A 56273-nucleotide genomic window follows, 5' to 3' on the forward strand; every position below is an offset into this window, starting at 1 on the left:
ACCAGCAAGGGTATAATTAGAAAAACCTGTAAATGCAGTTGCATCGATAGGACTGACACCGATGTCTCCGGTAATACTTGTTGCACCGGTAGTTGAAATGCCCGATTTACTAAGAAGGACAAAATTGCCTGCTGTTCCGAGGTTAACAGGATCCGGTCCGTTTGCTATCGTTGTTCCTGTAGAAAATATCCACACTTTATTGACTGACATGGCATTACCGGCTAAGTCTTGGACAGCCGTAGTAACGGTTGCCGTATAATTGGTGTCAACATTCAGATTACTTGTCGGGTTAAAGGTCGCGGTAGTACCCATATAGCTCACAATACCAGCAATCGGGGTTACACCATCGCTCAATGTAAAAGTAGTCGTGTTTACCGTAGCTGGATCAACAGCTTCGTTGAACGTAGCCGTAATATTTTGATTGATTGATACCCCTGTAGCATTAGTGTCCGGATTCGTAGAATTTACATCCGGTGCAGTAACATCAGACAGTGCACTTGTTGTAAATGTCCAAACATAATTGGCGGCAAGGGCGATACCGGCAATACTTTTGGCAGCGGTCGTAATTGTCGCAGTATAGAGCACACTGCTGTTTAGATCTACGGTCGGATTAAAAACAGCAGTTGTACCCGTATAGGTAACCGTTCCCGCAACAGCTGTAGACCCAGGTCCGGTTACTGTAAAAGTACTCGATATAAGGGTAGCCGGATCCATAGCCGTGTTGAAAGTAGCCGTTATACTTTGATTACGCGCTACTGACGTGGCGCTATTGCCGGGATTGGTAGAAATAACCCTAGGGGCAATCGAAACCGTGTTATCAATAACACTACCACTACCACCGCATCCGATTATGATAATACTCAACGTTAGAATACTAAGCCACATGAACGGATTAGAATATTGTTTCAAAACTTTCATAATAAACCCCGCTTTAAATTATAAATTATCGTAAATAAACATTTTATTACGATCATTAACAGTATGACCATTCTTTATATTTTTAAGCTTTGTATTTATTATTAATGCAAATTAACAAAATATGTTTGTATTTATGGCTGATTTTAAGAGTGAAATGGGGTGAATTGGTTGTATTGGCACATTAATCATCAATGTGCCAAAAGGAAGGAAGGTTAAAAATCGATACGCATTCCTAAATACCACGCATCGTTATACGTTACATCTCTGTTTTTAACATCGGTGTCAATCATACGGTAGCCGACTTCAATCCGACCGTTTTTTATCGGTTCAACATCAAAATGGAGACGCGTTTCTAAATAATCGTCACCCTCTTGGAATGATAGTACCGATGGTGCATAGTACAACGCTCCACCGACATACAATGGAAGGACTTCAATAAACGGAAGTTTCATATCCGCTTCGATTCCTAACGGGATTGCTGCGTATCTATCACCGTCAAACTTGGTATATTCACCTTTAATTCCAAGTGCTATAGCCAAACCGGGGACTTGTTCTACCGGACGTTGCACCATAAACGATACTTCCATCAATGGATCGGTATTGTTAATGCGGTCACTGTTACTTTCATCGCCGTTCAAGATACGTGCTCCGATATAAGAGCCTTCCAGAGAACTAAATCCCATTTGTTTCATATCAAGTCGAACTTGACCTTCAAGATCATGGTTATTTACATTCAACTCCGCTTGATTGGCAGCGAATGCAACTGTACTTATCAAAGTACCTAAAAGCATTTTCTTAAACATTTTATCCCCTTGAGATCGTATTAAAGTTTATCAGCAGCTCTATGAGCTTCTTTTTTAACTTGTGTTTCTGACTTTTTCTCTACTTTTTCGACTTTGACCACATTTTTTTCAACTTGGGTTTTTTCTCCCGGACCAGTAGTTGGTACAGGTTTGACAGCTTCTGCTGCATAGAGTGATACAAGACTGATTAGAGTTATTGTAAGAATAACTTTTTTCATTTTAGATCCTTATGTGTTTTTATATATTGCAATATATTTACACACTATATCACTATGATAGTTATTAAACCTAAATAAAAACTTTTACTTTATAAAGATAGATATTTAAAAGAAATACTACAAATGCTTGAGTCAACCAACCGCATCTTTTTCATACAATTGCCATTCAGATGAATAGGCTATTATGTTGTCATCCATATTAATCTTAAAGTTATCATCATGTATCTATAAATTATTTAAAACCATAAGCATCGTAAAACAAGTGTTTTTCGTACACTCTGACCTACCCTGCTTTTAAAGCAAAAAAAAGCTGCAATAATCCATACGAAAAACAGTGTCGGAATTATGCAGTGTACGGATAGTTAGATTTGAGGTTATTCGACAAAGAAATCAAGAATTTCATAAAAACATTAGACATATAAATCATATTTGATTAAATATTAAATAAATGGTACAATTTTAATCATATTTGATTAGAGGTTTCACCATGGACACCTTCGAACTCCATTCTTCGATAGAAATAGCACACGAAATAGGTCGCAGAGCTAAAGCATTACGAAAAGCTACCAAAATGACCCAAAAAGAGTTTGCCGAATTTTCCGGAATACCCTTTGGAACCTATATGCGATTCGAACAAAGTGGAGAGATCTCGTTTCAAAATTTTATTATCATCATGCAAAGACTCGGACGCATCGAAGAACTTGAATCGATTCTTTTGCCTAGAAAGGCGATTAAATGGTAAATGATACACTTATAGTCAAAGCATGGGGTGAAACCGTAGCCAAAATTATCGAGAACGATAAGGGAACCTATGATTTCATCATGAATCCTACGAATACGCTTCCGTTCTCTCCGATTAAAATCACGAAGATGGGTGAACCGTATAATTTTTCTCATCTTGAGCACCAATACGGCCTACCTGGACTTATAAGTGACAGCTTACCGGGAAAATATGGGAACACTTTTTTGGAAGAGTTTTTTATCCGTCATTTTAAAAAGAGTCCGACAACTATTGAAAAATTACAAATTCTTGGCAGCAATACGATGGGAGCACTAACTTACGAGCCAGAAAAATTGCATGAGCGCTCCAAAAATACTCAAGCTATTTTTCAGATGGCAGAACTCTACGAAGAGACCAAAAAAGCACTCTTCGGTGAAAGTGAATTTGAGCTTGAAAAAATCATCGCCCTATCCAACTCGGCAGCCGGCGGTGCTCAACCCAAAGCGATCGTCGGATTGAATCCAGATCAAAAAAGTATGTATGTCGGCAAAAAAAGTGACCCATTACCGAATGGGTTCGTCCACGCGATCGTGAAATTCGATAATTTACTCTATACTCGTGAACCGCAATCTAAAACGTTTTACGATGAACTTAATCTTTCAAAAACGGTAACGGAATATATATACGCCATCCTCGCGCGCAAATGCGGAATCACAATCTCTGATACCTACCTGATCGAAGACGGCAACGGCGGTATCCATTTTGCAGTAGAGAGATTCGACATTCTGAAACAAAATGACAATGTAGAACGATTGCACATGCATTCCCTCTCAGGGCTCATGCATCATAATCCCGCTGAAACGACATTTGATTATAGCAATCTTTTCCGAGTCGGATTGAAACTCAACATTCCCCATTCGGATATGGAAAATATGTATCGAATCATGATCTTTAACATTGTTTTCGCCAATAGAGATGATCATTCCAAAAACTTCTCGTATCTCATGGATAAAAACGGTACATGGAGAGCGGCACCCGCCTATGATCTGACATTTGCCCCATCGCCAAAACATCAGATGCTGTTCGATTATAAACCGGTGAGTGAAATCAACCGCAAACATTTGATTAAAATCGCCGATGAGTTCAATATTCGAAATGCGGGTGACATTATCGACCGTACTCTCGCAGTCAAAAATGACTATTTACGTCCGATGAGTACCGAATACGGCATTAAACCTGTATGGGTTGATCGAATATTGACATTAACGAAAAACACTGACCAATCGATTGCTATTTGACAACATCATTCGTATCCATTTTCAGGATCACTCCAATATGAAAGTATTTTTACAATTTCAATCGTAATATCGATAGGAAATATGATTCCAAATTCATCATCGAAGTAGATTTGAATCGATTCAGCTAATGCATTTTGTTCCTCTATGGCATCCGTAAAATCGCTTTTATTATATCTACACAAAAAAGGACGTGTAAATAGAAATACAATCTCTTCATACACATATAATGCGAACGGACGGTCCAAGTTATCATTCACATATTCCTGTAAGCGTATTGCTACCGTTTCTATTGATTCTGTAATCACATTATCCATAATTCATTTCCTTTTATTAATTAATATCATCCTAGGTAATGTTCTGTTATCGAGCTTCTGAAGTGCTTCATTTCCCATGAAACACCTTGAAGTGCTTCTTCATAAGAATACCCTGCCCTTTGATACTCTCGAACTCTGCGTTGAGCCCCTGTCCAGCGAAATCCGTGTGATCCATGACACTCTATCTGCAATATCGCACAAGCATTTCGGATATCTTCCGCATAACTTTTGTAGTTGATTTTAAATCGTCCTTCTTGATTGATGATTTTCTCGATTTGTCGATACGTGTCGACATCAACAAATACATCACCAATCTTGCCTCCCTTCTCTTTGGTTTGGATGATTCCAATCTCTTTTTTAGTGATCGGATCATGATGATACCCATGCATCTGTTCAGGACGGATCAACGTGCACCCCTCTGCCCTTGCCAGTCCATGTAATTGTACATGCGCTGCGCACCTATGTTTGTGGTTTGCAAGCATTGCAATCAATTGTTCCGGTTCTTTATAAATCCGACTGTGATATCCATCATACACACGATTTAGATTCCTGGCTAAATTGAGTTGAATTTGGCGTACTCCAAAATCATAATTACGCGGTTCTCCGTATTTTTGTTGTGCATAACGTTTGAGAGCAACTTCAAGTTTTCCAAGAGCTGCTGAAATTTTTTCAAGATAGGCTTTTGACGGGTAATATTCAATTTTATAAAGCATATAGGCTTCAATATGTTCGGCAGTAATTTGTTCAAAATCTTTAATGCTATAAAATTCTTTCATCCAGTGCCCAGCGTTGTTCCAAACGGATCGATACGTTACCATCGTCATAAAACTTGATACACAGTTATGATTAGGATGACACGGGTCAATGCGTTCTTCTTTTTTAGTACCTTCTACGAAAATTGCTTTTACCAATTCGGCACTCTGCCAGTCGACTGATCCTCTCATGTTTGTCTCTGTAATTGAATTCGTTTATTCCTATCTCTGTCATAGGTTTGATGTTGAGTCGTTATAAATTTTGTTACCCCAAAATCGGAAACGGGTTTGGTCTGATTTTAAATAATCCGATAAAGCGCAGATCAATAACTGAGCGAACCGATGCCTGCTTCCAAGACGAGGCTACACTTACCACAACGAGATTCAAAAAATTAAATATGAGAAATTTTAGAAGATTTTTTGTAAAGTGCAGCAAGGCGCACTTTACTGGACTGCATGATGCACCGTTTTTACCCCGTTTCCTTCTGGAGTTTTTGCTCCTCTACAAACTTCGGTATAAAGGGAATTTAATTGCATAAACTTTACATTCTATATGTTTGTTAAAATTACACAAAACTTTACATCAAGTTTACACATCACTTTACAATTTTTTAGACAATTTCATGAATACAACGACAATTTTTAAACACTAACCTTGTTGAACGCTCGCACATTTGTTTTGCAAGGATACGTGATACATTGATAATCGATGTCTTTTTTAATATTTTTTTTATTTTATAATTCGTTATCCATTCAACCCATATCATAGGTTGACGATAATAAATTTTGCGTGCTGTTTCATAGTAAATCGTAATCACTTCTTTAGATGTTGAAAATTCAAAAAGATCTTTTTTCATCTCTTCATCCAATCCATATTTATACTGTTCTAGTACAGTATCTAAGTGTAGTTCATATAACCAATGCATTTTATATTTAGACATGCTGAACCTCCAAATCCAACTTACTAATAATTTTTGATAGCTTGTTGGCAATCAACAATGTTTCATATTTTGAGTAATGACAATTCAAAGCTTCTTGACCTGAACGATACATAAAAGCATTTAACTTAGGTGGTTTGTCTTTATTTGCAACCAATCTAAACCTTACTTCACCTACATGATAATCCATACTACCGATAAGTGAATTTCGATTAAATGCATCAAAAATTGACACAAAATCAACTAGTTCATCCCATGATTGAGCAACAATTTTTGAATGGAAATATAGTTCTCTCAATTGATATCGTTTGGCTAACTTATTTGCTTCAAAAAGCACCATTAAATGACACTTTATATCAGAAGTTATGGGTATTAAAATAGCTTTATTTTTCAACATGTTTTTGCTTTTTTAACGCTTGATGAAAACGCGAAATCTCTGTATGAGATATTTGAATTTTTTTGGTTTTATAAATCAAATTAGCAATCCCACGGTCAGAAATTCCTTCTTCGATCCAAGTAATGATGTTATTGTGTAAATTCATCAATAGATCACGCTTAGGTGTTTTTCTAACTTTTTTGAATTTTTTTGCCTGATTTCGTGCTATTTTCCTCAATCCAGTTAAATCGTTTGAACGATTCTTTTTATTTTGAAGTTCTGTCGATTCAATCAACTCTTTAATCGCAAAGACAAATGCAATCATTTCAATCAAAATCAAATCAGTAATGACACCACCAGCTTTAAGTTTATGAAAATGGTTTTTCTTTAGTTTAAAGACTTCATAGACCATAAGACTGTTTTGCTTAGCGAGCCAACGGATATTTTCTTTACGCACATCTGCACTTAGTAACGTTATTGCAACAATCGTTTTTTCTAATTCATTTAATTCCATTTCGTCTCCTTCTAAATTATCCACCGACAACCGACAAAACCTCATAACTCCCTTAGATTCGGGATAAAAATGTCGGCAGATGGGTATTCATAAATTTCGACACAACCGACTAATGTCAGCTAATGTCGGTATACAACTTTTGCTAATTAACATTTCTTCAATCCCATATTATTGGGATTTATGCACTTCTGTCGGTGTCGGTTCCATTCTTAGAATAGATATTTACGCCGTCTCTTTTCGCCCAATTTATTTCTACAAGATAGTCTAAAATATCTCGTACTTCGTCAGTTTTAGCAGGACTTACATTACGTACAATTGTACGTAATACTTGAGGTTCATCTTTTTTCAGCTGTTTTTTGATTTTTTCTTCAAGTGTTGCTTTTCCAGTTGTTTTTTCCTGCGCATACAAAAGCACTTTCTGAAAGTGTTTTTGATGCAGATAATTCAGCATTTGGACAGCACGTCCCATAGCATTTCCACTGATTTCGATGATGTGCGGTGAAGTGTTTTCGATATTGATGCATACTTGTAATAGCATTGCGATTCGCTGCACAATCGTTAAAAGTCTGATTTCAAACCCAGCCGTATCGTCATACATGTCGTATTTTTGTCGAAATCGTTGATTAATTGACTGATGAAACTGCTGATAAATCTCTGTAGCTTCATGTCCCAAATAAAATGATTTTTCAGACGCATACTCATGAAAAGTGCGCGCGAAGCGTTCTATCGATTCTGCATCATTTTTTGATAGTTCTTGGCGGATAGGAATTTCTTTGAATTCGCCAAAAATCACTAAAAATCGGTTCAGCATACCATCACTGATCATGTCTCTCATATCCGATTGAGTGAGGTTTGATGGGCCTATCGTACTTGCAGCATATAGCCCCATGCCTTGTACCATCAGATGTTGAGAACGCTTACTATCTTTGAGCTTTCGTGTAATCAACACGCCTGAGTCAAATATCTGCATAAGCGCTCTCAGTAAGCTAGCTTTAACGGTATCGTTTTTAGAAGCTCTGTAAAGCTTCCCATACTCATCCACAAAGAAATGAATTGCACTTTTGACAAAAATGGATTGTTCAAATCCCTCAGCCGAAGCAGCATCCAGAAACACATCCGGAAAAACACTATCTTTAGATTTCTTGTTTTCTTGGGTATAAAAATCATCCAGCCAAAACAGCATGTATTTACGTACCGTATTGGCCAAGACCGATTTTCCCATGCCAGACCGTGCGAAATAGGCGAAAAACAAGATGATCGGTCGCCCTTTTGCATCTTTTTCTTGACTAACTGTTGCACCGCTGCATAGCGCCGGCAATGCACACAATATGCTTAACACAATACTATCCATACTTGCTTGCGTAATTTTGTCAAATGAGCGTACAATTTGATAATATTGCTTGGTCAATATTTTTTCCCAAACGATATTGTTGTATACTCCATTAGTTCTTTCGTCAGAACCTTTTTCTGAAGAGATAGTTGCCGCTGTCTCTTCATCTACTTCATTATTGAACATTCCAGTTTCCTGCGATAAATGCTCTAATCTCCGATTCATGCCATACCGTCACACTTGATGACAACTTTTTTCCTTTTGGGAAGCGTCCCTGTTTGATCCACAACCAAATAGTGCTTCTGCCTAGCCCTACACGCCGTTGTACCTCTGATATTCGAACGAGTCTTTCCTGATCCATATGAATCCTTGTGTAATGAATTAATCCGATTTGGATTGCACAATTATGAAGTTTTTTTTATCTAAAAAACTGTAAAATTATGACAAAAACGTCATAATTTTTATTTAAGGTTAAAACATGTGGCAAGACTATCAAGAACGCTTGCGGTTGTATGAAAAGCTATTTGGAGTGGCTGAAAGAAATGCTCGAAAACGCTTAGACAAGCCAATCAGCAAATTGAAACCATACGAAAAGTTTTTTAGATTGCTATCGATTGAAGGACTCGAAAATATTATAAATATTCTTGAAAATGAAGGGCATATTGATTCTTTAAAATTATTCGAATATACCTTTACACGTATTCCTATCGAAAATCTTGAAATATTTGAAAGACATGGTGACTACACTCTATATTTTGATCCAAAGACATCTACAGCTGAGAGGTCAAAACAAAGATATAGAAAAAAAATTGATTCCCAAATCGATCAAATGTTAGAAATAGGAAGAAATAATGTAATTGCAGCAAATGAATTTGATCAATGGTTAAGAAATATGGAAAATGAATATGGTTCTATTGATGAGTTTAAAACAATTGCCGAGCAATGTTTTTTGCAAAATGATAAACATTCATTATTGGAAATCGAAAGAGAATTCAAATATCGAAAGGACTTGACAACAAATAAATTCGCCGTAATCAATAATATGGATGCATTTGATCTAAGCAGAGTACATATTGAAGAAATGTGTACTGAATTTTTAAAAAATATTATGTCCAAAACTAAATCACAGCTATTTGATCCACTTAACATTGAAACTTTTTCACCATCATTGTCACTTGAAGAAAAAGAACTATTTATGGATTTATTGAAACAACAAATCGATAAAAATCATTTTGATCAAAATGAATTAGTCGACTTTTTATTAAATAATTTTTACCTAGTAACAAATAAAATCTATTCTTCAATGATGAATTTAGATTCGTCAGTTATCGCATTTATTGCTCGAAAAAAGCTATCAGAACTTATGGATATATTTATTATAAATTTTGATAAAAACCCTCTTGACTTTTAGACAAAAACAATTCCACTAATTTCCCCTATTTACTGAGATTTTATGTCTAAAAGTTTTGAATAAAAATCTCTTGAATTTCTCCTGATTCACTGCTAAAATTTCCCCAGTCGCGACCGAGAACGTTCTCACCTTTTGGAAAAGAGCCGTGTAAGACTAACGCACTCTTTTCACTTACAGCCAAAGATCCTGATCAGATTTTTGCCACTGTCGAATTGTAAAAAAAGGCCCAATCAGAGGAGGATCTTCTGATGTCTGATTTCGCACAAAGCGAAGTCATGTTGTGAAGAGTGATCTTTGATTGCTCTTCCTTGAATAGAACGGAGAAATAGTATGAATTTTGTAATGAGTGTACTTATAGTTGGATTGTGTATCACAAGCGCAGGGTTGATCCTTTATACCCTCAGACGACAAAAACCGCTTGGCAACCAAGAACTCGTTGCCCTCATCGATGAGCGTATAGCATTTCACACTAGAGGCGATGAGATGGAGCGAATTATATTTGGAGGTCAGGAGAGTGTTTGGAATGCTCCGCACTACGCCAAGCTCAAAGGGGAAGTGAGTGGGCATCTTCGAGAAGCCGAACTTGACAGTGTCATAGTGCTGATCGAGCATCAGCGCTTAAAAAGCCTTCAGATCGAAGAGTTGAAGCTGAAATTGCAATTGATGGAAAAACAAGGGGGAGAGAATGAACACCTTTGATTTTCAGATGATCGGAGTTTCTGCCTTTATTGTCCTTTTTATCATTCTGGCAGGGATGTTTGAGCGACGGTTCTTATGGATAGGGATTGGAAATATCCTTTTAGTGATGCTTTACTGGGGTAATGATATCTGCTCCAGAGCCGATCGAGTTGCCTTCTTTGAAAATCAGTTTACTCAAGGCCAAGAGATTATCTGCCGTGATGAGCATGCTAAACCGGTGTTGATCTCCCACACAAATGGATGGGAGGTACGAGAGCACTATGCGTTTAAAGCTGATCAAGGGATCGATCTATTGGAAGATGAGTGTGAAGTTCCTTTGAGAGAGATACCGGCGTGTATCGCTACTGAGTGGTTGATGGCCGCACTGGCTCTTTTTACATTGTGGCTGATCATAATGACAATAGTGTTGTTTCGATCCTATGGGAAGAAAAAAGAGCCTATTGATCAAGGAGAGAAAAATGTGTAATATATTCGTATGGATTACTACTATTGTTCTGATTGCTGTGTTGGCGTATGCCCTATACATGAGAAATGCAAAAGTAAAGAGCAATGCTGCGCGATTGGAAAAAATCAACCAAGAGCTTGAAGAGACAGAAAAATGGGTACGCGGAGCAGACTTGGCTGCCAAAGACTACAGCTCCGATCCTGAACTAAAAGAGTGGATGGACTTTGTCGGAGATATCCCCGAAACCTATACACGAAGCGAGATTTATGCGTACGAAGAGTTTGCGGCCAATATCGAAACAGTGCTGGAAAAACTTTCCTCCGGTGAACTCGAAAAAATAGGAATTGGTTACAACGATACCCTTTTTGCTGTTGTACTGCCTATTAGAAAAAAAGGAGAAGATCATGAAAAACTCTAAAACACTTTATTTGATCATTGCAATCGGCTGCGGTATCGCATCCGGGTATTGGATGAAAACCCCTTCAGCGGAAAGTGGACAAGCGGTATTAATCGCAGCGCTCTCGTTGGTCTTTATCGGCATCGCCGGCTTGATCGGGAAACGTTTGAATTCAAACACCCATAATCACCCTTATGCAAACAACCCTGAGCAGAGCGGTCAATAACCGTTTACGCTACTACCGTATCGAACTGATCGATAACCTCTTTGGAGAGAGTCTGTTCATCCGCACGTATGGAAGCCTTCTACGCTCAAGAGCGAAGCGAACCATAACAGAGGTCTATTCGAACCGATTCGATGCATACAGAGCCTATGAGAAGCTATTAGAGCTATAAACACGTAAGGGCTATCGATAAAAAAGAGCGAACTATGAAACGGCTCATCATCTGGGGAGGATTTTACCTCCCCGCATTTGTATTAGCATGGCATGCCCAAACATTCACCGATTATCTGCAAAGCATTGTCGGTGTGCTGCTGGGAGCTTTGCTATGCTATCTCCTCACCCATAGAGAGACTCCGTGGGTGAGAAATCTGTTGGAGCGGTTTTAATCGCTCCGGCACCACAAAGAAAGATTCACACAACAATGAAACAACAAAGGAAAGAAGATGCTAAAACTATTAGTATTGATTGCACTGGTCTATCTATTTATCCGCATGTTCCTAAATTACAAAGCGTCATTATCTACTACGAAGACGTGGAAGCAGAACAACCACAGCTTTATCAACGACAGCGATCCGTTCATCCAAGACGAGAATTCGTTTGGATATCACCAAAGCTACCAAGGGACGAGTATTAACCCGGCTACCGGCTTACCGATGATGGGGAATATGGACGTCTGCGGCAACCCTTATGGATCTGATTTGCACAACTGTGGCAGCAGTCATGGGATAAGCACTTGCGAAGGGTACAGTCATGATGATTAAAATCAAACGTATCGCGGGGGTATTGGTCCTGATCGATGTGATCGTGTTTGGTTCCGGTGCTCTGTATGCACTGCTCATGAACACCTACGGAGGATAAGATGACTATTGTCCTTACTAACCATGCATTAAAACGTCTAAAAAAACGGTTCGGTATTAAATCCAAGACTACGGCGGAGCGTTATGCCGAGTCGATCGTACGGGGTGGTAAGTCCTTTACGTTGGATAACGGATGTGTTCGCTATCTCTATCTTGGGCACAGCTATATTTTTACGAACACGACCAACACTGACGATGAGCCGGTATTGCTGATGCTCACCGCGTGCAATGATGAAAAAAGCAGTGAATGGTCGGATTATTATCAGGGGGAGCGAAAAAAACACTCAACCCCAAAACGATCTCACTTACAGCGTTCAATCGCTTAGAGTATGGATCAATTGTCAATCGACTTTAAAAAAATCGGTGATGTCGCATTCGAGAATATGGGCGATCTGATAGAGGTGCTTGATATTAAAGTGCTGTTTATCCAGATAGAGTTCACTTTGAGAGATAAGACCAGGGGATTTGAGGTTCATCGCATAGGAGAGATCAAGCTGGGTTAAACCGTTGAGTTCACGAAGCGCTTTAACGTTTCTTCCGATACGTCGATACAGCTCATCAACATCCTCTTGGCTCAAATCTTCCAGTGTTCTCAATGCGGCTCCAAATAATTAGTAATTACTATTTAGAGTGTACTTATGTTATACTCCTTCACACAAATAGTAATAGCTATGTAAGCAGAAAAAGAAAGGAAAAAACTGCACTATGAATTCAAAAAATATACTCATAACCTTAGCCCTAAGTACCGCGTTATACGCCGATCAGCAACCCATTTCTAATTCCTTTATCGCTGGAATGAAAGAGATGAAGATCGAAGTAAAAACAACCGATGCGTCCAACACCATTGAAGTAGTTACACCGATTGAAGAACTTCCCCTTATAGGAGGGGGAATAACCTATAAAACCCGAAGTGAAGATGCTAAAGATATGCTGGAGCGTCAGTGCTTCGCATACGGAGGAGATGTCTATTTTACAATCAAAGACAGTTTCGGCGATACGGTAGAGGCACACAGCCTTGATCATGCTAAAGTCAAAGCGCTTTCAAGCGAACAGCGAAACAAATATACTCAACTCAAACCCGAAGATAAATACTTCTTTGTTAAATCCCGCAGTGACTTTCGAGAGTTCTTTAGCGATCAGCGTCTCAAACGAGGTTTCATCGCCGATACTGATGCTCTAAGGCCGCAGAACTTTTACTATGACACGACATGTAAATCGATCGATACCGGTAAAACCATCTATACGGCTAAAACCAAACGCTATCCCGACACTATGGTTGTTACGTTTAGCGAAGCGGTAGCGGCGGATAATTTCGCCAAACCGAAGATCTCTAAAACGATTGAGTCACTATTTGCCGAGTATGTAACGGAACAAAAAGGGAATAAATATCTCATCAAGTATTCTCCGTTTAAAAGTCAAACGGAAATGGCTAGAGCATTCTGTGAAGAAGCTTCGGGCAAGCTCATTGTCGATGGCGGTGAAACGAATATCTATAGCAAACCGGTGATGATGAAAAGAGAGATGGGATGTGTTGATATCGAACATCCGTTTATCCTAAGAAGCCTTGAACCATTTAAATTCATGCTCCTCACCGATACGGTACCAACGTATGCAAAAAACAACCTCGTTATTGATCAAAGTGACGTATCGGATATACAGATGCAAGGGCTTGCTCTCTCAACTTCAATGCTCCCATTAGGAGCTCAAAGTGAAAACAATATCGGTAATCGAAAGTTACTCTCCACCGTCTACAGTGACACAGGAACAATGAAGATGGTGAATATACAAGAGATAGGTGGAAATAAAACCTACAAAAACTATAAAGTACAAAACAATGAAGCACGAGATATTACCGATGAACGGTTTGTCTATTCTAATCTAAAACTCCCTCAATCGATCCAAAACGCTAAAGGATCATTGGTACAACAATGCAGTCAATACGGCGCGGGGAAAGTATCGATCGATGGTTATACTGCAATATGCAGCAGACAAGCGTATGGGAATCAATGCAGTGTAAATCTGATCTATATGCGTAATAATCAGTTTGCCGGGCGTGAAGCGATGAATTGCAAGTAGTATTGGATAAATATAATGCGAGGAACGGTTAAATTTTACAACGCTGAAAAAGGGTTCGGATTTATATTTTCGGATGGGTTAAAAGAGGATATATTCTTTCGAATCGGTGAGTGGAAACACCCATCGGTCCCCTCGGGGAATGATGATGTTGAATTCGAATTGGGCGAAGATCAAAAAGGGTTTCGTGCAAGAAATATTCAGCTTATTTTTTCTGCACAGGATAAACAAAACAAAGTACACGAATCCAAACATAAAGATGATCGGATTACTTGTCCATCGTGCGGTAGAAAAGTAGTACCGCGCATGGTTACCTATCGAGGAGAACCGGATAAAACTCTCTGCCCTTATTGTGGCACAGTTATCAAAACATTCGACAACAACGATTGCTTCCTTGTGCATATGTATGGCGATCGAAATCATAAGCATTTAAATTACATACGTGAGTTTAGAGACACACAATTGATGAGTAATTTGATAGGAAAACAAGTCGTGAAATTCTACTACTGGATCTCGCTATTTTTAATCAAAATGATTCCAATAAGTCGTAAGGTTCAACATACGTTTTAAACTGAAGCCAGCAGAATAAAAGCAGTTAACAATGATGGGAAAATTCTTTGCCATTATGGCAGGTATTACCGTGTTGGCGATCATTATAAAAGTATCATATTTGTATTTGAATAAACATAGTAATTCTTAGTTGATTTTTTTATAACTCTTGATCAATAGTAAAACCAATAGTATTAGCGTAAGCATTTAAATCAATTGCTGGAATAGTGCCAATTGCTTGTTGAATATATCTAGTTAGTTGAAGAAAAAATGACACTAATGAGTTTTCTGCGTTACTGAAAATAATTTCTCTGATATTTCTCGTATTGTAATAATCAATTATTCTTTGATTGAAGTCTGAGGTCTTGTATTCTTCTTGCCCGTCATAATCAACATAGAAAAAACCATAGTCTGCAATACATCCTAAATCGATACCTCCAAGACCTATTTGTGCTGATAAATGTTTCTTAATAGTATCATTGTTCTCATGAGTAAAAGAATTGGTACTTGTAAGGATTCCACCAATTATTTTAGTTAAACCTCTTGGCTCTAATTTAGTCCCTGAATTAATCATATTGGTCGAGGTTCTTTTGAGTGCTCTAACGCTTTCAATTTTTTCAGCAGCGTACTCAATGTAAGTTTGCTTGCCAACATTGCCTTGGATATCTGGCTTTACTTCAAAAACCGCATATACTCCTTCTGCCGGAATATAATGAAACCCGTTTTGTGAAAATACGAAAGGAGTATACCAATTGTCATAAATTACGATATCAATTTGATGACTTGTATTGCCTTCATAATCTATAACAATAGCTTTATCAACACTATATCTATTCGGCAGATATTTTCTTAGCCATTCAATCCATGCATTTTCTAACGCATCTCCCTTGGAACCAGGATGAGTAATAAACTCTCTATTAGTGCTTAATTGGAAAACCATTTGACCTTGTAGACCTTCAAATAATTTTTTTAAATCAATTTTACTCATAGCGATGTAATCCTTTGTTGTTATAGATATAAAATGAGAAATCATTTACTTGTTTATCGCGAATACTAAGAATCAAAAGAATTGGATTTGTAATACTGACAGTCTCACAATTTGCAATCTCTATCATAGCATTTAAATCTGTGGAGCTATACATAGATAAACCATTTGGATGGGTATGCCACTCTCCAATGTAAAAATATTTTTGATCTTCAAACAGCTTTTTGAAAACTTGTTTCATCCCATCGATACTTCTTTCAAATAAGTAAGCCATGCCTTTTTGTTTACTGGGTAACAATAAATCTTTTATGTAGAGAGTCATTGAATCATTTGAATAGTAACCTACTAAAAATCCACCTGTTTCAAGCGGGTATTTTTCTATACCGATTTGAAAGATTTTAGCAATGAGGCTTTCTTCAACAATTAAGCTCACTTGTTTATGCTGATTGAAAAATTTCATTAGTATTCTTTAATTTCTAAGGTTAGCTCATCAGCATTAGTGCCGATAACAAAATTATTTTTTTCTTTAGAGTTCTTGTAGATATTATTTATATGTTTGATTGCAAACTGCACTAGCGTATTTATGTCATTATATGAGGCCTTGAAAGTTGGGTTCCAACAACCATTAGGCTCATATAAATCTTCTAAATCATTGTTCAATATTTCGCTAAATTGCGTATTTACGAAATTATAAATATTTGGAGAAAACGCGCAGACTAGCTCTTGTGCATGATTTGTAATTGACATATTTATTATCTGACCAGTTAACTCAAATGTTTCTATTATATGCATTAAATCATTGTCAGTTGTGCAGTCAAAGACAATATCATATTCATTGAGGGTTGCAATTAAATGACTTCTGGCTTCCATGTCTTTGTATAGCATTTTGGCAATAAGTCCAAAATACTCTTTTTTAATAATTGTAACTTCTACAAAAGGAGAAATTGCAATTAATAGACTTTCTATCTCTCTCACTTTATCACATAACCCACTTTGAAATAAATATTCAGAACGACATACATTTTCAGGCTCTTTAGTATCATAATCAACAATATCAATATATTTGCAACCGCCTCTTGTTAATGTTTTGGCCACCATGCTACCAATAGCGCCAAGACCTATGATCAATATTTTGCTTTCTATTATAGACTTATCTAAGGTGCCTCTACCAAAGAAGTACTTGTAAGATGAATCCCTAGTTAAAGCCCACTTAATATCTGAGCTGATCAGCTTGGTATTCCACTTTCCAGTTTTAATACCAAGTAAAACTTCTGCTTCACCTTTGATTGGAAACGCTCCAACTTTTATTAAAGCCACTTGCCAATGAATTTCATTGTTGACTGTTCTATACCCAAAAAACAATGGTAGAACATAGCCTTTGAAGTGTTTTAGGTGTTTTTGTTCAAATTGATACAAATAATTGAGAAACTTGTTTGACACTAGTTCTTGAAACTCACTCCAATTATTGAAAATAAATTTATTCATTTTTGCAGGATGTTTATCAAAAAAGTAAAATAAACCAATATCTTGGGCTTGAATGTTTTTATAGTGGGAGTTCCACTTACATGGAATTTCACTTTTATTGAATACAAATTTTTGAACAAGAAAATTTTCTATCTCTTTGTCTTTGTATAAAGTATTATTTAGAAAGAAAATTTTAACTTGTCCAAAATCACCTTCAGAGAAAGCGTAACCTATATCTGTAAAAATATAAGAATAATATTTTTCTTCTACTAAACCTTCTTCAACAACAATGTGTTCATAATTAAGATCCTTTTCTTTATCGATATAATATTTTTGAATCCATTGTTTGAGTGAATCAAAATCCATTAATATTTTTTGTTTTAAATCAGTATTATGAGAATTGTGTATGCATATAGATCCATCTTGCATAACATGATTGATAGCAATTAAATCCTCGTTGTAAAATTTAATACTTTCTGAACCGTGATATTTTAATGGATAGGGAGGATAAATTTCAAAACGAAAATTCAGAGAAGATTTCAAACCATCAAATAATATTACTATTGAACCTCTGATGATTGAATCTTCACAGTTAATCTCATTTATATTCTTGATAAAAGAAAGACGTTTTAGAGTTTCTTTTAATAATTCAATATTGATCATAAAAATTTACTATAAGCCAAATCTTGTATTGTTGGGTGGAATAGAGACGGATGCACTCGCCGTTTTAATCCCGTATCCGCGCTGAGTATCTGTTTCTTCAAATTTTTCATTTATGGGGAAATATATTTTGATATTGTCATCATTTGCTTCAATATTTTCAATAATTCTTTTCATTGTATCTGATAGTTTTTGGCGCTCATTTGTATTTAGAGTATCAATAACATTATTCCCGCTATTTCCAGGATCTTTCAATGTGAATCCTTCTTGATTAACATTATTTTGAATATATTCCATTGTTTTTTTGAGTTTTTCCCATAAATTACCATCAATATTTGCTTGGTCAAAAGCTTTAATTACAAGTAATTCAAGTAAAAATGATTTGTAAGTTTCACGATTATGGTGTTTCCATGCTTTAAGTAGGCGGATCTTCTTTCTTTCATTTAGCTTAGCAGTAATATGGTCAATTTGAGCTTGAATATTGGTCTGAATATATGTTTTTTCTTTCAATACACCGTATAAAGAGTTTACATATAAATTTAGTTTTTTATCTTCTAAATATTGGTCTTGGTTTAATTCTCTCCCTGGAACAATATCTAAGTTTATAACTTCTCCATCTTCATCAGGATAAAACTCTAAACCAATTGAAACTTTTTGTTTTCTTACTGTTGCTTTGTCTTTGTATTTTTCGTATAGAAAGTCATATACGCTGTCAAACATTTCTTCTAGAGTTTCAAAAGCGTCTCTTTTAAATGGCACGATAATGTCCAAATCGAATTTAATATTGATTGCTGTATGTTTTGCATATGAGCCGGAATTAATTGGAATATAAACTTTCCCTGTATAGTTTGATTGAAGTTCTGATTTGATTTCGTCTCTTATAGTCGTATGTTTAGAAACAAAATCACTAACGTGCTTCATCTTGTGTGATTCTAATACTTTTTCCAAATAATCATGTTTTGAAATATCCATAAATAGTGATCCTTATTAGAGTATTTTATATGTATTGTAGAATGTTGTTCAATATTGTATTAAAAATATGTCAAATTGCAATATATTTCATTAATAAAGCTACGACTATTGTTCTGATTTTAACTGGTCCAAGTAATCACTCCACCATTGCATGAGGGCTCTACGTTCATTCAAATATTCTGCGTGGTTATATGCATCTTTCACTTTATTACGTTCCCGATGATCAAGCTGGCGCTCAATGACTTCTGAAATCATCTTATGCTCCTGAAAATGTTCATAAGCCAGTGTGCTGAACATAGACCGTGCCCCATGACTCACCATATCAGCATCAATCTTTTCGTTTTTCAAAACAATACGAATCCCTTTCGTCAAAGTATTCTCACTCAAAGGATGATCGTTTCCTTTTGTTTGTGTAGAAAAGAGATATTTTCCCTGTCCCGTCAAAGGCTCCATTATCTTGACAATGTTAATCATACTATCCGTCAATGGCACATAATGTTCAGAACCCATTTTAGTTTTTTCTGCTGGAATTCGCCAAATCTTTTTATCAAAATCAAATTCTTTCCACTCTGCCGCACGAATGTTTGCAGGGCGTAGAGCAACAAAAGGCATAAGCTGTAGTGCTGTTTTGACCGCTAATGTCCCACTATAGCAATTAACACCTTGAAGAAAGAGTTTTATAATTTTTGGATCGATGATAGTTGGCATATGCTTAACGACAATTGGATTCAGTGCAAGGCGAGGATTAATATCAGCTGCTATGTTATGTTTTACGCGTCCAACAGCCAATCCGTATTGATATACTTGATCAATCAAATTTAAAATACGGTGAGCAGTTTCATTCTGCCCTTTTGCTTCGAGCTTACGAATAATGACTAGGATCTCTTGAACTGTGACATCGTCAATATTTTTTGAACCGATAGAACCAAATATATGATTTTTAAATCGTCCCTCTTTTTTCTGATACGTTTTTTCTCCAAGACGTAATTTTTGTTTTTCCAAAAACTCTTTTGCAATATTTTCAAAAGTATTTTGAACTTCTTCTTGCTCTAGTTGTAATTTTATTTTATTTGATTTTCTCTCTTGTGATGGATCTATTCCTGAAGCAATCGCTTTTTTATACTCTTCACGCTTTGATCTAGCATCAGATAGAGAAACTATGGGGTAGGTTCCGAGTGAAATACGCTTTTCATTTCCTTTAAAAAGATATTTCAGCCGCCACCCTTTCGAACCATTTGGCTGTACTGATAGATATAATCCGCCGCCATCAAATAATTTATACTCTTTTTCAGAAGATTTTGCATTTTTGATTTCTTTGTCAGATAGTGGAAGAGTTTTACGAGCCATAGAGATACCTCTTCAAAAGATAGGGATATTTTAAAATTTGTATCCCTAATCCTATCCCTAAAATTCTTAGATAGTAGTGAATTATTGCGGATAGCCATAGACTAGAAGATTGGGTTAAAGTTCGTATTTTAGGGGTTTTGTGGACTTTTCTGGATTGCTTTAGATTAAGGAGTGGTACCAGTGGGCGGACTCGAACCGCCACGACTCGCGCCACCGGATTTTGAATCCGGCGTGTCTACCATTTCACCACACTGGCATGTCTTGTGAAGAGGTGGAATTATAGGGACTCTTTGCTTAAAAATATGTAAAAGTGACTTTACTAATAGAAATTTCACTTTTGCCGATAATAGAGTATGGAACTTTTATTGCTTTAGATGCAGTAAGCTTGTGCAAAAGGATTTGACGTGAGAATAACATCAGGATCTTATTACAATAACATATATGGCGACAATAATAAAATAAACAGACAATTATTTGATGTCAATAAACAGATCGCATCCGGTCTGAAAATCCAATACGCCCATGAAGACCCGAGTATATTTGTCGATACTCTTCGTTTGGATAATGAATTAACCACGCTCGCTCAAGTCAAAGACAGTGCGCAAAATGCCTATAAAATCTCGACACAAACCGATACAACCATCGGCGAGTTTGTCAAAACCATCGAATCGATGAAAGTCAAATTGATCAATGCGGCAAATGACGTTCACTCAGACACCAGTATTCAGGCGATTGCAAAAGAGTTGCGCGGTCTTCAAAATCACCTTTTAACGTTAGCGAATACCTCTATCGGAGGGCAATACCTCTTTTCCGGAACCGCAACATCGGTAAAACCGATTGCCGCAGACGGTTCGTACCAAGGAAATAACCAAGACCTTGATGCGTTTTTAGGTTCAGGGATCAAACAAAAATACAATATCAGCGGATCTAAACTTTTCTTGGGTGATGAGAGCAAAATCAATAAAACGATCAGTTCCAACGTTGCACAAGTGAGTTTAACCGATTTGTATCCCGATATTATGTACAACACCACAACACCGCGAACGGATTCAAAAGAAACGTACATTACCGGCAACAATACTATCCGTGATCTGATGGGGGATACCGATACCGATACAACGACCTCGTATGCACCTCATTTTTATATCCAAGGTACGAAAAATGACGGAACGACTTTCAAAAAGCATGTCACCTCGTTGACTATGGGAGATACGGTGGATGATTTGCTCACCGCCATCAAAAATGAATACGGTTCTGATCAAGTCAATGTTTCTCTCAATTCTCGCGGACAAATCGAGATCATCGATAAAATCTCCGGTTCCAGCAAACTCGATTTTCATATGGTAGGTGCGGTCGATTTTGACAATACCAACGCGGGAGATGCCGCAAATATTTCTGATGCTGCTTTGTATGCCGCAACTGTGGGGGAGATCGATAATCTGCAATCAGGTTCTACCGACTTTCTGACATCTGCTATCACGACTCCCGGTTTATACATTAAAGAGTTCACAAAAAGCGGTTTTACGACCCCGACGGGTACCCCTAACACTATCGAGGGGATCAACTACGATCGTACTAATTTCACCCAAGACGGCGCCAAATTACTCTCTAATGTCTCCCAAGTATTAAAATCGGATAACTCATCCGCCACCGCCTCTACCAAATTGATCGATGTCTCAGGAAATACTACTTTGGTAGGTACAACCCTCAATCTTCAAGGCAAAAACGTCGACGGCTTTGCTTATGACATACAGATCAATTTAGCGGCCGCATCGTCGGTCAGCGGCACCGTAAACGGGGTTGCGATCACTCCGTTTAATATCTACAATGCCGATGCGACCCGCACTATTGCCGCAGCGGATGACGTAACCTATCAACAGCTTCTCGATGTTGTGAACATGACGATGAGCGGCTCCCTGCCGACAGCCAATAATGCAACTCAATACGATACGGCGATTACTTCGGCAAATGCCCTCTCCTCGGCTACCCTTGATCATGCCGGACGAATGGTATTTCAAGATAAAGTCAATCCTGTTACGCAAGCTACCGTATCACTCTATGATGCCTCTTCTTTAGATTATTCGGTAACATCAGGTTCGGCGTTGATGTTCAATGCGAACAATGCAATCAGCATCCGTGACCCGAAAACTGATTTTTTTGACCAAATCGAGAAAATGATCCGTTCCGTTGAAGAGGGTAAAAAACACTCAGACGGTTCAGATGCGATAGACCCGCGTAATCTCGGTATTCATAACGGTATTCAAATGATGGATGATCTCAGTGATCATGTCAGTCGTCTGCAAACGGAAGCAGGTTCTTATTCACAAGTTTTACAATCTTCCGCTGAGAGATCTGATCTTCTGATCGTTAGTACGAAAAAACTCCAATCCGATGTCATTGACACCGATATAGCCGAATCTCAATTGAGATTGCAACAACTGAGCCTTAATTATCAAGCACTCTTATCGAATATCTCCAAAGTCTCCAAACTCTCTCTCGTCAATTATATGTAGCATTTTGCAATAAAATGGGCTTTTAGCCCCTTTTTTGCTATAATTAACCTACTTTTCATACCTGTTTTAAGGATCTACTATTTTACGCGATATACTTTTTATTGCCGGCTTCGGTATTTTATTTTATCTTGGACTAGCCACTATCATCGGTGATGCGTCGATTATCGGAGCTTACGGAGCCTCTTTTGCGGCGTTTAATGTCCATATATTCGGTTACGTAGCCTATACCTATCTTTTGCTTCTCATGGTTCCCCTCCTCTATTGGTACAAATATACCGGAGAACTCCACCGCCGTTTTGAGATGAGTATCGTTTTTGCCTTGTTGTTTGTATCCCTCCTCTTTTTTCAGGCACTGGTTGTCAGCGGAGAGTATCGAGGCTCGTTGATTGGAGGCGTTGCGGATAATATTGCCGTCTATATCGGCGGATTCGGCTTATGGATATTATGGCTCATGATGGCAACCGTCTCGATCGTTTTGGTGATGGAGCAAAGTTTGTCGGAGCTTGCCAAGCCGATCAAAGAGTACATGGACAAGCCCCTTACAACCCCAAAGCCCCCTAAAGCAGTTCAAAAACCGGTTCCCCAAGAGGCAAAAACGCAAGCCGATACGATAGAAGAACCGATCGCATTCGCCGATGAGGGCGAAGATGAGTACCCCTATTTTCAACCCGAAACGATCCCGCCTAAATCCGATAAAATCATCTCGGAAATACCGGCAGTCGAACCCGAAAAAGATCTCTTTTCAGAGCCGCTCATTACGGATAATACTGAGCCTATTAGCATAGAGGCACCCAAAGAGTCTACCATCCTAAGCATGGCAAAAAAAGTTAAAGAGTCCAAACAACACGCCCTCGTAGTCGATGAACTCGAAGAGAATAAAATACTTTTGGAACAAATCGATAAAGGGGTAACAGAGAAGCCAAAAAACTTCAAGCTCCCCCCATTGGAGTTTTTTCAAAATCCTCCGAAAAAACAAACGTTGGTGGACGAAGCGGAACTCGATGACAAAATCCGAGATCTGATCGAAAAGCTCAAACACTTCAATATCGAGGGAGATGTGGTACGCACCTACGCGGGGCCTGTCGTATCGACGTTTGAATTCAAACCTGCCGCAAATATCAAAGTCTCCAAGATTTTAGGGCTTCAAGACGACCTAGCGATGGCGCTCAAAGCCCAAACTATCCGTATCCAAGCTCCGATCCCCGGAAAAGACGTGGTAGGGATAGAGATCCCCAATAAAGCGGTAGAGACGATCTATCTGCGCGAAATGCTGGAGAGCAAACTCTTCCAAGAGGCGGCCTCTCCCCTCACCCTCATTTTAGGAAAAGACATCGTCGGAAAGCCGTTTATCACCGATCTCAAAAAACTCCCGCATCTCCTCATCGCAGGGACAACAGGGAGCGGAAAAAGTGTCGGTATTAACTCGATGATTTTGAGTTTGCTCTATAAAAACTCCCCCGATCAGCTCAAACTGCTGATGATCGACCCTAAGATGTTGGAATTCTCCATCTACAATGACATTCCCCACTTGCTCACTCCGGTTATCACCAAACCAAAAGAGGCGATTTCGGCACTCAATAACATGGTGTATGAGATGGAACGACGCTACCAGTTGATGTCTGAAACCCGTACCAAAAACATCGAAAATTTCAATGAAAAAGCAAAAGCCGAAAAACGCGATCTACTCCCTTATATCGTAGTAATCATTGACGAGTTAGCCGATTTGATGATGACCAGCGGCAAAGACGTCGAATACTCCATCGCCCGCTTGGCGCAAATGGCACGTGCCAGCGGTATCCACTTGATCGTAGCGACTCAGCGCCCGAGTGTCGATGTCGTCACAGGGCTTATCAAAGCCAATCTACCGTCGCGTATCAGCTACAAAGTGGGACAAAAGATCGACAGTAAGATCATCCTTGACGGTATGGGTGCCGAATCGCTCCTCGGACGGGGTGATATGCTCTTTACCCCTCCGGGGATGAGCGGTCTTGTCCGTCTTCATGCGCCGTGGAGCACCGAAGTGGAAATCGAAAAAGTGGTCGATTTTCTCAAAGATCAGAGAGAACCCGAATACGATCGCCGATTTTTACGCGACAAAGAGGATATTGTTGCATCCAATGGAAGCAGCGGAAATGATGAAGAGACGGATGAACTCTATGAAGAGGCTAAAAACATCATCCTCAGTGAACAAAAAACATCGATCAGCTATTTGCAGCGACGTCTCCAAATCGGATATAACCGCTCTGCCCGTCTTATCGAACAACTCGAAAACAACGGTATCCTCTCCGCACCGAATGCCAAAGGGAACCGCGATATTATCGCAAACGATCCTTTTTAATTCTCCTTGCGTGGAGAATCTCCCCATTTTTACCCATATGTAACTTTTCCACCATCGCGTTTATTCGACATCGATTTCTTATTTTTGTGTAAATAAATAATATTGTTACTTTTTTACCCATTTAAACCATTATATCGCCAAACAAATGTTTACTTTGGTAACACTATTCAAAAACAGCTTTTTTCTTCTGATATAATCATTCAAAATTAATAGGCACAGGAGTCACTATGGCTTTTATGGACGAATACAAAGCACATGTAGCGGAACGCGCAGCTCAGGGGATCCCTCCATTCCCACTTACCAAAGAACAAGTTACTTCTCTTGTTGAACTCATTATGGCAGAGAGTTCTAAAAACGATGAATTAGTTACTATGTTGGCAGAACGTGTCAATCCGGGTGTTGATGACGGTGCTCACGTAAAAGCGGCATTTTTGCACCAAGTCGTCCAAGGGGAAGTAAAAGCATTCTTGGCAGACAACAGTGACATCAACAGCAATGATCACAAAATCGCGGCAATCAAAATCCTCGGTAAAATGGTAGGAGGTTACAATGTCAAACCTCTTATCGATGCCCTCAGCAATGATGCTATCGCCAACGAAGCGGCACATGAGCTCAAACATACCCTTTTGGTATACGATGCGTTCAATGATATTGTTGAGCTTTCAAAAACAAACACATTCGCAAAAGAGGTTCTCCAATCATGGGCGGATGCTGAGTGGTTCACTTCCAAAAAACCTTTAGAAGAAAAATTTAGCGTTGTCGTATTCAAATTCCCGGGTGAAACCAATACCGACGACCTCTCTCCTGCGAGCGCGGCATTTACCCGTTCTGACATCCCGCTTCACGCGACTACAATGCTCTCAGCTAAAATGCCTGAAGGGATTGCAAAAATCGCCGAACTCAAAGAAAAAGGGATGCAGATCGCCTATGTCGGTGACGTTGTAGGGACAGGTTCAAGCCGTAAATCAGCGGCGAACTCCGTTCAATGGCACATGGGTGATGATATTCCGGGGATCCCGAACAAACGTACCGGCGGTGTCGTTATCGGTAGCATCATCGCTCCGATCTTCTTCGCAACGTGTGAAGACTCAGGCGCACTCCCTATCGAAGCCGATGTATCTCAAATGGAAACAGGAGATGTACTCGACATCGATTGCAGTGCGGGAACCATCACAAAAGGCGGTGCTGTAATCGCTAAATTCTCGCTTCGCCCGAACACAATCGAAGATGAAGTACGTGCAGGCGGACGTATCCCTCTCATCATCGGGCGCGGCTTGACGGCAAAAGCACGTACGGCACTCGGCATGCCTCCGGCAACGATTTTCGCAACCCCGATCCAACCGGCTGATACGGGCAAAGGATACACCCTTGCACAGAAAATGGTCGGTAAAGCATGTGGTATGGAAGGTGTTCGCCCTGGTATGTATTGTGAGCCTATGACCAGTACCGTAGGGAGCCAAGACACTACAGGACCGATGACACGTGATGAGATCAAAGAGCTTTCGGCTCTCGGTTTCTCGGCTGATTTCGTGCTTCAGTCATTTTGTCATACAGCGGCATATCCAAAACCGTCCGACGTGAAATTGCACGCAACACTTCCTGCCTTCATCAGCTCACGCAGCGGTGTCGCTCTTCGTCCGGCGGATGGGGTTATCCACTCATGGTTGAACCGTATGGTTCTCCCTGACACGGTCGGAACCGGCGGTGACTCACATACCCGTTTCCCGATCGGTGTGAGTTTCCCTGCGGGTTCAGGTCTCGTAGCATTCGCGGGTGTTACGGGTTCTATGCCGCTTGAGATGCCTGAATCGGTTTTGGTACGCTTCAAAGGGGAGATGCAACCGGGTATCACATTGCGTGATTTGGTAAACGCTATCCCGTATTATGCGATCAAACAAGGTTTGTTGACCGTTGAGAAGCAAGGGAAGAAAAATATTTTCAACGGACGTGTTTTGGAGATCGAAGGGTTACCGAACATGAAAGTAGAGCAAGCATTTGAACTTTCCGATGCATCGGCTGAGCGTTCAGCGGCGGCATGTACCGTTCGTCTTAACAAAGAACCGGTCATCGAGTACCTAAAATCGAACGTCACGTTGATCGAAGCGATGATCAAAGACGGTTACGAAGATGCTCGTACCCTTCAACGCCGTGCCGATAAAATGAAAGAGTGGTTGGCCGCTCCGTCATTGATGGAACCGGATGCCGACGCAGAGTACGCGGCGATCATCGAAATCGACCTAAACGACGTAAAAGAGCCTATCTTGGCGTGCCCGAACGATCCGGATAACGTTAAATTGCTCAGCGAAGTTGCGGGAACTGAAATCAACGAAGTATTCCTCGGAAGCTGTATGACCAACATCGGTCACTACCGTGCGGCGGGTGAAGTAATGCGCGGCGAAGGCAAAATCGCGGTTGAAAAATTCTGGATCGTACCGCCTACCCGTATGGATGAGCAACAACTCATCAACGAAGGCTACTACGACGTCTATAAAGCGATTGCGGCACAAACCGAAGTTCCGGGATGTTCACTCTGCATGGGTAACCAAGCGAGTTCTCGTGAGGGCTCAACCGTCTTCTCGACCTCTACCCGTAACTTCGACAACCGTTTAGGTAAAGGGACACAAGTCTATCTCGGAAGTGCAGAACTCGCATCCGTTTGTGCAAAACTTGGGCGTATCCCTACAGTTGCAGAATACATGAGTATCGTTCCTGAGAAATTAGCAGGAAAAGCGGATCAAGTGTATAAATATCTCAACTTTAACGAAATCGCGTCTTACGCACTTCAAGCACGTAACGTCGCTGAAGAAAAATACGGCGTCACCATTAAAGCTGTTTAAGCTACCCCAGAAAACCCCTCCTCTGCGGGGTTTATTCATCTATGCTATAATCTCTTTATCTAACCACAAAGCGACCTAATGTCCACCTTCGACACTTTAGCATTACGACCACCTCTCAAAGAAGCTCTAAAACGCCTTGAATTCACAAACATGACCTCTATCCAATCAACCGCACTTCCTGTGATCTTACAAAAAAAAGATTGTATCGCCCAAGCCGCTACGGGGAGCGGAAAAACATTGGCGTTCGGTCTTGGGGTATTGGAGCGGATCAATCCTAGGATGTTCGGTACCCAGTCACTCATCCTCTGCCCTACCCGCGAGCTTGCGGAACAAGTAGCCAAAGTTATCCGTTCACTCGCCTCCGAGATGGGAAATATCAAAGTCCTCACCCTATGCGGCGGTGTTCCGATGAAAGGACAGATTCACTCTCTCAAACACGGTGCCCATATCATCGTCGGGACTCCGGGGCGTGTTTTGAAACTCCTCCAAATGGAAGCATTTGACCCTTCCGCGATCCAAAGTGTTGTACTCGATGAAGCCGACCAAATGATCGATATGGGGTTTATCGAAGACATTACCGCTATCTTGGGATATACTCCACCTTCGCGCCAAAACCTTCTCTTCTCGGCGACCTTTCCCGAATCTATTCAAACGATCACTTCCGAGTTTATGAAAGATCCGGTTATGGTTCAAGCGGAACACGCTATCAGCAAACCGAAGATCGAAGAGGTAGCCTATCTGTGCAACGATAAGCTCCCCGCTATCGCCAAAATCCTCCACCTGCATGATATTAGCAACACTATCATCTTTTGCAATACCAAAGTGGATGCGAATGCGTTGTGCGACGATCTAAATCGTATCGGTATCCATGCGTTAACCCTACACGGGGACATGGAGCAGTTTGACCGAAACGAAGCGATCATTCAGTTTCGCAATCTCAGCGCCCCTATCCTCGTAGCGACCGATGTCGCAGGACGGGGAATCGATATTGAAGGACTTGATGCGATTATCAACTACGAAGTACCGATCCAAAATGAACGCTATACTCACCGTATCGGGAGAACGGGTCGTGCCGGTAAAAACGGTATCGCGATTACCCTCGTCAATCACCATCAGTATGATCGTTTTATGGAATTACAGCGCTCAATTACCCCGATTGAGCTTCCTAGTACAAAAGATGTATCTACACTAAAAACCCTCATGCGTACCATCTGTATCGATGCCGGTAAAAAAGAGAAACTCAGAGCCGGAGATATTGTCGGAGCTCTGATTCATGAGTGTGGATTAAACAAAGATGAGATCGGAAAGATAGATCAACTCGATCACCTTAGCTACGTTGCAATCACGCGTAACAAAGCGGAAAATATCTATCAAAAGCTACTCAATCAGCCTATAAAAGGGAAAAAATTTAGGAAATGGCTGTTAGACTAACGAAAACGGTTTATGAGATTTAATTATAACAACGGAGATATTAGATGGCGAATCAAGAGCTAACGTTTGGTGAGGGAGAATTTATCGTTTCAAAGACCGATTTAAGTAGCAAAATCACCTACGGAAACGCTTTATTTATCAAAATGTCAGGCTATGACGAGTTCGAATTGCTTGGGCAACCACACAAAATTTTACGGCATGAAGATATGCCATCAGTAGTTTTCAAGCTCCTATGGAGCCGCATTAAAGAGGGAAAAGAGATTTTTGCCTATGTCAAAAACAAAACAAAAAACGGAGACTTTTATTGGGTATTTGCCCATGTAACCCCCTCTTTTAGTCCGAATAAAGAGATTACAAACTATCACTCTGTTCGTCGCATGCCTTCCGAAAAAGCGTTAAAAGTAATCAAACCGTTATACGCATCACTTCTCCAGCAGGAGCGTCTCGGAGGGATCAGTGCTTCCGAAACCTACCTAAATAATTTACTTACAGAAAAAGGGCTGTCTTATGACGAATTTATCCTCTCTCTCTAAAGTACAATATGCCAATATCATCTCTATTGTACTCTTTATTATTGCACTCTTAATTGAAGTGGTTTTATATGGCTGGAGTTGGATACGCCTTGTCAATATCGCTAATTTTGGGCTTGCTTGGTTTGTTTTTATCAATATACGAGAAGCGCAAAAGACCATTCACGAAGTTGCTTCTGTTATTAAAAAAGCGGAAATCGGGCAACTCGAAAGTCGAATTACCCAGATAAAAGATCACGGGGAACTCAATGATCTATGCTGGAACACTAACAATATGCTCGATCAAACCGAAGTATTTATCCGTGAAATCCGTGCAAGCGTTGAAGCAGCCAGCCGAGATGAGTTTTACCGAAAAATCAACATCCAAGGATTGCAAGGAGAATACAAAGAGGCAAGTGCTTTCGTTAATAAAGCAATCGATGCGATGCATGTAACCTACCTGCATATTCAAAAATCGATCCTAAACAGTGCACTCGGACAAATCGGAGCAGGTATTGGAGGCGGAATGGAAGTAATACAATCCGATCTTCAAAATACCATCAAACGGCTCCATACTATTGCCGCAATCAGCCAAACCACCTCCGATAAATCTTCAAACAGTGTTTATGAGCTTGAGGAGATTATCACCAAACTCAGTCACCTCATTGAGTTAGTACAAGTTTCAGCCGATGCTATTCATTCCCTTAATGATAAGACAGGGGAGATCAGCTCCGTTGTCAATCTCATCAAAGACATTGCCGACCAAACCAATCTCCTCGCCCTCAACGCGGCTATCGAAGCGGCACGAGCCGGTGAGCATGGACGCGGGTTTGCCGTTGTTGCCGATGAAGTACGTAAACTAGCAGAACGTACCCAAAAAGCGACCGGAGAGATCGGAATCGCAGTTCAAACGCTTCAGCAAGAGACAACCGAAATTCATTCAAACTCCGAAGATATGAATGTCATTGCCCAAGAATCAAGCGAATCTATCAGTTCATTCCGTCAAACATTGTACATGTTCAACGAAGATGCCAAAAAAGCGGCATTACAAACAACAGCCATCGAAAACACTACTTTTATCACCTTAGCTAAAATTGACCATATTATCTACAAATCCAATGCCTATAAAAGTATTGCGAACGGTAAGCTTGAAACACAATTTTCTGATCACCACAATTGCCGATTCGGTAAATGGTATGACAGCGGAGAGGGAAAAGAACGATTCTCCCATTTACCAAGCTTCAGTGCTCTGAGCAAGCCTCATGAAATGGTTCACAAGATCGTATTGGAAAACACTAAATATGTAGAAAAAGAAGATCACACCATTGAGCACAAAGAGATTATTTTGAGCAGTTTCGAAGAGATGGAACAACACAGTCAACATCTATTTACACTAATGGATTCTATCAACAAAGAGTCAGAAGAAGATTTAATGAAGAAAGCTTAGGCGTTTTGCCTAAACTTTTAGCGGTTGAAATAGGTTCCTAGAATCTTTTTGCCCACTTCAACACCGGGTTGATCATAGGTATTGATCTCCAGCAATGCTCCGCTTAATGAGGTTAACAGCTCATAATAGAGGATTAACTCACCGACAGACGCTTCATCTATCTGCTTCCATGCGATCTCATCCACGCTAACTCCGCTTTGCAAAACACTCTGCATCGTTGCATGGCATTGGGCATTGATCAAGTCATTAAAACTTTTACCGTTTACAAAATCGCTTTTCTCCAAATATTTGAGGGAAAGTTCCGGAATCATCAAATGCTCTTCAGAGTGTTCGATATGCATGAAAGTAACGGTTTTGTTGAGCGGACCTTCCATGATAAGCTGTAAAAAGGAGTGCTGATCCACCGATCCGATCAGCGAGATCGGAGTTAGCCCTACCCGTCCGCCGACACGGTTTCGTTTTCCCAACGATTCGCCCCATATCTGAACGACCCATTTTCCGAATTCTTCAAACGTATCCGAATAGGCAAACAACACATTCATAGGGTACTGATCACTGTGCGTAACGTAGAACGCCGCTTTTTGAAGCATGTGATCTTCTTCGCGGTTCCAAAACTGCTCTAAAAACGTCTGAGCGCCTCGAAGGATTGATCCCGTATCAAAGCCTGCCAACGTCAGAGGAACCATCCCTACAGCACTTAAGACCGAAAACCGCCCCCCGACATTGCTCGGAATGACAAATCGGCGGAGATGATATTCATCGGCAAAATGGGCAAGAGGAGAGGCATCATCGCTCACGATATAGATCTGATCCGAATTTTCCAGAGGTAATTCAAAGCTCACGATCAGCCGTTTAAAGATCGAGAGAGTTTCTACCGTCCCGCCCGATTTGGAAATCACCACAAAAAGGGTACGAAACTTATCAATCTGCTTCATTTCGCTCATGATACTGATAGGGTCGGAATTTTCGAGGTAAATGAGTTTTTTGGCATTCGGAGTATTGGGGCGAAGAAGTCTCTCAATCGCTTTTATTCCCAAAGACGATCCGCCGATCCCAATGATAGCGATCGTATTAAAACGACGATCTAACACATCGCGCAACTCCTCCAATTCTTTTACAAGAGGCTGTGAAGAGAGGGGGAGATGATAATATCCGACGTCACCGGAGACCGCTTCATACCGTACCGCTTCAAACCCTTTTTCAAGAGTAAAAGGGTCAAGCGTTTTGGTTTCGAAATGGTTCGTATAGCGTAACATTAACGTGTACCGATAAGTACCGTCATATCAACCAAACGGCTGCTATATCCCCATTCATTGTCATACCATGCAAGTACTTTAACCGTTGTCCCATCAACCACGCTGGTCATATCGGGAACATAGGTTGAGCTGTAGGTTGAACCGATAAAGTCACATGATACCCGTTTGTCGTTATCGACTTCGAGAAGCCCTTTAAACGATCCCGCCGCCGCCGCATTAAATGCCGCGTGAATATCCTCTTTGGTCACCGCTTTTTTCAAATTTACCGTCAAGTCTACCACGGAAACATCCGGAGTCGGTACACGCATTGCATAACCGTTGAGTTTACCGAGCAATTGAGGCATTACTTTGCCAATCGCTTTTGCCGCACCCGTAGAGGTAGGGATCATATTCAACGCTGCGGCACGTGCACGGCGAGGATCTTTTGAGTGTTTAACATCCAAAATATTCTGATCGTTCGTATACGAGTGGATCGTGGTCATGAGACCGTTTTCAATCCCGAACGCATCATCCAAAACTTTACAGATCGGTCCCAGACAGTTGGTAGTACAGCTCGCATTGGAGATAATCGCTTCCCCTTTGTAGCTATCTGAGTTGACCCCGTACACATAGGTTGGAGAATCATCTTTCGCAGGGGCGGACATAATCACTTTTTTAATGCCGTTTTTGAGATGTTTCGCACAGCTCTCCTGATCCAAGAACACACCGGTACATTCGATAACCACTTCCGCTCCGGTACTGCCGAAGTCTACTTTGTCAATATCTCTCTCACGAAACATACGGACATTTTTTCCGCCGATAGAGATCGTATTTTCATCGATCACTTTGGCATCAATACCGCGATGGACACTATCAAATTTGAGTAAATATTCCAACATTTCAGGTTTAGAGGTGGTATTGAGAGCTACCAGCTCAATATCGCTACGCTCAGCAATGATCTTTGCCACGATAATTCCGATTCTTCCGGTACCGTTGATTGCTACTTTAAGTGACATGGAAGCTCCTCTTTGTGTAGAAATTAAAATTTAGGATTTATTCTAACAGATAAACGTTGAAACGAGGGTAATAAAGTGAAGATTTTCTCCCAAAAGAGGGAGAGAAGAATTAATAGCTGTAGGTGATCGTTACGGGAATTTGTTTCATCGGTTGGTCGCTCTCAACACTGATCTCTTTGCCTTTGAGTTTTGCGACATTCGTATATCCACCAAGCACTTGACGTGTTTTAACTGTTGTTACATTCTCGCATTTACGAACCGTTTGATACGATGACGTAGCAGGCGTATTGTATTTGCTCCCTACATTTTGACCCGCTAGGGTTCCCAGTACCGCTCCGCCGACCGTTGCGACCGTTTTACCTTTTCCGCCGCCGACTTGATGTCCTAAAACACCCCCTAAAGCACCCCCGACAACAGCACCGACGACATCATTGTTCGTTCCGCCTGATGTTACTTTTTCTTGTACGTCATAACACTTTTCGCTCGGGATCTCTTCTTGAATCGTCGAATAGTGCGGAACCGACTTTGTGACGGTAATATATTCTGTTGTAGAAAACCCCTCAGCCATAAGTCCGGAAGATACGAGTAGCGCTGCTAAGGCAAAACGTGATGAATAGTGTGTTGACATAATGTGTCCTTTTTAATTTTTAGTTGCGGAAATTGTAAAAGTTTATTGTGAATGAATGGTGAATATTTACTTGTTGCCGTACAAAAGGGCATTGATCTTTTCATACACATCTAAAATTTCACTTTTTTTCTCAAAAAAGCTGTTTTTATTGGCAATAAGATGGGTCGTTGATTCCATAATCGTCTCAACCACTTCCAACCCGTTTTGTTTCATCGTACTGCCTGTTTCAACGACATCGACGATCATATCGGCAAGCCCTACGAGGGGGGCAAGCTCGATCGATCCGTAGAGTTTGATAATATCGGCGGCAACTGCACGCTCGGCAAAATAGCGCTTGGTGATATTCACCATCTTGGTCGCTACTTTGATCTCACTTTTCGTAAAGTCAGGTTTCTCTCCCGCACGCATCCCGATAGCGACACGGCATTTTCCTTTTTGCAAATCAAGGAGACGAATCACGTCCAATCCCTGCTCTTCGAGTGTATCGAGCCCCACAACACCGATGTCTGCGGCTTGATGATACACATACGTCGCAACATCCTGATTCCGTACCAATAAAAATTTAAAATTTTCCGTCTCTAAAATCAATTTTCGATCATCGAATTTAAAACTGCTCCCGAAAATCGTCTCAAAAATTTCCAACGTATCTTCGGCAATTCGCCCTTTTGGGAGTGCGACACTTAGCATTTAACACCTTTTTCTATCAACTTTTTCATCCCCTTGAAGATCAGGTCTTCATCCACCACTGCTTCGCTAAAAAAGCGAGACAACAGCACGCCGTCCCCTCCGGTCACATACATGGGTTTTCCGAGACGCTCTATCTTTTCAACCAACGGAGCCAAAAAACCGACCGCCACGGCGTCTGGGGTATTTTTCGCCATTTTAGCCAAATCTACCTCAAAGTTAAATGACACGTCCAACGCGTTCGAGAGTCTCGCATACGCTTCTTGTGCTGGGCGAAGCCCAAGAGAGATAAATCCCCCTTGATAAACTCCGCCGCGCATCACATCGACCGTGATGGCGCTTCCCGCATCGACGATAACACCCTCTTCTACCGCTTCGCACACCATGATCCGATCAATCCCCATCGTAGGATAGTATTTATCCCAATCGATGAGTTCCCGCAGATCATGCCAATTCGCAAGATCTCGAATACGCTCATTGATAGCGGCATTGACGCAGACGTAGTAGACGTCATCACCCCCAAGTGTCGCGGGATCGAAATTATCCGCACGAGACTTGGAGCGTTTAGCGTCTATGAACAAATCAACCGAGGTATTTCCGATGTCACATAAAATCATAATGCTATTATAACTTAAGTACCCCGTTAACCCGTGCGACACTATCGCTTTTATGCAAACTCAGACGCACTATTGAGTCTTCGAGGGCATTGAGATCATGGAGAACATTCGGCTCCAATGCCACCACATCTCCCGCTCCGAATATCATCCTCTCATCAGCGATACCGAAATCGATCTCACCCGATACAATCATTACCGTAATGGGAAACGATGTTTTGTGGGCTTTCATCGACTGCCCTGCACGGAATACGATCCGTATCTCTTTGGTAAACTCGTTTGTGATAAGCGGAGTAATAAGGGGATGTGTATCGCCATAGACAACATCCGCCGTAAATGAAGCATAGGTCATAGGTATTCCTTTTTTTTAATAAGGGATGATAACCTTAAGAAGAAAATATACTCTTGACGAAAATCAAGAATGTGCCATCGGATGATGTTTCAATACCGTCTCTTGGAGATTCTGTTTTTGAACATGGGTGTATATCTGGGTGGTGAGGAGCGACGCGTGTCCGAGAAGCTCTTGGACAACGCGCAAATCAGCTCCGCCGAGGATCAGTGCCGTCGCATAGGAGTGACGCAAAGCATGGGGCGAGACTCCGAGATATTTTTGGGTGATTTTAAACGCCGAAATACGGCTGAGAGGCTCTCCTCGATAGTTGAGCCATAGGAGCGGGCGGTTGTGATAGGGAGAGGCTTCCTGATAGGCTCTGAGTGCTTTTAACGCCTCCTGAGCGATTGGAACGTAGCGCTCTTTTTCCCCTTTTCCGTGGCGGATACGGAGCCATTCTCCCTCGATGTCCCCCTCCTGCGCAATCAAACACTCACTGATGCGAGATCCTGAAGCATACAGAAAAAGGATCAGGGCGTAATCACGCAATCCGATCCAATCACTCCGATCAATCAAAGCCAGTGAGGATTGGATACTCTCAAACGGGAGGTATTTCGGAAGATTTTTCGGGATTTTGGAGAGGGGAAATTTCGCAGAGAGGGAATCAAATCGGTTACGATGACAAAAATCGAGAAATGAGTTAAATGCGGAGAGCTTTCGATTCAAGGTTCTTTTGTTGGTGATCGATCCCAGAATTTTGAAAACGAGAGCGGAATCGATCTGCGTGAGACTTTTCGCGGCAAGCTGTTCGATGCCGTTCAAGTCATGAGCATACGCCTCGATGGTTCGAGGGCTGAGGGCTTTGATAACAGTGATGTATTCGATAAAAGCCTCAAGCTCTTTCGACATTATTTGATATTGATATAGCGGTCGTCAAAGTAGAAACGTCCGTCTCCGAGGAAGATTTTGTTGTCGCTGTCCATATCGACATCATACACATCATGTGCCAAAAGGTCTTTGGTAAGAGCGATCATGTACCCCTCTTGTTCCAATGCGTAGACACGGTCATTTTGAACGCTGATCCCTACGAAATGGGCAAACGGGAATTTCTTTTTCGCTTTGTACTGTAACGTCGGACTAAGGGCGATGATCTCCCCTTGCTTAGTCGTGAGCCAAATACCATCCGCCGTGTAAGCAATATTACGGATTTCATACTTTTCCCGTGCCTCTTTTTGAGCGAGAGCCAAAACGCCGCTGCCGGTCGAGGCTACGAGGTTGTTATCAATAACGTTCATATAGGTGATGTTGTTAAAATATTCATCCGAACTGACAACTACCGAACGGAGCATCTGCTTGGTTTCGGAGTTGACGATCACGATTTTTCCATCAAGCGTTAAAAACAATACGAGCTCTTTGAGAAAATAGGGGTTAGCGATTCGAGAATCGACCGCTATCGGCGCATTAGCACTCTCTTTGAAAAGGAGTTTTTTGCTCTCGAGGGAATAGAGTGCCATTTCGTTGTTGGCGAATAAAACGGCTACGGTATCGTCTTGGATACTGGCAGCGGCAACCGTACGTTTAAACTCGAACGTCACCTTTGCATCGGTACCGTCTTCCGGAAAAAGCACCAGATTCTTTTCCGGACTCTCTGTCATAATCCAGGTATCACTGACATTGAGAAGACGATAGTTGTCAGGGATTTTCATGTTCTTTTCCCCGTCTTTAGTCAATAGATGACCGTTATCCAGCAATGCGGCTGATTGTGAAGATTGAACAATCGATGAGCTCAAATGTCCGGCGGTACGCCATTCCCCTTTTACATTCTCAGGTTTATAAACCTCTTTGTGGGAACATCCGCTAAACATGAGTGCCGCTGCACCGATAGATACAGCAATTTTAAGCAATTTCATTATTTTACTCCGTAATGAGCAAGCGCTCCGGAGACTTGATTAAGAGGAGATTCCGCACTGATAAGCGATAATTTTTCATTGGCTGTTTTTACATCCCCTTTTTCTAACGCATTCACCGCAAGTTCAAGCAATGCCATATCTTTATAGAGAGCACCTTGTTTTTTAGTGTATTGATCCAGTGATTGAACATCCCCTTTTATCGCAGCCGCTTCATACGATGCGATGTCGGCGACACCAAAAGATTTTGAGTTTTTAAGTCCCTCAAGGATACTCACGTCGTTTTGTGAAATCCCGCGTGAAAGTTTCCATACATCGTACAAATCCGGATTGTCATTTTTCAATGTCTGCTCCGCTTTGGTATCGGCAGGATTCGCCAACAGGAGATTAAAGGCCGCATTGGAACTCTCAATTTTCGCCTGCGTATACGCCTGATAGCCGATTGCCCCTCCGACAGCCAATAATGACGTCACTACGACAGCGATCAAAGGTTTTTGATATTTTTTTACGAAACGTTCCGTACGTATGGCACTTTCAAAAAATTTCTCTTCTGAATTCAACTCTTCTCTTACGGCTTCCATATTCTCTTTTAGACTCAAAACGGCTCCTGTCTCTCACTGCTCATTAATGGGGTAATAATATCTTACCCTACGTTAAAGTTAAGTAAACCTCTTTTTAGGGTACAATTATTTTTATAAATTTATCACAACTTAGGTTAACCATGCAAATTGACGAAACTTTGTTACAACGATTAGAAAAACTTTCGTTTCTAGAGATCCCGCAAGAGCACCGCGAAGAGATGATTGCACAGCTAAGTGAAATCGTCTCCTTTGTCGATAATCTCTCCGAACTCAATACCGAAGGTGTGGATGCTACGTTTGCGATGTCCGATTCAGCGACCCGCCTTCGTGAAGATGTCGGCAGTGTTGATCGCGCTATTAACGATGATATTCTCTCTCATGCGCCCCATGCACAAGAGCATTTTTTCATCGTTCCCAAAATTATCGAGTAACCGATGACCCATATCTACGGAATCAAAAGTTGCGGAAGCGTCCAAAAAGCACTCACTTTTTTAGATGCTCACGCCATCGCTTACACTTTCCATGATTTCAAAAAGACCCCTGTTTCCCGTGAAAAAATCGAAACATGGGCAGCTCATGCACCCCTTTCGATCCTCTTGAACACCAAAGGGACAACCTATAAAACATTAGGGTTAAAAGGGCTTGACCTTGATGATAACGGTAAAATAGAGTGGATGGGCAACCATAATCTGCTCATCAAACGTCCGGTCATCGAATATAAAGACCAGCTTATCGTCGGATTTGATCCATCTTACTACGAAGGGATATTCCTCTCATGAATGCAGCGTTAGATATTTATAAACTCCTCAAAAGTGTCGTGGCCTACAAAGCCTCCGATTTGCATCTCGTAAGCCGTTCTGAACCGCAGATCCGTATCGACGGTCGTCTTGTCGCACTGAATCTGCCCGTATTGGATGGGCATCTCATCGAAGAAATCGCCTACTCGCTCCTAACGGAGAAGCAAAAGAAAGCGTTTGAGGAAGCAAATGAACTCGACTTCTCGATCGTTATCCCTGATGTCGGCCGCTTTCGTGCCAACTACTACAAAACGATGGACGATATTGCCTGCGCATTTCGTATCATCCCCGTAACCATCCCCTCACTCGATGATCTGAATGCAAAACGAATCTTCAAAGAGTTGATTAAACGGGAAAAAGGGCTTATCCTCGTCACAGGACCGACCGGTAGCGGTAAATCGACTACCCTTGCCGCCATGCTCAACGAAATCAATCTCACCGAAGCACGCCATATTATCACGGTCGAAGATCCCGTAGAGTTCGTCCATACCAATAAAAAATCGCTCTTCTCGCACCGCAATGTCGGAACCGATACCAAAAGCTTCTCGAACGCACTTAAATATGCCCTGCGTGAAGACCCCGACGTTATCCTGATCGGGGAGATGCGGGATAAAGAGACGATCACAGCCGCTCTGACGGCCGCTGAAACGGGACACTTGGTATTCGGAACCCTCCACACCAACTCCGCGCCTCAAACCATCAACCGTATCATCGACGTTTTCGGCGGAGACGAACAGCCTCAAGTGCGTGCTCAACTCTCCACCTCTCTTATCGCGGTAATCTCCCAAGCGCTGTTACCTAAAATCGGCGGAGGGCGTATTGCGGCGCAAGAGGTTATGATTACCAACCCTGCTATCGCCAACCTTATCCGTGAAGACAAAGTGCATCAACTCTATTCCCAAATGCAGTTGAATCAGCAAGGTACGAGTATGACGACTCAAACGCAAGAGATTGTTGAGTTTTTACGCAAAAAAATCATCAATAAAGAGACGGCATTGCAATACTCGAACAAGCCAGATGAGCTAATCCGTATTATCGAATCTCTCTAATATTCCCCCTCTTTTAGGGGGAAATCTTAAAAATTATTTCAAAATTCCCCCCTCTTCCCCTTCTTTATGAAAGATACCTCTATTTATAGTCTATAATTACCCATTATGAAACATGAACACTTACTCAAATCTCATCATCTCAAAGCGACGCCGCAGCGTATTGCTATTATTCAGCAGATGCACCATGCAGGGCATATCAATATTGATGAGCTCTATCATGCGATTAAAAAGAAGTTTAGTTCAATATCCCTAGCGACGTTGTACAAAAATGTGAATACGATGCTCGAAGTAGCTCTGATACGGGAAGTAAAAATTCCGGGGCAAAAAACAAAATATGAGATTGAAAAAGCATCTCATGCTCACATCATGTGTAAATCGTGCGGAGAACTTAAAGATATGGAGTTTGATGCGGATTCCATCCTTGAAAAAACAGTGGAAATGAGTCAGTATAAGGCGGAAGATATATCGATTGTGATTTCGGGGATATGCCCCGAATGTCAGAAGAAATAGTAATCCCGTCATCCTCGGACTTCACGTGCCCTTTAGGGTAGATCTGGGGATCCATCTCTTGAGTTAGCTAGATTCCCGCCTTCGCGGGAATGACACTTTATCGATGCGCTTCTTTGAGCGTATCGGCGATCAAGAATGCCAATTCTAGTGATTGGTCAGCATTGAGGCGTGGATCACAATGCGTGTGATAGCGGCTTTTTAGATTTTCGGAAGTGATCTCGAACGATCCCCCCAAACACTCGGTAACGTTTTTACCCGTCATCTCCAAATGAACCCCACCTGCGTACGTTCCCTCTGATTTGTGTACTTGGAAAAATTGTTTCATCTCTTTGAGAACTTGTTCCACCGGACGGGTTTTATAGCCGCCGCTCGTGATCGTATTACCGTGCATCGGATCACAGCTCCACAACACTTTTTTCCCTTCTCTCTCAATCGCACGGATAAGTGCCGGCATACCGTCCGCAACTTTATCCGCACCCATACGGACGATAACATTTAACCGTCCCGCTTCATTTTCAGGGTTGAGAATGTCACACAATCGGATCAAATCCTCAGGGTCCATAGAGGGACCTGCTTTGACACCGATAGGATTTTTAATCCCGCGCATAAACTCAACATGAGCGCCATCGAGTTGACGGGTACGGTCACCGATCCAGAGCATGTGAGAGGATACGTCGTACCACTCCCCTGTCAATGAGTCTTGACGGGTAAACGCCTCTTCATAGTTGAGTAGCAACGCTTCATGAGAGGTATAAAAATCGGTTTCACGCAACGTACGGTAACTATCGGATGTGATCCCGCATGCCGCCATAAAGCGGAGAGAATCATCAATCTGGCGAGAGAGTTCATCGTATTTTTTCGTTAAATCATTTTGTCCGACAAACCCTAAATTCCACGCATGGACTTGATGTAAATCAGCCAATCCTCCCGATGCGAATGCACGAAGAAGATTCAATGTTGCGGCGGATTGGTTATACGCTTGAACCATACGGTTCGGATCGGGAACGCGCGCCGCTTCGTTAAACTCAACTCCGTTGATAATGTCTCCGCGATAGCTCGGAAGACTGATACCCTCGATCGTTTCCATATCGGATGAACGGGGTTTTGCAAATTGCCCGCCGAGTCGTCCGACTTTAACAACCGGAACACCGCCTGCGAATGTCATGACAACCGCCATTTGCATCATTACTTTAAATGTATCTCGGATATTGTGAGCGTGAAATTCTGAAAAACTCTCCGCACAATCTCCCCCTTGAAGTAAAAAGGCTTTCCCTTCGCATACATCGGCAAAGTTCTTTTTCAACGTACGTGCTTCTCCAGCGAATACGAGAGGCGGATAGTTGCGCAGCTGTGCTTCGATTTGTTCCAAAACCGCCGTATCGGGGTAAGTCGGCTGTTGTTTAATCGGTTTTTCTCTCCAGCTTGATCGGCTCCATGTGCTCATATCGTCTCCTGTGTGCTCTTGCACCTAATTGTTAGTGGACGAATTTTATCCATTTATCCTAAAATGGGACTGATTGAGCAGGGCAAAAGTTATATTTATGTTTGAAAAAGTATAATGGCATTAATTTTAGCAACTCTTATTTGTCCCTTTTTTCCTCCTTAAAAAGAGCGTATGGGTATTCAATTTTATAAAGGTCACAGGTGGAATACAATCAAATAAATCCATTTTTATTCCATTTTTGCAAAGAGCTCTCCGTCCATTTGGAATCGGTAAAGAATCATCAACGAACGATTGAACCAAGCGAATTTGCTGAAATTGTAGCAGCGGCTACCCATGAAGTCTTGGAAGCATACGCATCCGGCGAAATTGATCTGCAAGCGTACCGAGATACCGCGGCAGATGAGTATAAAACCTTAGCGCTTCAAAGTATCGATTCGTATGCCGAGACCAATGAAAAAATAGAAAAAATCACTGAAGAGCATGCCGAACTTCTCGAAAAAAGCAACGCGGATGCCCTGATCAATTTTGAAAAAATTACCGAAAAGTTCAACGACATTCAAACCCATTTGAGCGATGAAGTGACCCGCGCCAATGAAGTGATCCACACTTTGATGGAACAGGTAAAAAGCCTTGAGGTCAAAACGTCTCTTGATCCGTTGACTAAAACGTTTAACCGTTATGCGCTTCATGAGCATCTTCGAACGATTTTAGAGAAAGAGAAGCTCGATTTCGAAATTTTTGCCCTCATGATCGATGCCGATAACTTTAAACTGATTAACGATCAGTTCGGTCATATTGCCGGAGACAAAGTCCTTATTTTCTTAGCCAAATTGTTTAAAAAAGCGCTTCGTGACGGTGACCGAGTTTACAGGTTCGGCGGAGAAGAGTTTATCATCATCCTCAATCGAACCGACATCGAGGGAGCACGACTAGTGGGCGAGCGTCTTTTGAGTCTATGTCGAAACAACAAGCCACTGTTTCAAAATCAGCAAATCACCGTCACACTGAGTATCGGAATGACGCAGATTAAAGAGAAAGATACAATAGATACCGTTATCGAACGATCAGACGCTGCCCTTTATAAAGCAAAAAATAATGGTAAAGACCGATTAGAGATGGAGTTTTGATGGATTTGAATTATTTTGACGTTGCAGTGGGATCGGTGGTTCTATTACTCGGTCTAAAAGGGTTGTTGAACGGCTTTTCAAAAGAAGTTTTCGGTCTCGTCGGCATCGTTGGGGGCGTTTTTGTCGCATCTCACTTGGGAGGAATTATCGGAAACTTTTTGAGCGATACCCTTTTCCATTTTGAAAGCAGCGCTGCGATCAATCTAGTCGGATTTATTTTTGCCCTCGCTATTTTTTGGCTTTTGATGGTTGCGTTGGGATCGGGATTTAAAAAGCTCAGTACTCTTAGCGGTTTGGGACCGTTGGATCGGGTATTGGGTTTTGCAATGGGGAGCAGTAAATTTTTCTTTATTGTATCTATCATCGTTTATGCCCTTTTTAGTGTTACGGCAATACGTGAAAATTTTGAGAGCAAATTGTCAAACAGTATTTTTTATAAACCGATGTTTGCAACGGGTGATTTTATCTTGCACTTGGAAACCGATAAAGCGACCGCTTTGTTAAACGATGAAAATACTACAGACAACCATAAAAAGGATAAGTAATCGATGAACGCCTATACTGAATTCACCGAACGAACCGTAGATTACACGAAACTTTTGAGCGATTTCAAACAATTGCTTAAAGCCAACGGACTCAAATTTACGATTCAGCGCGAAGTGATTTTGGAGATGCTTTATAATTCGGATGAACATCTTACCCCAGAGGGGCTGCATCATCTGATTCAACAAAAGCACCCCGAACTAAATACCGGAATCGCGACCGTCTATCGTACCCTCTCACTGCTCGAAGATTCGGATATGGTTACCTCTCTCTCGTTTGGAGCACAAGGAAAAAAATACGAACTCGGCGCCAAAGATCATCACGATCATATCATCTGTACCCAATGCAACCATATCACCGAGTTCGTAGATGAACAGATTGAAGCACGCCAGAAAGAGATTACAGAGGGCTTGGGATTTATCATGCAAGAACACTCTATGCAGATTTACGGCATCTGTAAAAGTTGCCAAAAAACTAAAAAATAACCATCGATAAAAAAGGAAAACCATTGGCATTTGAGAACCAATACGTACAACAACGAATTGAAAAAGCCGGAGCACTGAGAGCACTCGGTATCGATCCGTATGCAAACCATTCAGAGCGCAACACGACGATCGAAAAATTTCATAACGTCAACTCCGATCTTTTCAAAAAAGAGGATCAGCGTGATGAGCACCGTCATTACACGGTTGCCGGACGGATTAAACTATACCGTTTGATGGGAAAAGCAAGTTTCGTGAAAATCGAAGATGAGAGCGGAATGCTTCAAATCTACGTTGCACGAGACAACCTCCCTGAGAATTTTTACAACGATGTTTTTAAAAAACTGATCGAAGTGGGAGACATTATCGAGGTCAGCGGATATCCGTTCGTGACACAGCACGGGGAACTCTCTCTCCATGCCGATAAACTTACCCTCCTCACCAAAGCGATCTCACCGCTTCCTGAGAAGTTCCACGGGATTCAAGACAAAGAGATGCGTTATCGCCAACGCTATCTTGACCTTATCATGAACTCTGAAGTGCGCAAAACATTCCATATCCGTTCGCGCGTGATCAGTCTTACCCGACGATTTTTTGAAGATAAAGGGTTTTTAGAGGTGGAAACGCCGATGATGCACCCGATCGCGGGGGGAGCCAATGCCAAGCCGTTCGTTACCCATCACAATGCCCTCGGAATTGACCGTTTTTTACGTATCGCCCCTGAGCTCTACCTCAAACGTCTCATCGTCGGCGGATTTGAAGCGGTATTTGAGATCAACCGTAACTTCCGTAACGAGGGGATGGATGCGACTCACAACCCTGAGTTTACCTCTATCGAGTTTTACTGGGCATTCAAAACCTATAAAGATTTGATCGTCATCACCAAAGAGTATTTTGAATACCTCTTCGATCATCTCGATCTCCCGAAACGTCTTCCTTATGGCGAGCTCGAAGTCGATTTCGACCAATTCACCGAAATCGAACTGGTTAAAAGTCTTAGCGTCATCGGCGGTGTTCCTGAAGAAATCGTCAATGACAAAGACTCCATTTTGGCATTTTTGAAATCAAAAAATCTCGAAGCCAATGCGGCAATGAATCTCGGACAGCTTCAAGGCGAACTCTTTGATGAATTCGTCGAAGAAAAACTGATCAATCCGACCTTCATCACCCACTATCCGGTCGAAATATCCCCTCTTGCACGTCGTAATGACGAGCGTCCAGAGCTGACGGACCGTTTCGAGCTCTTCATCGCAGGACGTGAAATTGCCAACGCCTTCAGCGAGCTTAATGACCCTGTCGATCAGCTGGAGCGTTTCGAGGGACAAATGGCCGCCAAAGATTCGGGCGATGATGAAGCTCATGAGATGGACGAAGATTTCGTCACGGCACTCAGCTACGGAATGGCTCCGACCGCCGGTCAAGGGATCGGAATCGACCGTCTCGTCATGATGCTCACCAACCAGCACTCTATTCGGGATGTATTGCTCTTCCCTGCAATGAAACCCCACAATACCAACCAAAACCACCACGGAGAAGAAGAATGAGTTTCCTCAAAGAATACGATAACGAAGTTTACACCTTATGCGAGCAAGAGCTTGAACGTCAAAGCGATCATTTGGAGATGATCGCCTCTGAAAACTTTACCCTCCCTGCCGTCATGGAAGCGATGGGTTCTGTATTTACCAACAAATACGCTGAAGGGTATCCCGCAAAACGATATTATGGCGGATGTGAATTTGCTGATGGCGTTGAGCAATTGGCGATTGACCGCGCATGCGAGTTGTTCGGTTGTAACTTTGCAAACGTTCAACCCCATTCAGGTTCATCTGCAAACGGTGCAGTATATGCTGCCCTTCTCCAAGCGGGAGATAAGCTCCTCGGTATGGATCTTAGCCACGGCGGACACTTGACCCACGGTTCAAAAGTAAGCTTTTCGGGTAAAAACTACCACAGTTTTTCATACGGTGTCGAACTTGACGGACGTATCAACTATGAGCGTGTCATGGACATCGCGAAAATCGTTCAACCGAAAATCATCGTCTGCGGTGCATCAGCCTATGCACGTGAAATCGATTTCAAAAAATTCCGTGAAATAGCTGATGCCGTCGGAGCACTTTTGTTCGCCGACATCGCTCACATCGCCGGTCTCGTATGTGCGGGTGAACACCCAAGCCCATTCCCGTATGCGGATGTAGTTACGACAACTACCCACAAAACGCTTGCGGGACCACGTGGGGGTATGATTATGACCAATGATGAAGAGATCGCTAAAAAGATCAATTCAGCGATTTTCCCTGCTCTTCAAGGGGGACCGTTGGTACACGTTATCGCGGCTAAAGCGGTCGGATTTAAATACAACCTCTCAGCAGAGTGGAAAGTCTATGCTGCGCAAGTCAAAGCCAATGCGGCAGTCCTTGCTAAAGTATTGATGGAGCGCGGCTATGACATCGTCAGCGGCGGAACGGACAACCACCTTGTTCTCGTATCCTTTTTGAATAAACCGTTCAGCGGTAAAGATGCCGATGCGGCACTCGGACGTGCAGGAATTACGGTCAATAAAAATACCGTTCCGGGTGAAACTCGTTCTCCGTTCGTCACATCAGGTGTCCGTATCGGAAGCCCTGCGCTCACGTCACGCGGGATGAAAGAGAGCGAGTTCGAACTCATTGCAAACCGTATCGCCGATGTCTTGGATGATATTGAAAATGAGACTAAGCAAGCGGCGATCAAAGAAGAGCTCAAAGCTCTAGCTAAAAATTTCGTCATTTATAACCAACCAACGTATTAATAAAGGTATCGCCCATGACATCAATGGATATTAAACTCATTAAAATGCTGACAGATCATTACTGGCTGAAACATGATAATGTTGTCAATAAAATCGATTTCAAAGGGCGTACTTTTTTCAACAAATACGAACGTATTGATAAAACCCTTACTCAGGCGATTATCGATCAGCATCTCAAAAAACAGATCACGGTTGCCCACTCCCTGATCAATAAATTTGATAAAGTAGAAAATATCATTATCGATTATAACGGTACCGATACTCAGCGGTTTTATCATAAGGCACAATTATTGCTTAGAGAAGAGGGATTCATCAATTTCACCGCATTTGAAACCAAAACACCGGGGCATTTGCACGTTTATATCCATAAAGGGCATACCACTTTCCAAGAAGCGGTACAATTGGGTAAAATGCTTTCGATGAAATTGGCGGCAAAACAACCGAAACAGTGGAGAATGTTTCCAACGGATGAGCTACCGCCGGAATATAATATTCTCAACCTTCCCTACGAAGTGTACGCAAAAGAGCGTGGAGCTTCGTGGTCGAAGCATATGTAACACTCGATAAAACTATCACTACGCATAAGGAACGGTACTTCCATGGAAGAAAAAAACGAACTCAATGACATCATTTTAAGTAAAGGCGGATCCAACTCCAATAGCAAGAAATTGTTGTTGGCGATTGCAGCCTTAACTCTTATACTCATCATCGTTTTAGTGATCATGAACTCACTCAAAACCCAAACCGATGCACAGCCTCCTGTAGCTGTAGTTCCGCCAGCCCCTTCTGCCCCTACGGAAATTGTTGACGATCCGTTATTCGAGCCGGTCGACGTAATCCAAGAAGGTTCAAACACAACAGCCGCAACACCGACTGAACCGCAAGATTTGGGAAAAATCGCACAAAAAATCAAACAAGAGTCCATGCAAAACGCTCCTGCGAGTGAAACCGTTGTTCAAAATACTCCTGCACCGGTTGTTCAACAAGCTAAACCTGTCTCTGCACCGGTAGCAACAACTCCGGCTCCGGCTAAAATCACGCCGAAACCGGTCGTTCAAACTGCCCCGAAAGTAGAAAAACCGGTCGTCAATACCCCTACGATCAAATCAACCAAACCCGCAGAAACAAAAAAAGCGGCTGAACCTAAAAAAGCAGCTGCTACCGCACCGAAACCTGCCGTAGATAGTGCCCCAAAACCGACTGAAAAAGCTTCGAGCGAAACAACAGCTAAACCTGCGGCTGCGGATACAACCCCTAAAGCCGCTCCAAAAGCTGCCGATACAAGCGGAACCTATTACATCCAAGTCGGTTCGTTCACCAAAGAGCCGAGTAAGGCGCTCTTCGATCGGCTCAATGCCAGCGGTCTTAAATACACCACCGTCCCTGCCGGAGCGGCGACCAAAGTGATGGTCGGACCGTTCCAAGGCGAAAAAGCGGCACGTGATGTTATTGGAAATGTCAAACGCAATATCGAAGCCGGCGCATACATAACAAAGGGGTAACGTGATCTCATCGCGCCATTTTTCTCTCGATCAATTCGCCCCCATAGCCGTCTACGAAAAGGCCAAAAGCCTTTTCCCTCACGAAGTCAGTTTTCTATTCGAAAGTGCCGGAAACAGTGATGGCAATTACACCATCATCGTTATCGGTGCACGTGAGCGGCTCATCTACAACGACAAAATCACCACGTACATCAATGCAAATGCCCATAAAGAACAGCTAAGTGTTTCGCCGTTTGCCTTTTTAAAAGAGTACTACGCCGCTCTCGATCAAAAAGCGTACCGCGAACGTGCTCGTGAGCTCAAAGTGGGCTATATCGACGGCTTTATCGGCTATATCGGATACGATATGGTGCAGGTTTTCGAACATGTTCTCGAAGAATCTATGGGGAACCTCGTGGATCAGACCAACATCCCCGATATGGATTTGATCCTCCCGAAACTCACCCTCGTCGTCTCCCATAAAACTGCAACCATCACCATGCTCAGCTCAGTTGAGTCCATGATCGGCCGTTTCGAAGAGATCGAGCGTGTTCTGAAATCTCCCTATACCTATACACCGCTCAAACCGATTGAAGCCGACAAAGGGGGAGAGTTTATCTTTAGCAAAGAGAAATTTTTCTCGATGGTGGACGAGTCGAAAAAAATGATCCTCAGCGGTGACGTGTTTCAAATCTTGATGACCAACCGCTACATCCGCCATGCGAAGGTTGATCCGTTCAGTTTTTACCGTATTTTGAGACTGAAAAACCCCTCTCCGTATATGTATTTGATGGAGTATGAGGATTTTAGTATCGTCGGAAGTTCCCCTGAGGTTATGGTTCGGCTCACAGACGGTGATATTCTTCTGCGCCCGATTGCGGGAACCCGTAAACGCGGCGGTACCAAAAAACGGGACTTGGAACTCGAAGAGGAACTCCTCTCCGATCCAAAAGAGCTTTCCGAGCATTTGATGCTGATCGATTTGGGACGCAACGATGTCGGACGGGTTGCCAAAACGGGAACGGTGAAAGTCGAAGAGATGATGCACGTCGAGCGCTATTCGCACGTTATGCATATCGTCTCCGATGTCCACGCCCAAATCGCCGAGGATAAGGATATGTTCGATCTCCTCGCCGCTACCTTTACTGCCGGAACGATGACGGGTGCTCCGAAAATCCGAGCGATGGATCTGATTGCACAGTTCGAGGGGGTCAAACGGGGCTTCTACAGCGGTACCATCGGCTATTTCGGCTTTGATGGGAACATGGACAGCGCGATCACGATCCGTACCGCCCTCATCAAACCAGAGAGTGTTGTCCTCCAAGCAGGGGCGGGAGTCGTCGCCGACTCGGTGCATGAACTCGAATACCTCGAAGTGACCAACAAACTCGGTGCACTCATGAGTACACTGGATGATCTGGTCTCTCCGAAATGAAAATTTTTAGTATCTTCGGCGATCCTGTAAGTCATTCACGCTCGCCGCTGATGCACAACTATGTCTTCAAATCCCTCAATATCAAAGCGTGCTACAGCCGCACCCATCTGAGTGACGGTTCACGGCTTCGCGACGTTTTTTTCGCCAAAGCACTCTCAGGGGCTAATATCACCGTCCCGCATAAAGAAGCCGCCTACGCTCAGTGCGATGAAGTTCGCGGTGTCGCCAAAGAGATCAAAGCGGTCAATACCCTCGTTTTAGAAAAAGGGAAACTGATCGGCTATAACACCGATGCGGACGGTTTTATGTCCGCTATCCAATCCTTTGGAGAGATTCATAATGCTCTCATCCTCGGTGCGGGAGGAACTGCTCGCGCCCTCTCCATCGCATTACGCCACGGAGAGATCACCCCGACAATTTTGAACCGTTCGCGGGGGCGGTTGGATTACTTTTTGTGCGAAGGGTTCGAGTGTTTTGAGTGGGATGATTTTACCGTTAAGCCCTACGATCTCATCATCAACACCACTTCGGCGGGGCTCAGCGATAATGAGCTACCTGTCCCGCGCCCTCTACTAATGGAGTTATTGGAGCAAGCGAAGGGGGCTATCGATGTCATCTACGGAAAAGAGACGCCCTATTTGCGCGAAGTGAAAATCAGCGGTCTCCCCTATAAAGACGGCTCGGATATGCTCTTGGAGCAAGGGGTTCTCGCCAACCACCTCTTTTTGCACGGTAAATATCCTATCGATCAAATCAAATCTGCCATGACGCGCAGTTTCTCCCTCTAATGAAAATCGACGGACGTTTTTGGCTCACCAAAGAAGGGCAAAGCTTTTTGGGTGCCGGACGAATCGAGCTGCTGGAGCGAATCGATAAAACGGGATCGATCAATGCCGCCGCCAAAGAGATGAAAATGAGCTACAAGGCGGCATGGGAGCGAATCAACGGGATGAATGCCCTCGCCGATCAACCGCTCATCGATCGCCTCACAGGTGGCAAAGGGGGCGGAGGAACGAAACTCACCCCGTATGCGCGCGAACTCATCGCAACCTTTCACCGATTTAACGAACTGCATCGCCAGTTTATCGACCGTTTTGCCGAAGCGGGACACGATCCTGAGCGACTTGCCCGTATCCTCAGCCGCACCTTTCTCACCACCAGTGCGCGCAATCAGCTCCCCGCTACCCTCCTCTCTATCGAGGAGCGGGGTCTTAACGGTCTCCTCACCCTCTCCCTAACGGGGAGTCATACGATCCAGTCGATCATCACCCTCAAATCGATCCGAAATATGGGACTCACTATCGGATGCGATCTCTACGCCATCATCAAATCGAGCGATGTCACTATCGTAACCACCCCTCCTAAAAGCGATGAGGCGATGAACGCACTCAAAGGGACGATCAATCGTATCGAGTCCCAAGATGAAACGGATGAAATCACCTTCGCGCTTGATCTATTTACCGAACTGATCGCCCTCATGAATCCCAAAGACACAAAGAAACTCTCTGAGGGGATGAACGCCTACGCCCTCATCTCTCCGAAACATATTATTATCGGTCTATAACACTTTTTTATCACTCTCCTAGAAACTTTAAGCCTTTTTCTCTATAATTTCGTTATATCCTACAAAACATAACGAAAATGTCGCATTTTTCCGCGAACCGTTTTTGCAAATAACCGTTTTGAAGATCGTTATATCAAAATAGATACTAAGGAGTTGAGATGAAATTACTCAAAATCGTTCTGACATCGTTGGCATTTGCCTCTGCGCTTGCTGCCCAAACCATTACCGTAGCTGCGGCCGCCAACCTCAAATATGCATTGACCGACATTGCCAAAGAGTTTTCCAAAGAGAGCGGGATTGACGTAAAAATCATCACCGGAGCATCAGGGAAACTGACGCAACAAATCATGAGCGGTGCGCCGTATGATGCGTTTCTCTCCGCCGATGTCGAGTATCCCGCCAAATTGGCGCAAGGTGGTTTCACTACAACACCATCTCAAGTGTATGCCTACGGTTCACTCGTACTCTGGAGTGACACGGGTGCCGATCTCTCTAAAGGGGTAGCCGTTGTCGCCGATCCAAATGTCAAAAAGATTGCGGTAGCCAATCCTAAAACAGCCCCATACGGTATCGAAGCGATGAACGCTATGAAATACTATAAAGTTGCCGATGCGGCTACTCCTAAAATCATCACCGCCGAATCGATCTCCCAAGTGGGTGCGTATGTGACGACCAAAGCGGTCGATGTCGGGTTTATGGCAAAATCAATCGTCCTCGCCCCCGATATGAAAAACGTCGGAAAATGGGTTGAAGTGGACGATAAAGCCTACAACACCATCGATCAAGCGATGGTGGGGCTCAAAAACGGCTCTCCGGAAAATCAGATCGCGGCAAAAAAATTCCTCCGATATATGTCTTCACCTAAAGCAATCGCCATCTTAAAAGCAAGCGGATATGGCTTGCCTGCTAAAAAATAAGGAGACACGATGACAAAACTTAGCTTTGCTACGGCACTACTTTTGGGGACTGCGGTATTCGCTAGCGCAGCAGATGATTTAGCATCGGCTTTTAAAGAAGGAAAACTCGACGGGCGCCTTCGTGCGCAATATTTCGCAACGGATTGGGATAATAACAGCGCTGCGACAGGTAAAGGGGCAACCGATGCTATCGGTATGGCTATAGGGGGCAGTTTGAACTATAAAACGGCTTCTTTGTATGGTTTTAGTGCCGCCGCAGGTCTCTATACAACCCAAAATCCGGGCGGATGGACAGAAGTGAGTGACGGAGCAGGTGCAACAACCAGTAAAGATTTGTTTTCGCGCGATATTTCACGCCCAACCAGTGCTCCTGTATCTACAGCATACGGCAAAGGTTACGCCGTTTTGGCACAAGCGTATCTCCAATACGACATTGCTAAAACCAAACTCAAAGCGGGACGTATGCTGATGAGCAATCCGTGGATCAGTCCGAATGATACCAAAATGATTCCGATCGCAATCGAAGGGTTTGAAGCACTATCGAATGATGTTCCCAACACAACGATTCAAATCGACTATGCCGATAAAATCAAAGAGCGCGGGATGACCTACTTCGCCAATATGGCCGATACGGGAGATACTCCCGATAAAATCGCGGCATACTATACGACTCATTATGGAACAGCCCAAGGACAACATGGAGATGCGCCGGATGTGTTGAGTGTCGGGATTAAAAACAAATCGATTGATAGTCTTGAACTTCAAGCGTGGGTTATGCATTGGGCGGATCTCGTCGATGAGGGAATTTTGGAAGCCAACTACGCTTTAGAAGCCGGTGATGCTATTGTCAGTTTCGGCGGACGATACATCAAACAAAATGATAAAGGGGCGGGAGCTATTATTCTTCCTAAAACCAACAACTATGACGGTGACCAAAGTGTCGATACTTCATTATTTGCATTACGCACTGCAGTTAGCTACGGTGCGGCTAAATTGACTTTGGCGACATCGCATACTTCGAGTGATGGAGACTTGATCGCTCCGTGGCGCGGATTTCCGACTGATGGGTATACCCGTTCAATGACCCAAACCGATTGGAATGCGAATACACGTGCATACAAAGGGCAGTTGGATTACGATTTCAATGGATTGGTGTCGGGGCTTAGCTCAGTCCTCAGCTATGCGTATTATGACCGTGATCCGAGTAAAAAACCGTACCAAAGTATGACGGATCGTGCATACCAAAACGGCGATACGCACCAAACGAACTTGGATGTTATGTATAAACTTTCCGGAAGCTGGAAAGGGACAGAGTTTAAAGTGCGTCTCATGAATCAAGACAATGATAAAACAGCTTTGTATGCCAAAGAAACCTCTAACCGTGAAATGCGTTTAGAAGCCAATTACTTTTTTTAAAACCAAAACAATCTGCCTCAAATGAGGCAAGCTTTAGTAGCCCAAGCGGCTAGCGTAGAGAAAGGGATTCTATTCCTTTCTCGCCAAAATGAAGTATCAGACGAGGCGACAGGAGTGTTTGTCTGCGGTTATTCAAATTGCCTGTCGTCTCCCCTGATATTTTAATCATTCTATAAAGGATAATACATGACATTCATCACCTCTGAGGGCAAGCCGGTATCACAATTCAGTGCCTGCGGAACCAAACCGTTCGAGCCAGCCAGTATGACACCCCATACGGCAGAAGCGAAAATCGATTTTGTCTATCCCGAAGTACCGTTTCCCACGATCATCCTCTATCAACAATGGGGCGAAGAGAACATTCGCAACATGGTGCGCTATCATCACGGACTCCTCCGCAAAAGTGCTATCGGTAATCTCTTCCCCGCAGATGATGCCATGTTTACCTTTGCAACCGAAAAGACCGCCGATTTTTTCGTCGAAGCACTCGGAGGGGAAAAAGTCTATACCCCCGTTCACGGACACCCTGCTCTGCGAATGCGCCATTTCCATATCACCGTCGATGAAAAAGGCCGCGAAATTTGGCTCATGATGTACAAAAAAACGATCAATGATTTAGGGATGCCGAGCGGTTGTATCGAAGAGTTTTGGAACTGGATCGAACCGCTCTCTATTCGGATGATTAACCGCCGAACCACCGTTGCACCGATCGAACGCCACCCCTACTCAACTATTTGGGGAAACGTATGATTTTTTTTAATCCTATCGTTATATCAGAAAAGATACAACATAATAATTCCTTATTAAAAACCAAATCGTTTGCCGCCTCGTTCGGCGTTCATGCGGCACTTTTTGCCAGCATAGCGATGTTCATGAGTACCCATCCGATCCCTCTTCCTAAATCGGATGATAAGATCACGATCTCATTGGCTGAGTTCACCTCGACCTCGGGGGATATTCACAAAATGGAAGCGATGCCGCAACCCAAAGAACATCACCAAAGCATCACCCAACCACAAAAGTCTGTACCGAATGTCACTACGACCTCTCAGATGACACCGATGAAACAACCGTCGGTGTCTCCTGAGGCGTCCGCGCCTCTAGCCATGCCCCATGTTGCGTCTTCACTTCCGCCATCAAGTACGCTAAATGATTCTCCTCATTTAACACCTTCCACTCCTGAACACGAATTACCAAGAAACTCAGACAACCAAATCGGCGGAGCGGCATTGGGACATATCAGAGCTATGATCGAAAACGCCATCACCTACCCCTCTATCGCTCGGAAATTGCGACTAGAGGGGGTGGTATTGGTCACATTCACCCTCAAACCCGACGGTACGGTTGATACCGCACAAGTTAAAAGCACCAGCGGAAGCAACGTGCTCGATAATAGAGCGATACAAACGATTCTCAGCCTCAGCGGTGATTACCCCTCGTTGGGTAAGACCTTTGAATTGAGTATCCCTATCGCGTTTAATTTACACAAATCCTAAAGGAACCCAGATGAATACCCTCCTACGTTTGCTTCTCCTATCGGCTATAGCGCTAACGCTGAATGCCAAAATACTAAACGACATCGACGGTAAGAAAGTGTCATTGCCCGATGTCACGAATCGGGTTTTTGGTTCATCCCCGCCGATGAACTACCTCCTCTACACCCTTAATCCAGAGAAAATGGTCGGGCTAAACTTCAAAGCTAAAAATCCAAACAACAGCGCTGATGAGCTTTTTTTGAACAAGAAGTTTCTCTCGCTTCCGGTAATCGGTTCGTTTCACGGCGGGGGGCAAAACATCAACCTCGAAACGCTGATGGCATATAAACCGCAACTCGTCCTCGTGTGGCAGGACGATATGCTCGTTCAGACGGTCGCAAAAGAGATCGAAAAGACTAAAATCCCGACATTAGAGATCCCGTTTCGGGAGATCAACGATATGCCCCGTGCCTTTCGTCTCGCGGGCAATGCCATCGGAGAGGGTAAACGGGGCGAAGAGTTAGCCCGATACTCTCAAAAGATCATCAGCGAGGTACACAAAGGGGTTTCCAAAGAAAAACCGATCCGCTACTACTATGCCGAGGGGTTAGACGGGCTTTCAACCGAATGCGATAAATCGTTCCATGTCGAAGCGATGAATTTCGCAGGCGGCGAGAATGTCCATAAATGCCAGCAAAGCGGGATATTGGGATTGGAGAAAATCAGTTTTGAAACCCTCCTCACTTATAACCCCGATGTGATCATCGTCCAAAACAAAAGTGTCTATTTTGACCTCATCAATGATCCGATGTGGAAAAACCTCCGCGCCGTGAAAACTAGTCGTATCCATCTCGTCCCTGTACAACCGTTCAACTGGATCGATCGACCCCCTTCGTTTATGCGTGTCATC

Annotated in this window: 64 protein-coding genes and 1 tRNA gene (1 of these 65 running past the window's edge); 38 read left to right on the forward strand and 27 right to left on the reverse strand. The window is 42.5% G+C overall.

Going from position 1 to position 56273, the window contains the following annotated elements:
• From VFW36_RS01840 to VFW36_RS01850, 3 genes are all read right to left on the reverse strand, one after another.
• Window positions 1-918, reverse strand: a 918-nt coding sequence (locus tag VFW36_RS01840; protein WP_329657120.1) for an Ig-like domain-containing protein, incomplete at its 3' end; no start/stop codon positions are given.
• Window positions 919-1130: 212 nt separating this feature from the next.
• Window positions 1131-1721: a YfaZ family outer membrane protein gene (locus tag VFW36_RS01845; protein ID WP_329657121.1), complete on the reverse strand. Its 591-nt coding sequence runs from the start codon at window positions 1719-1721 to the stop codon at window positions 1131-1133.
• Window positions 1722-1741: 20 nt separating this feature from the next.
• Window positions 1742-1939, reverse strand: coding sequence for a hypothetical protein (locus VFW36_RS01850; protein WP_329657122.1), 198 nt, complete (start codon window positions 1937-1939; stop codon window positions 1742-1744).
• Between the two features lie 487 nt (window positions 1940-2426).
• Between VFW36_RS01850 and VFW36_RS01855 the strand changes: the two genes are divergently transcribed.
• The gene (locus tag VFW36_RS01855) at window positions 2427-2681 is read left to right on the forward strand and encodes a helix-turn-helix transcriptional regulator (protein ID WP_329657123.1); all 255 of its coding nucleotides are present in this window, start codon (window positions 2427-2429) and stop codon (window positions 2679-2681) included.
• Window positions 2675-3958 carry a type II toxin-antitoxin system HipA family toxin gene (locus VFW36_RS01860; protein ID WP_329657124.1) on the forward strand — a complete coding sequence of 428 codons (1284 nt, stop codon included), beginning with the start codon at window positions 2675-2677 and terminating at the stop codon, window positions 3956-3958. Before VFW36_RS01855 ends, VFW36_RS01860 begins: the two co-directional genes overlap by 7 nt.
• Window positions 3959-3963: 5 nt before the next feature.
• Here the strand turns inward: VFW36_RS01860 and VFW36_RS01865 are convergent, their stop codons facing one another.
• The 7 genes from VFW36_RS01865 to VFW36_RS01895 all read right to left on the reverse strand — a co-directional run bounded on the left by VFW36_RS01865 (window position 3964) and on the right by VFW36_RS01895 (window position 8543).
• On the reverse strand, window positions 3964-4272 hold the full coding sequence (locus tag VFW36_RS01865; RefSeq protein ID WP_329657125.1) for a hypothetical protein: 309 nt from the start codon (window positions 4270-4272) through the stop codon (window positions 3964-3966).
• A gap of 26 nt (window positions 4273-4298) precedes the next feature.
• Window positions 4299-5216 carry a hypothetical protein gene (locus VFW36_RS01870; RefSeq protein ID WP_329657126.1) on the reverse strand — a complete coding sequence of 306 codons (918 nt, stop codon included), beginning with the start codon at window positions 5214-5216 and terminating at the stop codon, window positions 4299-4301.
• 419 nt (window positions 5217-5635) lie between these two features.
• Complete coding sequence (locus tag VFW36_RS01875; RefSeq protein WP_329657127.1) at window positions 5636-5965, reverse strand: hypothetical protein; 330 nt, start codon at window positions 5963-5965, stop codon at window positions 5636-5638.
• Window positions 5958-6359, reverse strand: a complete 402-nt coding sequence (locus VFW36_RS01880) for a hypothetical protein (protein ID WP_329657128.1) — start codon at window positions 6357-6359, stop codon at window positions 5958-5960. The genes VFW36_RS01875 and VFW36_RS01880 overlap by 8 nt, the downstream gene beginning before the upstream one ends.
• On the reverse strand, window positions 6346-6852 hold the full coding sequence (locus VFW36_RS01885; protein WP_329657129.1) for a hypothetical protein: 507 nt from the start codon (window positions 6850-6852) through the stop codon (window positions 6346-6348). Before VFW36_RS01885 ends, VFW36_RS01880 begins: the two co-directional genes overlap by 14 nt.
• 178 nt (window positions 6853-7030) lie before the next feature.
• The gene (locus VFW36_RS01890) at window positions 7031-8368 is read right to left on the reverse strand and encodes a DUF3987 domain-containing protein (RefSeq protein ID WP_329657130.1); all 1338 of its coding nucleotides are present in this window, start codon (window positions 8366-8368) and stop codon (window positions 7031-7033) included.
• The gene (locus VFW36_RS01895; RefSeq protein ID WP_329657131.1) at window positions 8358-8543 is read right to left on the reverse strand and encodes a helix-turn-helix transcriptional regulator; all 186 of its coding nucleotides are present in this window, start codon (window positions 8541-8543) and stop codon (window positions 8358-8360) included. Before VFW36_RS01895 ends, VFW36_RS01890 begins: the two co-directional genes overlap by 11 nt.
• 117 nt (window positions 8544-8660) lie before the next feature.
• Between VFW36_RS01895 and VFW36_RS01900 the strand changes: the two genes are divergently transcribed.
• The 9 genes from VFW36_RS01900 to VFW36_RS01940 all read left to right on the forward strand — a co-directional run bounded on the left by VFW36_RS01900 (window position 8661) and on the right by VFW36_RS01940 (window position 12540).
• On the forward strand, window positions 8661-9593 hold the full coding sequence (locus tag VFW36_RS01900; protein ID WP_329657132.1) for a hypothetical protein: 933 nt from the start codon (window positions 8661-8663) through the stop codon (window positions 9591-9593).
• A 342-nt stretch (window positions 9594-9935) separates the two neighbouring features.
• Window positions 9936-10292, forward strand: a complete 357-nt coding sequence (locus tag VFW36_RS01905) for a hypothetical protein (protein ID WP_329657133.1) — start codon at window positions 9936-9938, stop codon at window positions 10290-10292.
• Window positions 10279-10758 carry a hypothetical protein gene (locus VFW36_RS01910; RefSeq protein WP_329657134.1) on the forward strand — a complete coding sequence of 160 codons (480 nt, stop codon included), beginning with the start codon at window positions 10279-10281 and terminating at the stop codon, window positions 10756-10758. Before VFW36_RS01905 ends, VFW36_RS01910 begins: the two co-directional genes overlap by 14 nt.
• Window positions 10751-11155 carry a hypothetical protein gene (locus VFW36_RS01915; protein ID WP_329657135.1) on the forward strand — a complete coding sequence of 135 codons (405 nt, stop codon included), beginning with the start codon at window positions 10751-10753 and terminating at the stop codon, window positions 11153-11155. Before VFW36_RS01910 ends, VFW36_RS01915 begins: the two co-directional genes overlap by 8 nt.
• Window positions 11142-11360, forward strand: coding sequence for a hypothetical protein (locus VFW36_RS01920; RefSeq protein ID WP_329657136.1), 219 nt, complete (start codon window positions 11142-11144; stop codon window positions 11358-11360). The genes VFW36_RS01915 and VFW36_RS01920 overlap by 14 nt, the downstream gene beginning before the upstream one ends.
• A complete protein-coding gene (locus VFW36_RS01925; RefSeq protein ID WP_329657137.1) occupies window positions 11329-11529 on the forward strand; it encodes a molybdenum metabolism regulator in 201 nt (66 codons plus the stop codon). Before VFW36_RS01920 ends, VFW36_RS01925 begins: the two co-directional genes overlap by 32 nt.
• A 34-nt stretch (window positions 11530-11563) precedes the next feature.
• Window positions 11564-11743, forward strand: coding sequence for a hypothetical protein (locus tag VFW36_RS01930; RefSeq protein ID WP_329657138.1), 180 nt, complete (start codon window positions 11564-11566; stop codon window positions 11741-11743).
• Between the two features lie 57 nt (window positions 11744-11800).
• A complete protein-coding gene (locus tag VFW36_RS01935; protein ID WP_329657139.1) occupies window positions 11801-12118 on the forward strand; it encodes a hypothetical protein in 318 nt (105 codons plus the stop codon).
• Window positions 12119-12216: 98 nt separating this feature from the next.
• Complete coding sequence (locus VFW36_RS01940; protein ID WP_329657140.1) at window positions 12217-12540, forward strand: hypothetical protein; 324 nt, start codon at window positions 12217-12219, stop codon at window positions 12538-12540.
• Between the two features lie 15 nt (window positions 12541-12555).
• Here the strand turns inward: VFW36_RS01940 and VFW36_RS01945 are convergent, their stop codons facing one another.
• Complete coding sequence (locus VFW36_RS01945; RefSeq protein WP_329657141.1) at window positions 12556-12810, reverse strand: helix-turn-helix transcriptional regulator; 255 nt, start codon at window positions 12808-12810, stop codon at window positions 12556-12558.
• 109 nt (window positions 12811-12919) lie between these two features.
• On the opposite strand from VFW36_RS01945, the gene VFW36_RS01950 reads away from it, so the two are divergent.
• Both VFW36_RS01950 and VFW36_RS01955 read left to right on the forward strand, forming a co-directional pair.
• Complete coding sequence (locus VFW36_RS01950) at window positions 12920-14290, forward strand: hypothetical protein (RefSeq protein WP_329657142.1); 1371 nt, start codon at window positions 12920-12922, stop codon at window positions 14288-14290.
• A 15-nt stretch (window positions 14291-14305) separates the two neighbouring features.
• On the forward strand, window positions 14306-14857 hold the full coding sequence (locus VFW36_RS01955) for a CFI-box-CTERM domain-containing protein (RefSeq protein WP_329657143.1): 552 nt from the start codon (window positions 14306-14308) through the stop codon (window positions 14855-14857).
• Window positions 14858-14996: 139 nt separating this feature from the next.
• On the opposite strand, the gene VFW36_RS01960 is transcribed toward VFW36_RS01955, so the two are convergent.
• From VFW36_RS01960 to VFW36_RS01985, 6 genes are all read right to left on the reverse strand, one after another.
• Window positions 14997-15824 carry a DUF6602 domain-containing protein gene (locus VFW36_RS01960; RefSeq protein ID WP_329657144.1) on the reverse strand — a complete coding sequence of 276 codons (828 nt, stop codon included), beginning with the start codon at window positions 15822-15824 and terminating at the stop codon, window positions 14997-14999.
• A complete protein-coding gene (locus tag VFW36_RS01965; protein WP_329657145.1) occupies window positions 15817-16281 on the reverse strand; it encodes a Mov34/MPN/PAD-1 family protein in 465 nt (154 codons plus the stop codon). The genes VFW36_RS01960 and VFW36_RS01965 overlap by 8 nt, the downstream gene beginning before the upstream one ends.
• Window positions 16281-17948: a ThiF family adenylyltransferase gene (locus tag VFW36_RS01970; protein ID WP_329657146.1), complete on the reverse strand. Its 1668-nt coding sequence runs from the start codon at window positions 17946-17948 to the stop codon at window positions 16281-16283. The genes VFW36_RS01965 and VFW36_RS01970 overlap by 1 nt, the downstream gene beginning before the upstream one ends.
• Window positions 17949-17957: 9 nt before the next feature.
• Entirely contained in the window at window positions 17958-18917 is a 960-nt protein-coding gene (locus VFW36_RS01975) for an SMODS domain-containing nucleotidyltransferase (RefSeq protein ID WP_329657147.1), read from the reverse strand.
• A gap of 105 nt (window positions 18918-19022) precedes the next feature.
• Window positions 19023-20264, reverse strand: coding sequence for a tyrosine-type recombinase/integrase (locus tag VFW36_RS01980; RefSeq protein ID WP_329657148.1), 1242 nt, complete (start codon window positions 20262-20264; stop codon window positions 19023-19025).
• 172 nt (window positions 20265-20436) lie between these two features.
• A tRNA-Leu gene (locus tag VFW36_RS01985) sits at window positions 20437-20520 on the reverse strand.
• A gap of 148 nt (window positions 20521-20668) precedes the next feature.
• Between VFW36_RS01985 and VFW36_RS01990 the strand changes: the two genes are divergently transcribed.
• From VFW36_RS01990 to VFW36_RS02015, 6 genes are all read left to right on the forward strand, one after another.
• Window positions 20669-22777, forward strand: a complete 2109-nt coding sequence (locus VFW36_RS01990; RefSeq protein WP_329657149.1) for a flagellar biosynthesis protein FlgL — start codon at window positions 20669-20671, stop codon at window positions 22775-22777.
• Window positions 22778-22856: 79 nt separating this feature from the next.
• The gene (locus VFW36_RS01995; protein WP_414720217.1) at window positions 22857-25115 is read left to right on the forward strand and encodes an FtsK/SpoIIIE family DNA translocase; all 2259 of its coding nucleotides are present in this window, start codon (window positions 22857-22859) and stop codon (window positions 25113-25115) included.
• A gap of 227 nt (window positions 25116-25342) precedes the next feature.
• Window positions 25343-27952: a bifunctional aconitate hydratase 2/2-methylisocitrate dehydratase gene (gene acnB / locus VFW36_RS02000; RefSeq protein ID WP_329657150.1), complete on the forward strand. Its 2610-nt coding sequence runs from the start codon at window positions 25343-25345 to the stop codon at window positions 27950-27952.
• Between the two features lie 78 nt (window positions 27953-28030).
• Window positions 28031-29383 (forward strand): ATP-dependent RNA helicase DbpA, encoded by a 1353-nt coding sequence (gene dbpA / locus VFW36_RS02005; protein ID WP_329657151.1) that lies wholly within the window; start codon window positions 28031-28033, stop codon window positions 29381-29383.
• A 44-nt stretch (window positions 29384-29427) separates the two neighbouring features.
• Window positions 29428-29916 (forward strand): PAS domain-containing protein, encoded by a 489-nt coding sequence (locus VFW36_RS02010; RefSeq protein WP_329657152.1) that lies wholly within the window; start codon window positions 29428-29430, stop codon window positions 29914-29916.
• The gene (locus tag VFW36_RS02015) at window positions 29891-31339 is read left to right on the forward strand and encodes a methyl-accepting chemotaxis protein (protein WP_329657153.1); all 1449 of its coding nucleotides are present in this window, start codon (window positions 29891-29893) and stop codon (window positions 31337-31339) included. The genes VFW36_RS02010 and VFW36_RS02015 overlap by 26 nt, the downstream gene beginning before the upstream one ends.
• Window positions 31340-31356: 17 nt before the next feature.
• On the opposite strand, the gene VFW36_RS02020 is transcribed toward VFW36_RS02015, so the two are convergent.
• From VFW36_RS02020 to VFW36_RS02060, 9 genes are all read right to left on the reverse strand, one after another.
• Window positions 31357-32595 (reverse strand): glucose-6-phosphate isomerase, encoded by a 1239-nt coding sequence (locus VFW36_RS02020; RefSeq protein WP_329657154.1) that lies wholly within the window; start codon window positions 32593-32595, stop codon window positions 31357-31359.
• The gene (gap, locus tag VFW36_RS02025; protein ID WP_329657155.1) at window positions 32595-33590 is read right to left on the reverse strand and encodes a type I glyceraldehyde-3-phosphate dehydrogenase; all 996 of its coding nucleotides are present in this window, start codon (window positions 33588-33590) and stop codon (window positions 32595-32597) included. Before gap ends, VFW36_RS02020 begins: the two co-directional genes overlap by 1 nt.
• 109 nt (window positions 33591-33699) lie before the next feature.
• Complete coding sequence (locus tag VFW36_RS02030; protein ID WP_329657156.1) at window positions 33700-34218, reverse strand: glycine zipper 2TM domain-containing protein; 519 nt, start codon at window positions 34216-34218, stop codon at window positions 33700-33702.
• A 66-nt stretch (window positions 34219-34284) separates the two neighbouring features.
• Complete coding sequence (gene hisG / locus VFW36_RS02035) at window positions 34285-34905, reverse strand: ATP phosphoribosyltransferase (protein ID WP_329657157.1); 621 nt, start codon at window positions 34903-34905, stop codon at window positions 34285-34287.
• Window positions 34899-35519, reverse strand: coding sequence for a type III pantothenate kinase (locus VFW36_RS02040; RefSeq protein WP_329657158.1), 621 nt, complete (start codon window positions 35517-35519; stop codon window positions 34899-34901). Before VFW36_RS02040 ends, hisG begins: the two co-directional genes overlap by 7 nt.
• A gap of 7 nt (window positions 35520-35526) precedes the next feature.
• Entirely contained in the window at window positions 35527-35868 is a 342-nt protein-coding gene (locus tag VFW36_RS02045) for a cupin domain-containing protein (protein WP_329657159.1), read from the reverse strand.
• Between the two features lie 63 nt (window positions 35869-35931).
• The gene (locus VFW36_RS02050; RefSeq protein WP_329657160.1) at window positions 35932-36756 is read right to left on the reverse strand and encodes a tyrosine-type recombinase/integrase; all 825 of its coding nucleotides are present in this window, start codon (window positions 36754-36756) and stop codon (window positions 35932-35934) included.
• A complete protein-coding gene (locus VFW36_RS02055; protein WP_329657161.1) occupies window positions 36756-37757 on the reverse strand; it encodes a hypothetical protein in 1002 nt (333 codons plus the stop codon). Before VFW36_RS02055 ends, VFW36_RS02050 begins: the two co-directional genes overlap by 1 nt.
• Window positions 37757-38353, reverse strand: coding sequence for a hypothetical protein (locus tag VFW36_RS02060; protein ID WP_329657162.1), 597 nt, complete (start codon window positions 38351-38353; stop codon window positions 37757-37759). The genes VFW36_RS02055 and VFW36_RS02060 overlap by 1 nt, the downstream gene beginning before the upstream one ends.
• A gap of 122 nt (window positions 38354-38475) precedes the next feature.
• Between VFW36_RS02060 and gatC the strand changes: the two genes are divergently transcribed.
• From gatC to VFW36_RS02080, 4 genes are all read left to right on the forward strand, one after another.
• Window positions 38476-38766 carry an Asp-tRNA(Asn)/Glu-tRNA(Gln) amidotransferase subunit GatC gene (gene gatC, locus VFW36_RS02065; protein ID WP_329657163.1) on the forward strand — a complete coding sequence of 97 codons (291 nt, stop codon included), beginning with the start codon at window positions 38476-38478 and terminating at the stop codon, window positions 38764-38766.
• Between the two features lie 3 nt (window positions 38767-38769).
• Entirely contained in the window at window positions 38770-39114 is a 345-nt protein-coding gene (locus VFW36_RS02070; protein ID WP_329657164.1) for an arsenate reductase family protein, read from the forward strand.
• Window positions 39111-40181, forward strand: a complete 1071-nt coding sequence (locus tag VFW36_RS02075) for a type IV pilus twitching motility protein PilT (RefSeq protein WP_329657165.1) — start codon at window positions 39111-39113, stop codon at window positions 40179-40181. The genes VFW36_RS02070 and VFW36_RS02075 overlap by 4 nt, the downstream gene beginning before the upstream one ends.
• Window positions 40182-40286: 105 nt before the next feature.
• Window positions 40287-40691 carry a Fur family transcriptional regulator gene (locus VFW36_RS02080; RefSeq protein ID WP_329657166.1) on the forward strand — a complete coding sequence of 135 codons (405 nt, stop codon included), beginning with the start codon at window positions 40287-40289 and terminating at the stop codon, window positions 40689-40691.
• A 97-nt stretch (window positions 40692-40788) separates the two neighbouring features.
• Here the strand turns inward: VFW36_RS02080 and VFW36_RS02085 are convergent, their stop codons facing one another.
• On the reverse strand, window positions 40789-42135 hold the full coding sequence (locus VFW36_RS02085) for a class II 3-deoxy-7-phosphoheptulonate synthase (RefSeq protein WP_329657167.1): 1347 nt from the start codon (window positions 42133-42135) through the stop codon (window positions 40789-40791).
• Between the two features lie 200 nt (window positions 42136-42335).
• Between VFW36_RS02085 and VFW36_RS02090 the strand changes: the two genes are divergently transcribed.
• From VFW36_RS02090 to VFW36_RS02160, 15 genes are all read left to right on the forward strand, one after another.
• On the forward strand, window positions 42336-43262 hold the full coding sequence (locus tag VFW36_RS02090) for a GGDEF domain-containing protein (RefSeq protein WP_329657168.1): 927 nt from the start codon (window positions 42336-42338) through the stop codon (window positions 43260-43262).
• A complete protein-coding gene (locus tag VFW36_RS02095) occupies window positions 43262-43807 on the forward strand; it encodes a CvpA family protein (protein ID WP_329657169.1) in 546 nt (181 codons plus the stop codon). The genes VFW36_RS02090 and VFW36_RS02095 overlap by 1 nt, the downstream gene beginning before the upstream one ends.
• Before the next feature lie 3 nt (window positions 43808-43810).
• On the forward strand, window positions 43811-44290 hold the full coding sequence (locus tag VFW36_RS02100; RefSeq protein WP_329657170.1) for a Fur family transcriptional regulator: 480 nt from the start codon (window positions 43811-43813) through the stop codon (window positions 44288-44290).
• A 23-nt stretch (window positions 44291-44313) separates the two neighbouring features.
• Window positions 44314-45831 carry a lysine--tRNA ligase gene (gene lysS / locus VFW36_RS02105; protein WP_329657171.1) on the forward strand — a complete coding sequence of 506 codons (1518 nt, stop codon included), beginning with the start codon at window positions 44314-44316 and terminating at the stop codon, window positions 45829-45831.
• Window positions 45828-47075, forward strand: coding sequence for a serine hydroxymethyltransferase (locus VFW36_RS02110; RefSeq protein WP_329657172.1), 1248 nt, complete (start codon window positions 45828-45830; stop codon window positions 47073-47075). Before lysS ends, VFW36_RS02110 begins: the two co-directional genes overlap by 4 nt.
• Window positions 47076-47089: 14 nt before the next feature.
• Window positions 47090-47632: a DUF1882 domain-containing protein gene (locus tag VFW36_RS02115; protein ID WP_329657173.1), complete on the forward strand. Its 543-nt coding sequence runs from the start codon at window positions 47090-47092 to the stop codon at window positions 47630-47632.
• A 42-nt stretch (window positions 47633-47674) separates the two neighbouring features.
• A complete protein-coding gene (locus VFW36_RS02120) occupies window positions 47675-48577 on the forward strand; it encodes an SPOR domain-containing protein (RefSeq protein WP_329657174.1) in 903 nt (300 codons plus the stop codon).
• A gap of 1 nt (window position 48578) precedes the next feature.
• Window positions 48579-49991: an anthranilate synthase component I family protein gene (locus tag VFW36_RS02125; protein WP_329657175.1), complete on the forward strand. Its 1413-nt coding sequence runs from the start codon at window positions 48579-48581 to the stop codon at window positions 49989-49991.
• Window positions 49988-50779, forward strand: coding sequence for a shikimate dehydrogenase (locus VFW36_RS02130; RefSeq protein WP_329657176.1), 792 nt, complete (start codon window positions 49988-49990; stop codon window positions 50777-50779). Before VFW36_RS02125 ends, VFW36_RS02130 begins: the two co-directional genes overlap by 4 nt.
• Window positions 50779-51555, forward strand: a complete 777-nt coding sequence (locus tag VFW36_RS02135; RefSeq protein WP_329657177.1) for a TOBE domain-containing protein — start codon at window positions 50779-50781, stop codon at window positions 51553-51555. The genes VFW36_RS02130 and VFW36_RS02135 overlap by 1 nt, the downstream gene beginning before the upstream one ends.
• 158 nt (window positions 51556-51713) lie before the next feature.
• Entirely contained in the window at window positions 51714-52472 is a 759-nt protein-coding gene (gene modA, locus VFW36_RS02140; RefSeq protein ID WP_329657178.1) for a molybdate ABC transporter substrate-binding protein, read from the forward strand.
• Between the two features lie 9 nt (window positions 52473-52481).
• On the forward strand, window positions 52482-53888 hold the full coding sequence (locus tag VFW36_RS02145; protein ID WP_329657179.1) for an OprD family outer membrane porin: 1407 nt from the start codon (window positions 52482-52484) through the stop codon (window positions 53886-53888).
• 186 nt (window positions 53889-54074) lie between these two features.
• A complete protein-coding gene (locus VFW36_RS02150) occupies window positions 54075-54638 on the forward strand; it encodes a globin (RefSeq protein ID WP_329657180.1) in 564 nt (187 codons plus the stop codon).
• On the forward strand, window positions 54635-55384 hold the full coding sequence (locus VFW36_RS02155) for an energy transducer TonB (protein ID WP_329657181.1): 750 nt from the start codon (window positions 54635-54637) through the stop codon (window positions 55382-55384). The genes VFW36_RS02150 and VFW36_RS02155 overlap by 4 nt, the downstream gene beginning before the upstream one ends.
• Before the next feature lie 10 nt (window positions 55385-55394).
• Window positions 55395-56273: the 5' portion of an ABC transporter substrate-binding protein gene (locus tag VFW36_RS02160; protein ID WP_329657182.1), read on the forward strand. 144 nt of this gene lie beyond the right edge of the window; only the first 879 of its 1023 coding nucleotides appear in the window; it begins with the start codon at window positions 55395-55397; the stop codon falls past the right edge of the window.

Source organism: Sulfuricurvum sp. (genome assembly GCF_036279695.1).
Taxonomy (GTDB): Bacteria; Campylobacterota; Campylobacteria; order Campylobacterales; family Sulfurimonadaceae; genus Sulfuricurvum.

What these genes read in the sequence shown, in the direction of transcription:
- VFW36_RS01845 (WP_329657121.1), bottom strand. Translation starts at nt 1,721, where the DNA reads ATGTTTAAGAAAATGCTTTTAGGTACTTTGATAAGTACAGTTGCATTC.
- VFW36_RS01850 (WP_329657122.1), bottom strand. Translation starts at nt 1,939, where the DNA reads ATGAAAAAAGTTATTCTTACAATAACTCTAATCAGTCTTGTATCACTC.
- VFW36_RS01855 (WP_329657123.1), top strand. Translation starts at nt 2,427, where the DNA reads ATGGACACCTTCGAACTCCATTCTTCGATAGAAATAGCACACGAAATA.
- VFW36_RS01860 (WP_329657124.1), top strand. Translation starts at nt 2,675, where the DNA reads ATGGTAAATGATACACTTATAGTCAAAGCATGGGGTGAAACCGTAGCC.
- VFW36_RS01865 (WP_329657125.1), bottom strand. Translation starts at nt 4,272, where the DNA reads ATGGATAATGTGATTACAGAATCAATAGAAACGGTAGCAATACGCTTA.
- VFW36_RS01870 (WP_329657126.1), bottom strand. Translation starts at nt 5,216, where the DNA reads ATGAGAGGATCAGTCGACTGGCAGAGTGCCGAATTGGTAAAAGCAATT.
- VFW36_RS01875 (WP_329657127.1), bottom strand. Translation starts at nt 5,965, where the DNA reads ATGTCTAAATATAAAATGCATTGGTTATATGAACTACACTTAGATACT.
- VFW36_RS01880 (WP_329657128.1), bottom strand. Translation starts at nt 6,359, where the DNA reads ATGTTGAAAAATAAAGCTATTTTAATACCCATAACTTCTGATATAAAG.
- VFW36_RS01885 (WP_329657129.1), bottom strand. Translation starts at nt 6,852, where the DNA reads ATGGAATTAAATGAATTAGAAAAAACGATTGTTGCAATAACGTTACTA.
- VFW36_RS01890 (WP_329657130.1), bottom strand. Translation starts at nt 8,368, where the DNA reads ATGTTCAATAATGAAGTAGATGAAGAGACAGCGGCAACTATCTCTTCA.
- VFW36_RS01895 (WP_329657131.1), bottom strand. Translation starts at nt 8,543, where the DNA reads ATGGATCAGGAAAGACTCGTTCGAATATCAGAGGTACAACGGCGTGTA.
- VFW36_RS01900 (WP_329657132.1), top strand. Translation starts at nt 8,661, where the DNA reads ATGTGGCAAGACTATCAAGAACGCTTGCGGTTGTATGAAAAGCTATTT.
- VFW36_RS01905 (WP_329657133.1), top strand. Translation starts at nt 9,936, where the DNA reads ATGAGTGTACTTATAGTTGGATTGTGTATCACAAGCGCAGGGTTGATC.
- VFW36_RS01910 (WP_329657134.1), top strand. Translation starts at nt 10,279, where the DNA reads ATGAACACCTTTGATTTTCAGATGATCGGAGTTTCTGCCTTTATTGTC.
- VFW36_RS01915 (WP_329657135.1), top strand. Translation starts at nt 10,751, where the DNA reads ATGTGTAATATATTCGTATGGATTACTACTATTGTTCTGATTGCTGTG.
- VFW36_RS01920 (WP_329657136.1), top strand. Translation starts at nt 11,142, where the DNA reads ATGAAAAACTCTAAAACACTTTATTTGATCATTGCAATCGGCTGCGGT.
- VFW36_RS01925 (WP_329657137.1), top strand. Translation starts at nt 11,329, where the DNA reads ATGCAAACAACCCTGAGCAGAGCGGTCAATAACCGTTTACGCTACTAC.
- VFW36_RS01930 (WP_329657138.1), top strand. Translation starts at nt 11,564, where the DNA reads ATGAAACGGCTCATCATCTGGGGAGGATTTTACCTCCCCGCATTTGTA.
- VFW36_RS01935 (WP_329657139.1), top strand. Translation starts at nt 11,801, where the DNA reads ATGCTAAAACTATTAGTATTGATTGCACTGGTCTATCTATTTATCCGC.
- VFW36_RS01940 (WP_329657140.1), top strand. Translation starts at nt 12,217, where the DNA reads ATGACTATTGTCCTTACTAACCATGCATTAAAACGTCTAAAAAAACGG.
- VFW36_RS01950 (WP_329657142.1), top strand. Translation starts at nt 12,920, where the DNA reads ATGAATTCAAAAAATATACTCATAACCTTAGCCCTAAGTACCGCGTTA.
- VFW36_RS01955 (WP_329657143.1), top strand. Translation starts at nt 14,306, where the DNA reads ATGCGAGGAACGGTTAAATTTTACAACGCTGAAAAAGGGTTCGGATTT.
- VFW36_RS01960 (WP_329657144.1), bottom strand. Translation starts at nt 15,824, where the DNA reads ATGAGTAAAATTGATTTAAAAAAATTATTTGAAGGTCTACAAGGTCAA.
- VFW36_RS01965 (WP_329657145.1), bottom strand. Translation starts at nt 16,281, where the DNA reads ATGAAATTTTTCAATCAGCATAAACAAGTGAGCTTAATTGTTGAAGAA.
- VFW36_RS01970 (WP_329657146.1), bottom strand. Translation starts at nt 17,948, where the DNA reads ATGATCAATATTGAATTATTAAAAGAAACTCTAAAACGTCTTTCTTTT.
- VFW36_RS01975 (WP_329657147.1), bottom strand. Translation starts at nt 18,917, where the DNA reads ATGGATATTTCAAAACATGATTATTTGGAAAAAGTATTAGAATCACAC.
- VFW36_RS01980 (WP_329657148.1), bottom strand. Translation starts at nt 20,264, where the DNA reads ATGGCTCGTAAAACTCTTCCACTATCTGACAAAGAAATCAAAAATGCA.
- acnB (WP_329657150.1), top strand. Translation starts at nt 25,343, where the DNA reads ATGGCTTTTATGGACGAATACAAAGCACATGTAGCGGAACGCGCAGCT.
- dbpA (WP_329657151.1), top strand. Translation starts at nt 28,031, where the DNA reads ATGTCCACCTTCGACACTTTAGCATTACGACCACCTCTCAAAGAAGCT.
- VFW36_RS02010 (WP_329657152.1), top strand. Translation starts at nt 29,428, where the DNA reads ATGGCGAATCAAGAGCTAACGTTTGGTGAGGGAGAATTTATCGTTTCA.
- VFW36_RS02015 (WP_329657153.1), top strand. Translation starts at nt 29,891, where the DNA reads ATGACGAATTTATCCTCTCTCTCTAAAGTACAATATGCCAATATCATC.
- VFW36_RS02020 (WP_329657154.1), bottom strand. Translation starts at nt 32,595, where the DNA reads ATGTTACGCTATACGAACCATTTCGAAACCAAAACGCTTGACCCTTTT.
- gap (WP_329657155.1), bottom strand. Translation starts at nt 33,590, where the DNA reads ATGTCACTTAAAGTAGCAATCAACGGTACCGGAAGAATCGGAATTATC.
- VFW36_RS02030 (WP_329657156.1), bottom strand. Translation starts at nt 34,218, where the DNA reads ATGTCAACACACTATTCATCACGTTTTGCCTTAGCAGCGCTACTCGTA.
- hisG (WP_329657157.1), bottom strand. Translation starts at nt 34,905, where the DNA reads ATGCTAAGTGTCGCACTCCCAAAAGGGCGAATTGCCGAAGATACGTTG.
- VFW36_RS02040 (WP_329657158.1), bottom strand. Translation starts at nt 35,519, where the DNA reads ATGATTTTATGTGACATCGGAAATACCTCGGTTGATTTGTTCATAGAC.
- VFW36_RS02045 (WP_329657159.1), bottom strand. Translation starts at nt 35,868, where the DNA reads ATGACCTATGCTTCATTTACGGCGGATGTTGTCTATGGCGATACACAT.
- VFW36_RS02050 (WP_329657160.1), bottom strand. Translation starts at nt 36,756, where the DNA reads ATGTCGAAAGAGCTTGAGGCTTTTATCGAATACATCACTGTTATCAAA.
- VFW36_RS02055 (WP_329657161.1), bottom strand. Translation starts at nt 37,757, where the DNA reads ATGAAATTGCTTAAAATTGCTGTATCTATCGGTGCAGCGGCACTCATG.
- gatC (WP_329657163.1), top strand. Translation starts at nt 38,476, where the DNA reads ATGCAAATTGACGAAACTTTGTTACAACGATTAGAAAAACTTTCGTTT.
- VFW36_RS02070 (WP_329657164.1), top strand. Translation starts at nt 38,770, where the DNA reads ATGACCCATATCTACGGAATCAAAAGTTGCGGAAGCGTCCAAAAAGCA.
- VFW36_RS02075 (WP_329657165.1), top strand. Translation starts at nt 39,111, where the DNA reads ATGAATGCAGCGTTAGATATTTATAAACTCCTCAAAAGTGTCGTGGCC.
- VFW36_RS02080 (WP_329657166.1), top strand. Translation starts at nt 40,287, where the DNA reads ATGAAACATGAACACTTACTCAAATCTCATCATCTCAAAGCGACGCCG.
- VFW36_RS02085 (WP_329657167.1), bottom strand. Translation starts at nt 42,135, where the DNA reads ATGAGCACATGGAGCCGATCAAGCTGGAGAGAAAAACCGATTAAACAA.
- VFW36_RS02095 (WP_329657169.1), top strand. Translation starts at nt 43,262, where the DNA reads ATGGATTTGAATTATTTTGACGTTGCAGTGGGATCGGTGGTTCTATTA.
- VFW36_RS02100 (WP_329657170.1), top strand. Translation starts at nt 43,811, where the DNA reads ATGAACGCCTATACTGAATTCACCGAACGAACCGTAGATTACACGAAA.
- VFW36_RS02110 (WP_329657172.1), top strand. Translation starts at nt 45,828, where the DNA reads ATGAGTTTCCTCAAAGAATACGATAACGAAGTTTACACCTTATGCGAG.
- VFW36_RS02115 (WP_329657173.1), top strand. Translation starts at nt 47,090, where the DNA reads ATGACATCAATGGATATTAAACTCATTAAAATGCTGACAGATCATTAC.
- VFW36_RS02120 (WP_329657174.1), top strand. Translation starts at nt 47,675, where the DNA reads ATGGAAGAAAAAAACGAACTCAATGACATCATTTTAAGTAAAGGCGGA.
- VFW36_RS02130 (WP_329657176.1), top strand. Translation starts at nt 49,988, where the DNA reads ATGAAAATTTTTAGTATCTTCGGCGATCCTGTAAGTCATTCACGCTCG.
- VFW36_RS02135 (WP_329657177.1), top strand. Translation starts at nt 50,779, where the DNA reads ATGAAAATCGACGGACGTTTTTGGCTCACCAAAGAAGGGCAAAGCTTT.
- modA (WP_329657178.1), top strand. Translation starts at nt 51,714, where the DNA reads ATGAAATTACTCAAAATCGTTCTGACATCGTTGGCATTTGCCTCTGCG.
- VFW36_RS02145 (WP_329657179.1), top strand. Translation starts at nt 52,482, where the DNA reads ATGACAAAACTTAGCTTTGCTACGGCACTACTTTTGGGGACTGCGGTA.
- VFW36_RS02150 (WP_329657180.1), top strand. Translation starts at nt 54,075, where the DNA reads ATGACATTCATCACCTCTGAGGGCAAGCCGGTATCACAATTCAGTGCC.
- VFW36_RS02155 (WP_329657181.1), top strand. Translation starts at nt 54,635, where the DNA reads ATGATTTTTTTTAATCCTATCGTTATATCAGAAAAGATACAACATAAT.